This window comes from Enterobacter cloacae complex sp. SHL020, from assembly GCF_049236945.1.
Lineage (GTDB): Bacteria > Pseudomonadota > Gammaproteobacteria > Enterobacterales > Enterobacteriaceae > Enterobacter > Enterobacter dykesii.
In genome coordinates this window covers 1-57671 of the sequence record NZ_JBMKJF010000008.1, presented here as the reverse complement: position 1 = coordinate 57671, position 57671 = coordinate 1, and the positions used below count along the sequence as shown (strand labels likewise).

Annotated in this window: 47 protein-coding genes and 1 rRNA gene (1 of these 48 running past the window's edge); 19 read left to right on the top strand and 29 right to left on the bottom strand. The window is 56.5% G+C overall.

The features are described 5' to 3' along the window. From arnA to ACOTZB_RS17880, 4 genes are all read right to left on the bottom strand, one after another. Positions 1-586: the start of a bifunctional UDP-4-amino-4-deoxy-L-arabinose formyltransferase/UDP-glucuronic acid oxidase ArnA gene (gene arnA / locus ACOTZB_RS17895; RefSeq protein ID WP_421627991.1), read on the bottom strand. It extends 1397 nt beyond the left edge of the window; only the first 586 of its 1983 coding nucleotides appear in the window; its start codon is at positions 584-586; its stop codon lies beyond the left edge, outside the window. Beyond that, on the bottom strand, positions 583-1566 hold the full coding sequence (gene arnC / locus ACOTZB_RS17890; protein WP_047173971.1) for an undecaprenyl-phosphate 4-deoxy-4-formamido-L-arabinose transferase: 984 nt from the start codon (positions 1564-1566) through the stop codon (positions 583-585). The genes arnA and arnC overlap by 4 nt, the downstream gene beginning before the upstream one ends. Before the next feature lies 1 nt (position 1567). Continuing rightward, a complete protein-coding gene (gene arnB / locus ACOTZB_RS17885; protein WP_421628078.1) occupies positions 1568-2707 on the bottom strand; it encodes a UDP-4-amino-4-deoxy-L-arabinose aminotransferase in 1140 nt (379 codons plus the stop codon). Positions 2708-3031: 324 nt separating this feature from the next. After that, a complete protein-coding gene (locus tag ACOTZB_RS17880) occupies positions 3032-3538 on the bottom strand; it encodes a phenolic acid decarboxylase (RefSeq protein ID WP_421627989.1) in 507 nt (168 codons plus the stop codon). A gap of 99 nt (positions 3539-3637) precedes the next feature. On the opposite strand from ACOTZB_RS17880, the gene ACOTZB_RS17875 reads away from it, so the two are divergent. Next, complete coding sequence (locus ACOTZB_RS17875) at positions 3638-4519, top strand: LysR family transcriptional regulator (protein ID WP_421627988.1); 882 nt, start codon at positions 3638-3640, stop codon at positions 4517-4519. Between the two features lie 32 nt (positions 4520-4551). Then, entirely contained in the window at positions 4552-5346 is a 795-nt protein-coding gene (locus ACOTZB_RS17870) for an SDR family NAD(P)-dependent oxidoreductase (protein ID WP_421628076.1), read from the top strand. A 5-nt stretch (positions 5347-5351) separates the two neighbouring features. On the opposite strand, the gene ACOTZB_RS17865 is transcribed toward ACOTZB_RS17870, so the two are convergent. Beyond that, a complete protein-coding gene (locus ACOTZB_RS17865; protein ID WP_421627987.1) occupies positions 5352-5879 on the bottom strand; it encodes an NlpC/P60 family protein in 528 nt (175 codons plus the stop codon). 239 nt (positions 5880-6118) lie between these two features. On the opposite strand from ACOTZB_RS17865, the gene ACOTZB_RS17860 reads away from it, so the two are divergent. Then, positions 6119-6781: an HAD family hydrolase gene (locus ACOTZB_RS17860; protein WP_014885577.1), complete on the top strand. Its 663-nt coding sequence runs from the start codon at positions 6119-6121 to the stop codon at positions 6779-6781. Between the two features lie 59 nt (positions 6782-6840). On the opposite strand, the gene ACOTZB_RS17855 is transcribed toward ACOTZB_RS17860, so the two are convergent. Both ACOTZB_RS17855 and ACOTZB_RS17850 read right to left on the bottom strand, forming a co-directional pair. Further along, on the bottom strand, positions 6841-7866 hold the full coding sequence (locus ACOTZB_RS17855; protein WP_421627986.1) for a TerC/Alx family metal homeostasis membrane protein: 1026 nt from the start codon (positions 7864-7866) through the stop codon (positions 6841-6843). A gap of 68 nt (positions 7867-7934) precedes the next feature. Continuing rightward, entirely contained in the window at positions 7935-8333 is a 399-nt protein-coding gene (locus ACOTZB_RS17850; protein ID WP_047652928.1) for a potassium channel family protein, read from the bottom strand. A gap of 316 nt (positions 8334-8649) precedes the next feature. Between ACOTZB_RS17850 and ACOTZB_RS17845 the strand changes: the two genes are divergently transcribed. Continuing rightward, a complete protein-coding gene (locus tag ACOTZB_RS17845; RefSeq protein WP_421627984.1) occupies positions 8650-9984 on the top strand; it encodes an MFS transporter in 1335 nt (444 codons plus the stop codon). Positions 9985-10021: 37 nt separating this feature from the next. On the opposite strand, the gene ACOTZB_RS17840 is transcribed toward ACOTZB_RS17845, so the two are convergent. Next, entirely contained in the window at positions 10022-10759 is a 738-nt protein-coding gene (locus ACOTZB_RS17840) for an IclR family transcriptional regulator (RefSeq protein WP_421628074.1), read from the bottom strand. A gap of 169 nt (positions 10760-10928) precedes the next feature. Between ACOTZB_RS17840 and ACOTZB_RS17835 the strand changes: the two genes are divergently transcribed. Both ACOTZB_RS17835 and ACOTZB_RS17830 read left to right on the top strand, forming a co-directional pair. Further along, entirely contained in the window at positions 10929-11621 is a 693-nt protein-coding gene (locus ACOTZB_RS17835) for an RraA family protein (protein WP_126330588.1), read from the top strand. After that, positions 11621-12559: an NAD(P)-dependent oxidoreductase gene (locus ACOTZB_RS17830; RefSeq protein ID WP_193805264.1), complete on the top strand. Its 939-nt coding sequence runs from the start codon at positions 11621-11623 to the stop codon at positions 12557-12559. The genes ACOTZB_RS17835 and ACOTZB_RS17830 overlap by 1 nt, the downstream gene beginning before the upstream one ends. A gap of 32 nt (positions 12560-12591) precedes the next feature. Here the strand turns inward: ACOTZB_RS17830 and ACOTZB_RS17825 are convergent, their stop codons facing one another. Continuing rightward, the gene (locus ACOTZB_RS17825) at positions 12592-13788 is read right to left on the bottom strand and encodes an NAD(P)/FAD-dependent oxidoreductase (RefSeq protein ID WP_033147086.1); all 1197 of its coding nucleotides are present in this window, start codon (positions 13786-13788) and stop codon (positions 12592-12594) included. 228 nt (positions 13789-14016) lie between these two features. Between ACOTZB_RS17825 and pitA the strand changes: the two genes are divergently transcribed. Beyond that, positions 14017-15516, top strand: coding sequence for an inorganic phosphate transporter PitA (gene pitA, locus ACOTZB_RS17820; RefSeq protein WP_023309552.1), 1500 nt, complete (start codon positions 14017-14019; stop codon positions 15514-15516). 54 nt (positions 15517-15570) lie between these two features. Here pitA and uspB read toward each other — a convergent pair whose 3' ends face one another. Next, positions 15571-15906 carry a universal stress protein UspB gene (uspB, locus tag ACOTZB_RS17815; protein WP_003861224.1) on the bottom strand — a complete coding sequence of 112 codons (336 nt, stop codon included), beginning with the start codon at positions 15904-15906 and terminating at the stop codon, positions 15571-15573. Between the two features lie 283 nt (positions 15907-16189). Between uspB and uspA the strand changes: the two genes are divergently transcribed. Further along, positions 16190-16627 carry a universal stress protein UspA gene (gene uspA, locus ACOTZB_RS17810; RefSeq protein WP_003861223.1) on the top strand — a complete coding sequence of 146 codons (438 nt, stop codon included), beginning with the start codon at positions 16190-16192 and terminating at the stop codon, positions 16625-16627. Positions 16628-16724: 97 nt separating this feature from the next. Here the strand turns inward: uspA and rsmJ are convergent, their stop codons facing one another. Together rsmJ and prlC are read right to left on the bottom strand one after the other, a co-directional pair. Next, positions 16725-17477 (bottom strand): 16S rRNA (guanine(1516)-N(2))-methyltransferase RsmJ, encoded by a 753-nt coding sequence (gene rsmJ, locus ACOTZB_RS17805; protein ID WP_421627982.1) that lies wholly within the window; start codon positions 17475-17477, stop codon positions 16725-16727. Positions 17478-17484: 7 nt separating this feature from the next. Then, positions 17485-19527: an oligopeptidase A gene (gene prlC, locus ACOTZB_RS17800; RefSeq protein ID WP_421627981.1), complete on the bottom strand. Its 2043-nt coding sequence runs from the start codon at positions 19525-19527 to the stop codon at positions 17485-17487. A 214-nt stretch (positions 19528-19741) separates the two neighbouring features. On the opposite strand from prlC, the gene ACOTZB_RS17795 reads away from it, so the two are divergent. The 3 genes from ACOTZB_RS17795 (at position 19742) to ACOTZB_RS17785 (ending at position 23839) form a co-directional block, all read left to right on the top strand. Next, on the top strand, positions 19742-20584 hold the full coding sequence (locus ACOTZB_RS17795; protein ID WP_032640380.1) for a 23S rRNA (adenine(2030)-N(6))-methyltransferase RlmJ: 843 nt from the start codon (positions 19742-19744) through the stop codon (positions 20582-20584). Between the two features lie 71 nt (positions 20585-20655). Continuing rightward, positions 20656-22008: a glutathione-disulfide reductase gene (gene gorA / locus ACOTZB_RS17790; RefSeq protein ID WP_033146863.1), complete on the top strand. Its 1353-nt coding sequence runs from the start codon at positions 20656-20658 to the stop codon at positions 22006-22008. A gap of 181 nt (positions 22009-22189) precedes the next feature. Further along, positions 22190-23839 (top strand): alpha,alpha-trehalase, encoded by a 1650-nt coding sequence (locus ACOTZB_RS17785; RefSeq protein WP_193805268.1) that lies wholly within the window; start codon positions 22190-22192, stop codon positions 23837-23839. A 59-nt stretch (positions 23840-23898) separates the two neighbouring features. Here the strand turns inward: ACOTZB_RS17785 and ACOTZB_RS17780 are convergent, their stop codons facing one another. Continuing rightward, a complete protein-coding gene (locus ACOTZB_RS17780; protein WP_193805269.1) occupies positions 23899-25488 on the bottom strand; it encodes an STY4199 family HEPN domain-containing protein in 1590 nt (529 codons plus the stop codon). 148 nt (positions 25489-25636) lie between these two features. Between ACOTZB_RS17780 and ACOTZB_RS17775 the strand changes: the two genes are divergently transcribed. Then, entirely contained in the window at positions 25637-26176 is a 540-nt protein-coding gene (locus ACOTZB_RS17775) for a GNAT family N-acetyltransferase (RefSeq protein ID WP_421627977.1), read from the top strand. 200 nt (positions 26177-26376) lie between these two features. Here the strand turns inward: ACOTZB_RS17775 and ACOTZB_RS17770 are convergent, their stop codons facing one another. Next, the gene (locus tag ACOTZB_RS17770) at positions 26377-27135 is read right to left on the bottom strand and encodes an SDR family NAD(P)-dependent oxidoreductase (protein ID WP_421628072.1); all 759 of its coding nucleotides are present in this window, start codon (positions 27133-27135) and stop codon (positions 26377-26379) included. Positions 27136-27254: 119 nt separating this feature from the next. On the opposite strand from ACOTZB_RS17770, the gene ACOTZB_RS17765 reads away from it, so the two are divergent. The 3 genes from ACOTZB_RS17765 (at position 27255) to ACOTZB_RS17755 (ending at position 30815) form a co-directional block, all read left to right on the top strand. Further along, positions 27255-28154, top strand: coding sequence for a LysR family transcriptional regulator (locus ACOTZB_RS17765; protein ID WP_421627976.1), 900 nt, complete (start codon positions 27255-27257; stop codon positions 28152-28154). A 52-nt stretch (positions 28155-28206) separates the two neighbouring features. Further along, a complete protein-coding gene (gene yhjD, locus ACOTZB_RS17760) occupies positions 28207-29232 on the top strand; it encodes an inner membrane protein YhjD (protein ID WP_111963706.1) in 1026 nt (341 codons plus the stop codon). Positions 29233-29492: 260 nt separating this feature from the next. After that, positions 29493-30815: an MFS transporter gene (locus ACOTZB_RS17755; protein ID WP_023309582.1), complete on the top strand. Its 1323-nt coding sequence runs from the start codon at positions 29493-29495 to the stop codon at positions 30813-30815. Positions 30816-30856: 41 nt separating this feature from the next. On the opposite strand, the gene ACOTZB_RS17750 is transcribed toward ACOTZB_RS17755, so the two are convergent. Both ACOTZB_RS17750 and pdeH read right to left on the bottom strand, forming a co-directional pair. Next, positions 30857-32899, bottom strand: coding sequence for an AsmA family protein (locus ACOTZB_RS17750; protein ID WP_421627974.1), 2043 nt, complete (start codon positions 32897-32899; stop codon positions 30857-30859). Between the two features lie 65 nt (positions 32900-32964). Next, a complete protein-coding gene (gene pdeH / locus ACOTZB_RS17745) occupies positions 32965-33738 on the bottom strand; it encodes a cyclic-guanylate-specific phosphodiesterase (protein ID WP_047652948.1) in 774 nt (257 codons plus the stop codon). Between the two features lie 229 nt (positions 33739-33967). Between pdeH and ACOTZB_RS17740 the strand changes: the two genes are divergently transcribed. Next, on the top strand, positions 33968-34897 hold the full coding sequence (locus ACOTZB_RS17740) for a sugar kinase (protein WP_421627972.1): 930 nt from the start codon (positions 33968-33970) through the stop codon (positions 34895-34897). A 63-nt stretch (positions 34898-34960) separates the two neighbouring features. Here ACOTZB_RS17740 and ACOTZB_RS17735 read toward each other — a convergent pair whose 3' ends face one another. The 9 genes from ACOTZB_RS17735 to bcsR form a co-directional block, all read right to left on the bottom strand. Continuing rightward, a complete protein-coding gene (locus tag ACOTZB_RS17735; RefSeq protein WP_421627971.1) occupies positions 34961-36454 on the bottom strand; it encodes a M16 family metallopeptidase in 1494 nt (497 codons plus the stop codon). A gap of 226 nt (positions 36455-36680) precedes the next feature. Next, positions 36681-37967 (bottom strand): dicarboxylate/amino acid:cation symporter, encoded by a 1287-nt coding sequence (locus ACOTZB_RS17730; protein ID WP_047652950.1) that lies wholly within the window; start codon positions 37965-37967, stop codon positions 36681-36683. 159 nt (positions 37968-38126) lie between these two features. Beyond that, complete coding sequence (hmsP, locus tag ACOTZB_RS17725; RefSeq protein ID WP_421627970.1) at positions 38127-40133, bottom strand: biofilm formation regulator HmsP; 2007 nt, start codon at positions 40131-40133, stop codon at positions 38127-38129. A 119-nt stretch (positions 40134-40252) separates the two neighbouring features. Beyond that, positions 40253-43735, bottom strand: a complete 3483-nt coding sequence (gene bcsC, locus ACOTZB_RS17720) for a cellulose synthase complex outer membrane protein BcsC (RefSeq protein WP_421627969.1) — start codon at positions 43733-43735, stop codon at positions 40253-40255. Beyond that, on the bottom strand, positions 43717-44823 hold the full coding sequence (gene bcsZ / locus ACOTZB_RS17715) for a cellulose synthase complex periplasmic endoglucanase BcsZ (protein WP_421628070.1): 1107 nt from the start codon (positions 44821-44823) through the stop codon (positions 43717-43719). The genes bcsC and bcsZ overlap by 19 nt, the downstream gene beginning before the upstream one ends. 6 nt (positions 44824-44829) lie before the next feature. Further along, positions 44830-47250 (bottom strand): cellulose biosynthesis cyclic di-GMP-binding regulatory protein BcsB, encoded by a 2421-nt coding sequence (bcsB, locus tag ACOTZB_RS17710; RefSeq protein WP_048703662.1) that lies wholly within the window; start codon positions 47248-47250, stop codon positions 44830-44832. 10 nt (positions 47251-47260) lie between these two features. Next, positions 47261-49876, bottom strand: coding sequence for a UDP-forming cellulose synthase catalytic subunit (gene bcsA / locus ACOTZB_RS17705; RefSeq protein WP_421627967.1), 2616 nt, complete (start codon positions 49874-49876; stop codon positions 47261-47263). Continuing rightward, positions 49873-50625, bottom strand: a complete 753-nt coding sequence (gene bcsQ, locus ACOTZB_RS17700; RefSeq protein WP_047652955.1) for a cellulose biosynthesis protein BcsQ — start codon at positions 50623-50625, stop codon at positions 49873-49875. The genes bcsA and bcsQ overlap by 4 nt, the downstream gene beginning before the upstream one ends. Before the next feature lie 11 nt (positions 50626-50636). Then, positions 50637-50825 carry a cellulose biosynthesis protein BcsR gene (gene bcsR / locus ACOTZB_RS17695; RefSeq protein WP_008503237.1) on the bottom strand — a complete coding sequence of 63 codons (189 nt, stop codon included), beginning with the start codon at positions 50823-50825 and terminating at the stop codon, positions 50637-50639. A 176-nt stretch (positions 50826-51001) separates the two neighbouring features. Between bcsR and bcsE the strand changes: the two genes are divergently transcribed. From bcsE to bcsG, 3 genes are read left to right on the top strand one after another with little or no spacing between them, the layout of a single operon-like run. Then, positions 51002-52564 carry a cellulose biosynthesis c-di-GMP-binding protein BcsE gene (gene bcsE, locus ACOTZB_RS17690; RefSeq protein WP_421627964.1) on the top strand — a complete coding sequence of 521 codons (1563 nt, stop codon included), beginning with the start codon at positions 51002-51004 and terminating at the stop codon, positions 52562-52564. Continuing rightward, positions 52558-52755, top strand: a complete 198-nt coding sequence (gene bcsF / locus ACOTZB_RS17685; RefSeq protein WP_024908822.1) for a cellulose biosynthesis protein BcsF — start codon at positions 52558-52560, stop codon at positions 52753-52755. The genes bcsE and bcsF overlap by 7 nt, the downstream gene beginning before the upstream one ends. Next, the gene (gene bcsG / locus ACOTZB_RS17680) at positions 52748-54427 is read left to right on the top strand and encodes a cellulose biosynthesis protein BcsG (RefSeq protein WP_421627963.1); all 1680 of its coding nucleotides are present in this window, start codon (positions 52748-52750) and stop codon (positions 54425-54427) included. The genes bcsF and bcsG overlap by 8 nt, the downstream gene beginning before the upstream one ends. Before the next feature lie 48 nt (positions 54428-54475). Here the strand turns inward: bcsG and ACOTZB_RS17675 are convergent, their stop codons facing one another. From ACOTZB_RS17675 to rrf, 4 genes are all read right to left on the bottom strand, one after another. Beyond that, positions 54476-55468 (bottom strand): glycosyl hydrolase family 8, encoded by a 993-nt coding sequence (locus ACOTZB_RS17675; RefSeq protein WP_421627961.1) that lies wholly within the window; start codon positions 55466-55468, stop codon positions 54476-54478. Positions 55469-55484: 16 nt separating this feature from the next. Beyond that, positions 55485-56447: a bifunctional biotin--[acetyl-CoA-carboxylase] ligase/biotin operon repressor BirA gene (birA, locus tag ACOTZB_RS17670; RefSeq protein WP_126330554.1), complete on the bottom strand. Its 963-nt coding sequence runs from the start codon at positions 56445-56447 to the stop codon at positions 55485-55487. Continuing rightward, positions 56444-57472 (bottom strand): UDP-N-acetylmuramate dehydrogenase, encoded by a 1029-nt coding sequence (murB, locus tag ACOTZB_RS17665; protein ID WP_421627960.1) that lies wholly within the window; start codon positions 57470-57472, stop codon positions 56444-56446. The genes birA and murB overlap by 4 nt, the downstream gene beginning before the upstream one ends. A 124-nt stretch (positions 57473-57596) precedes the next feature. After that, positions 57597-57671 (bottom strand): 5S ribosomal RNA (rrf, locus tag ACOTZB_RS17660); the annotation flags it as partial.

Sequence of the window (57671 nt, the reverse complement as noted above, 5' to 3'; positions counted from 1 at the left end):
TTGCCTTACTTTCGTCCTGCGCGGTCTCGCTGAAGGTGCCGTTGAGGATGCCTGGAAGCGCATCACGCAGCAGCGTCTGTGCCGACGCATTCAGCTTTTGATGCAGCTGCAGCGCCGTTTCGTCCGCATCAATAGCGACCTTCTGCTGTGCCACGATAGCGCCCGCGTCCGCACGGCGCACCATGCGGTGCAGCGTCACGCCCGTTTCCGTTTCACCGTTCACCAGCACCCAGTTCAGCGGAGCGCGGCCGCGGTAGGCGGGTAGCAGAGAGCCGTGAAGGTTAAAGGCACCTTTTGCGGCCAGACCTAAGATCTCGTCGGAAAGCAGGTTGCGATAGTAGAACGAGAAGATGACATCAGGCGCCAGCGCGCGGATGCGTTCCACCCACAGCGGGTGGTTGACGTCGTCCGGTGCATAAACCGGGATCCCGCGCTCGGCGGCGATACGCGCCACGGAGCCAAAAAAGTTATTCTCTCCGGCCGTGTCCGGATGGGTAAAGATTGCCGCAATGTCATAGCCCGCTTCCAGCAGGGCCAGCGTGCCCGTGCACCCCATATCGTGATAGGCAAATACAACAGCTTTCATGGGTGAATTTCCTCTTGAGATGCTTTGTGTTCCTGACGGACAACACGTTGAATAAAGTAGCGCGGACGCGCGCGAACATCGTTGTAGATACGGCCAATGTATTCACCGAGAAGGCCCATCCCGACAAACTGGGCGCCGATGAACATAAACAGCACGGCAAAGAGCATGAAGACCCCTTCCGCTGCCCACTGCGGACCAAAGACCAGTCGCAGCACCACCAGCAGAACGGACAGCGCAAAACCGGCCACGGCGATGATGCTGCCGAAAACGCTCAGCAGACGCAGCGGCGTGGTGGTCAGGCAGGTGATGAGGTCATACATCAGGTTGATGAGACGCATAAAGCTGTACTTCGACTCCCCGTGCTCGCGCTCGGCGTGCAGAACCGGAATTTCCGTTGCCTTGCGGGCAAAGGTGTTGGCGAGGATCGGTATAAAGGTGCTGCGCTCATGGCAGTGCAGCATGGCGTCGACAATATGGCGGCGGTAGGCGCGCAGCATGCAGCCGTAATCGCCCATCGCTTTACCGGTCGTGCGCTGAATAAGACGGTTGATGGTGCGAGAGGCCAGCTTGCGGAACAGGCTGTCCTGACGGTTCTGACGTACCGTGCCGACCACGTCATAGCCTTCATCGGCTTTGGCGACCAGACGCGGGATCTCTTCCGGCGGGTTTTGCAGGTCAGCGTCGAGGGTGATGACCAGATCGCCCGTGACGTGGCTAAACCCCGCCATAATCGCCGAGTGCTGGCCGTAGTTGCGGTTGAGCAGCACGGCCACAATGTGGCTGCCTTCGGCCTGTGCGGCCTGGGTCAGCATCAGCGCGGAATTATCGCTACTGCCATCATCCACCAGCAGAATTTCATAAGCCTTGCCCATCGTGTCGCAGGCGGCGGTTGTGCGGCGGATCAGTTCGGGCAGGCTCTCCTGCTCGTTATAAACCGGGATTACCACGGAAACTTTTTGTACAGGCGGTGCACTGAACATATCAATGTCCTGCAAGCTGATGGAGTGCGGTAATGACGCGGGTCGTGTCGTCATGAGTCATGTCCGGGAAAAGAGGGAGAGAACAAATACGCGCGCTATTCCATTCAGAATTCGGAAGCGATACATCAGGAAAACGCTCGCGGTAGTATTTTTGGGTGTGCGCCGCGCGAAAGTGGAGGCCGGTACCGATGCCTTTCTCTTTTAGCGCCGCCATCAGGCTGTCGCGTGAGATCCCGCAGCGCGCTTCGTCAACGCGAATAATAAACAGGTGCCAGGCGTGCACGTGCGGCCATGACGGAACGGTGAGCGGCTGGAACGGCGTATCGGCAAGCTCCCGCAGGTAGCGTTCGGCGATCTCCTGGCGGCGCCTGTTGGCCTCTTCCAGCTTGCCCAACTGCACCAGCGCCAGCGCGGCGTTGATGTCCGCCAGGTTGTATTTATAGCCCGGCGCGATCACTTCCGCCTGCGGCGCGCGGCCGTGCGTCTGGCGGTCATAGGCATCTACGCCGAGGCCATGGAATTTCAGGCTGCGGATCCGCTGCGCCAGCCGGGCATTATCCGTGACGACTAAGCCGCCTTCCGCGCAGGTCATATTTTTAATGGCGTGAAAGGAAAAAATCGCCGTTCCTTTCCAGCCCACATGACGGTTCTGGTAGTACGTTCCGGCGGCATGGGCCGCATCTTCAATAACCGGAATACCGTGACGTTCACCGATGGCATGGATAGCGTCGATTTCACACGGCGCGCCGGCATAGTGAACGGGAATAATGGCTTTGGTACGCGGGGTAATGGCGGCCTCAACGGCTTCAGGCGTCACCATTAATGTATCTTTATCTACATCAATCATGACCGGCGTGGCGCCCAGCAACACGATCATATTCAGCGTGGAGACCCAGGTCTGGGAAGGGGTAATAACTTCATCGCCTGGGCCAATCTCCAGCGCCATCAGCGTGACGTGCATGCCCGCGGTAGCTGAACAGACGGCAATCGCATGCTGATTCCCGGTAAGTTGACAGAATGCCTCTTCCAGTTCCTGATTCTTAGGACCCGTGGTGATCCAGCCAGAGGTTAAAACCTCCTGCAACGCCGCTAATTCCTCATGACCCATCGACGGGCGGGAAAAAGGCAAAAAATCACTCATCATTAATTTCCTTGCAATAAGAATGGCACGCGCTTGATATTAACCAATTACTTTTTCGTTTATTTCAACGAACCATAAACTCATATCAAGGTATCGTTCATTTCTTAGGGAAAAATTAAGATGTGTATTGCAGATGTAACAAAACCAATTACATATTTTTTATAAACAATGAGTTAGATAATTATGAATTATTTATTTCGTGATCCAACTAAATTTTTACAAGATGTAATTTTTAAACCAAGCATAAACAAACAAAAAAAATCCCGGCTATTTCTGTAAAAGAAGAAATAACCGGGAACTTTTCTTTTTAGTTAATTGTCGCGCTTATTTTAAGTTATCTGGAAAGTCTTCCGGTAACTCGCTGGCCGCGCAGGCAATCACGCTTTCATCATTGGCACCGCAGTCGCGCACAAAGGTGATCGTAGCAAATTCATCAATCACTTCCGTTGGATACGCCGGACCCGCATCGCGATAGCTGTTCATCAGCGGAATGTGATTGTTCTGGAAGCAGACGGTTTTTTCCGGGTTATTCATAACCCAGCGCGGGAAGAAGATGGTGCCATGGAACAGTTTGTCGCCCAGGTTGACGATCAGGCTAACGTCGGTACCGGTTGGCTCGGTCCAGGAAATTTTGTAGATGCTCTCCCCTACCCGCACGATATAAGCCTGCTGATCTTTCACCCAACGGTTGGCTACAAGACCGCTGTGAATACGGTAATCCAGGGTAGTCTCATTTTTGACGTAAATCTCGTAGTTCCAGCCGTTATCGTAGGTATATACAAGATGTTTACCAACAAAGCCGCTTAAGTCGTGTTTGTCGAAGGTGTTCATAAGATGTCTCCTTTGTTTTGATGAGAAGATCGTACCCCTTCAAAAAATGAATGAATAACGCTATGTTTTAATCAAATTCATCCAAATTTTAGATAAATCATGCATAAGACGACGCTTGAACAATGGTCTTTACTGGAAAAGGTAGTTGAGGCGGGCAGCTTTGCCAGAGCGGCGGAAGAAACGCACCGCAGCCAGTCCTCGGTGAGCTATAACCTGTCGCTGCTGCAGGAGCGGCTCGGCGTGGCGCTTCTGGTGCCGGAGGGACGACGGGCGGTGTTAACGCCGGCAGGAGAGCTTCTTCTCAATCAGGTTAAACCGCTGCTGAAAGCCTTTTCGTATGTTGAGACGCGGGCAGCGACCCTTCGCAACGGAATGCGCACGCGGCTGGATCTGGTGGTGGACTCCATTTTCCCGCGCCGCCGCCTGTTCGCCATCCTGCGTCAGTTCCAGCAGCAGTATCCGCAGACCCGGGTCCGTCTGACCGAGGTGCTGGAAAATACCCGCGCCGATGCCATTAACGATGAAGCCGATGTGATGGTCTTAACCCGCCGCCAGGACATTACCGGGCTCGGCGAATGGCTGATGAATATCGACTTTGTTGCCGTGGCCCATCATCAGCATCCCCTGTTTCACCTCGACGCGCCGCTCAATGATGAGATGCTGCGCCCGTGGCCGCTCATCCAGATTGCGGACAGCCAGCCCGCCGCGCGCGCGGCCGGCGAGTCGTGGACCTTCTCCACCATCGATGCCGCCATAGAGGCCGTCGTCTCTCAGGTCGGCTACGGCTGGCTGCCAGAGGAACGCATCCAGACCCAGTTGGATCAGGGCCTACTGAAACGCCTGCCGCTGAGCCATGGCGCGCGCAGGGCAACGCCGCTACACCTGATAGTTAAGCGCTCCCTCGCCCCGCTTGATGAACAGGTTGAGACGCTATTGCGCCTTTTTAGCCAGGAGCCGTCATCCTCACCTGCTACGCTTTAAGGTCCGAACGTTAAAACGAGAAGGAGCAGATGATGAAAATCGACTTTGCGGGGAAAGTGGCGCTGGTGACCGCCTCAACCAGCGGGATCGGGTTCGCCATTGCCAGAGGTCTGGCAGAAAGCGGTGCGGAAGTGATCGTCAATGGCCGGAGCACGGAATCGGTGAATAAAGGCATTCAGCAGCTCCAGCAGGTAGTGCCGGGCGTACAGGTGCGCGCCGCGATTGCCGATCTCAGCACGGCGGAAGGGGTCGAGTCGATTTTGAAGGTTGCGAATAACGTCGATATTCTGGTCAATAACGCCGGGATTTATGGTCCGCAGGATTTCTATGCCACCGACGATGAGACCTGGGAGCGTTACTGGCAGACCAACGTGATGTCCGGCGTGCGTCTGTCCCGCGCCCTGCTGCCGGGCATGGTGCAGAAAGGCTGGGGACGCGTGGTGTTTATCTCCTCCGAGTCGGCCTGCAATATTCCGGCGGATATGATCCACTACGGCGTGACCAAAACGGCCCAGCTCTCACTGGCGCGCGGGTTGGCGAAGTTCGTGGCGGGGAGCGGCGTGACGGTTAACAGCGTCCTGCCAGGCCCGACGATGTCTGACGGTTTCGCAGAGATGATGAAAGATGAAATCGAAAAAACCGGCAAATCGCTGGAACAGCTGGCGAAAGAGTTTGTGATGGCCAACCGCCCCAGCTCGGTTATCCAGCGCGCGGCCACGGTTGAAGAGGTGGCCAACATGGTGATTTATGTCTGTTCGCCCCAGGCCTCCGCCACATCGGGCGCGGCGCTGCGCGTCGACGGTGGCGTCGTGGATGACATCATCTGATGCTGTCAGGCCGCGCTGCCTGCGACCCGACGGGCGGTAATGTAGTGTGCCTGCCAGTAATCATCCGTCAGGGTTGAAACCGTTACGCCCTGACTGGTTGAGGCATGAATAAACTGGTTTTCGCCAATATAAACGCCGACGTGCTTGCGGTTCGGACCCGTCTGGAAGAAGACCAGATCGCCGGCTCTCAGGCGGTATTGCGCCACCTGCACGCCGCGATGGATCTGTTCACTCGTCGTGCGCGGCAAATTAAGATGCGCCGCATCGGTGAACAAGTGCTGCATCAGCGCGGAGCAATCCACCCCGCGATGCGTGGTTCCGCCCCACTGGTAGTGGGTACCTTTCCACTTCTGGTATTGATCGAGAATACGCGAGCGCAGCGGGCCCGTTTCCTGATGCACCAGCGCAGATTTCGCCGGTGATGCTGCCAGTTCGCTGTTCATCGATAACATCGACGCTGGCAGTTGAAAGCTGAACGCAGAAAACGAAGCAAAACTTAACGTGAGGATTGAAATAAGCGATCTAAGTGTCATATCAAGAAAGAAGTAGTGAGTGAGTTTTTCCTTACCTGTGGGGGCCAATGGTTCCCCTAAATATCTTGCGATGTGGCGATAATATAGACAGCTCGTTTTTTCACCAATTGTTATCGAGGCCAAAAATGGACTCACCTTGAGATCGCAAGATCGAGAAAAAAAGAGTGGTGGTATAAGGACTGTCCAGCTAAAGCAGGTAAACTGATCCGCAGAATGTGTATTTCAGCTAAGACGTATTTATGACCAATATGATTGCCGATGAGACGGTGGCTAAATCCAGCGTGCTCTCTGTCTTTGACTTTGACGGGACATTAACGCACCACGATAGCTTTATTCCTTTCCTGCGTTTTGCCTTCGGTAAACGCTACTTCGCGGGCCGTCTGGTGCGCATGGCGCTGCCCACGCTCCACTGCGTGCGTCGCAAGCTGACGCGCGATGAGCTTAAGGAAGTGCTGATTAAAACCTTCCTGACGGGCGTGGATGAACACTGGCTGCGTCAGCAGGCGGAAGCCTTTTGCGAAAAATACTGGAACAAGCTGATGCGCCCTGAAGGGGTTCTGGCGGTGGCGGCTGAGGTAAATTCCGGTGCGGAGGTGACCATCTGTTCCGCGTCCCCGGCGCTGGTGCTCCAGCCATGGGCTGATAAGCTCGGCATTAAGCTGATTGGCACGCAGCTGGAAGTGAAAGACGGCAAGCTGACGGGGCGCATCACGGGCAATAACTGCCGCTGCGCCCAGAAGGTGGCAAGGCTGGAAAAAGTGTATGGCGATCTGAACGCCTATCACCTGCGCGCCTGGGGAGACACCCGCGGCGACCACGAGCTGCTGGCGGCGGCGCAGGATCCACACTGGCGGCACTTCCACCACCCGCGCAAGCGTCGGAATTCACCGATTAAGGGTTAGGTGCGGTCCGGTGCCCTCACCCCGCCCCTCTCCCACAGGGAGAGGGAGAAAACGATGCATCAGGCCTCACGTTTTCCCGGGAACATCACGCTCGCAATAATCCCCAGTGCCAGCACGCCTAGTACCACAAACAGACTGGCCGTGGCGCCAATGCTGTAACCGTGATGCCAGAAGTGATCGGTGGCATTTAAACCGAGCTTGAACGCCACGAAGAACAGCAGCAGAACCACGGCTTTCTCGAGGTGCACCAGATACTGCTTCAGCGCTTCCAGCACGAAGTAAAGCGTACGCAGGCCGAGAATGGCGAACATCATGGCGCTGTAGATAATCAGCGGCTCGCGGCTCACGGCAATAATGGCCGGCACGGAGTCAAACGCGAACATGACGTCAGAAAGCTCGACGACGGCTACGCAAAGCAGCAGCGGCGTCGCATAGCGCTTCGCCTTCTTCACGCGGCCAACCATCACCTCCTGGTTTTCCGGTTTCTCCAGCTCCGCATCCACCTCTTTCTGGGTCAGAATAAAGGCGTTGCTGCTGATTTTCGGCCAGACCGGGTAGAAGCGCTTCACCATGCGATAGGCGAGATGGCCCGAGTAATCCTCCACTTCGTCGCTCTCTTCATTGCGCCTGAGCATCATCACCGCCGTCCAGCCGACGACCAGCGCGAAGATCACCTCAACGTACGGCCCCAGACTCAGCAGGCTGGTGCCAATAGCCACAAAGATGCCGCGGAAGACAATCGCCCCCAGCACGCCCCAGTAGAGCACGCGGTGACGGTACTTATCCGGCACGCCGAACCAGGCGAAGATCGCCATCATCACGAACAGGTTATCGACGGAGAGCACCTCTTCCAGCGCATAGCCGGTAAGGAACAGGCTCGCCATCTCGGCGCCGTGGTGAACGTACAGAAATCCGGCGAAGGCCATCGCCATCATGACCCAGAAAACGGACCACATCGCCGCGCTTTTCAGCGAGATCGGTTTATCGTGACGGTGCATAAAGAGGTCGATAAACATCGCCCCAACGGCCATCACCACGAAGACAACAACGGTTTCCGTCGGGAAACCGAGATGAGCAGCAGACATACACAACACCATACAAACTGACAAAAGCCAGTAACAGAAAAAGATCGTTACTTTAGCACACCCGTCGTCTAGCCGCTCATACCGCGCAAACGCTGCAGCACCGCCACCAGAACCGCCACAGACCAGCCTACCATCAACGCGCCCACCAGCCCTTCCACTCCGCCGATGAGCCGCCAGTGCTGGGGTAACGTGACGTCGCCGTATCCCACGGTGGCGTAGCTGACCAGTGAAAAATAGAAGCTGGTGTTCCAGTCATTAAACGCGTCGATGACAAAATAAAACCCAGCAAACAGCCCGGCCTCAAGGAGATGGGCGAAGATCATGGAGATCACGATACCGACATTGCGTAAAACAATGCGTACCGCAGAATCGACTTCTAATTTGATGAATTTTAAAACGCCAAACATCCACAGCGAATGGATCACCACGGTTAGGGTAAGCAAAATAATAATACTGAGTAGCTGCATGATGCGTGCTCGACCAAAAGGAGTATGGCCCCGCTAACGCGGCGGGGCACCTGGTCGAAGCTTAGTTGAATGGAAAGCAAAAGTTGGTGCAATAATTGCGCTGCGTGACTATTTCTCTGCCAGCGCGTCCTGCTTGCGGCTGGTTAGCAGCTAAAAGCGATGTATCCGCAGCGCGCTATCTGTGAGTCACCTCTTATTTACATCATTTAAACCTTCCATTAACTGGATAAAAATAACGCACCGTCGCTATAGTGGTTTTGTTTAATAAAACTGAGTTGTACCTAATAAAACAAAGAACAAACCCTGCGAGGACACAATGACAGAACATTTACGTAACGGCGCTACCGCCACCGAGGACATAGAAAGAGAGACGATGCGGAAGGTGATCTGGCGTATTCTCCCGTTTCTGATTGTCAGTTACCTGGTCTCCATTATCGATCGCGGGAATATCGGCATGGCTTCGCTGCAGATGAATGAGGACCTTGGCCTCAGCAAAGCCGCGTTTGGCTTCGCCAGCAGCCTTTACTTCGTGGCCTATTTTTTGTTTGAGGTACCCAGCAACCTGGCCATGCAGAAAGTCGGTGCCCGGCTGTGGATCCCGCGCATTATGATCAGCTGGGGCATCGTCTCCATGTGTATGTCCCTGGTGCAGAACACCACATCGCTCTATATCGTCCGTTTTCTTCTCGGTGCTGCAGAGGCGGGCTTCTTCCCGGGCGTCGTGCTGTATCTGACCTGGTGGATCCCGTCCCGCTACCGCGCACGCATTATTGCGTCCTTTATGGTCGCCATCCCGCTCGCTAACTTCATCGGTTCCCCGCTTTCCGGATTGATACTGTCACTGGATGGCTGGCTGGGTCTTCGCGGCTGGCACCTGCTGTTCATTATTGAAGGCTTGCCGGCGGTGCTGCTGGGTATTGCGGCCTGGTTTATTCTCCGGGATCGTCCTCACCAGGCGAGCTGGCTTAGCAGCGAACAGAAACAATGGCTGGAAACCACGCTGGAAACCGAGCGCAATCAGCAAAAGAATATCGGACATCAGACCACGTGGCAGTTGCTGAAGCATCGCCAAATCTGGCTGATGGCGCTGATTTACGCCGGAGCATCGTCCGCGGGCACCACCATCAGCGTCTGGTCTCCTCAACTGCTGAAATCCTTCCATCTCGATAATCTTGAGACAGGTCTGCTTAACGCTATTCCTTACGGTCTGGCATCGGTTCTCATGATTGTATGGGGACGGAACTCCGATCGTACCAACGAACGCCGCTGGCATACCGCGCTGACGCTGTTCATGATTGCCGCCGGCGTGTTTGCCGCCTTTGCGAGCGTCTCGCTGTCTGCCACGATCGTCATCCTCAGCATTATGCTGATAGGCGCTTATTCAATGAAAGGGCCTTTCTGGGCGCTGGCGTCCGGTTGGATGAGCAGTACCTCAGCGGCGGCAGGACTGGCCGCGATTGGTGCCATCGCAAACCTGATAGGCGGGGCAGTGATGGTAAACGCGTACGGCATTATCAATGAGCGGACGGGTAGCTACACGCTGGCTATGCTTCCGCTGGCCGTGCTGTGCGTGGCCGGGGGTATCGCGGTACTCATCATAGGACGGCAGGCTCGCAACGCTCAGCTACACGAAAAACAGGTCACGCATTAGTGATGACAGGAGCGGGACAAATGTCCCGCTTCTGCGTTTAAAGATTTTCTTCCGTCGCGTCGCTCGTTTCACCAAAGAACTGCTGACAGAAGGGCTTACTGGCACCCATTTTCTGCGAAAGACGGCTTGCAGCCGCCTTCATCAACTGCCCTATTTCCTTCTCACGACGATCTTCCGTCAACCGCGAGATGGGACCGGTCAGGGCTAACGCCGCAACCAGCTTGTCGTGAACGCCGAAGACAGGCATCGCAAACGCAGCGGTATGGGGATCGCGTGCGCCTGACGTGTAGAAAGGGAGTTCAGCGTCTTCCTCCGGCAGGCTTTCATTGAGCCCCCAATGACGCAATACCTTACTGATGGCCGAATTATCGAGCGGGAACTGGCTGCCGGGAAGATTGCTGTGTCGCAGGCCATGCGACGCTTCAGCGCGAAACAGGCAAAGGCGTTGCCCTCCCTCCAGCACATACCAGCTGGCACTCTCCTGAGACGCCAGAGATAAGGCCTGAAGCTCTGGCTGAACCACCCGGGAAAGATGGAAAGATTGTTCATACAGCTTGCCGAGGTAAAGCAGACGTGGGCCAAGCGCATAATTGCCGTCTTCATGCCTGACGACGTAATTCATCCGTTCAAGAGAATTCATCAAGCGGTAAACCGTGGTTTTGTGATAACCCGACAGCTGTGCCAGCGCGGTCAGCGTCAGGCTCTCATCCCCAGGACGGAAGCAATCCAGTAAAGCCAGCGCTTTTTCAACCGCTACAACGCCTTCATTCCCCATCATTATCTCCTTGTTAGCCCGGCAGTGAGTGTACCTCAAATTTTGTGAGTCACTTCGTGTTTACATCACAAACGCCACCTCGGGTCTGGCTAAAAGGAAAGCAACACCGCTATAGTTGTTTTGTTCTGTACACCTGCATTGTACTCAGTAAAACAATATGGAGGCATTTATGTCCGTTACTGAAAAAAAACCGATTAATCGCCAGTTCGAGCGCGTTTCTGCTGAGGACGTTCGTCGGGCTGCCGAGTATCAAGCAGCTATTCTGGCCGACGTGGCCGGTCGCCGCGGTACGCTTCATGGCCGCATCAAACCACTGGCCCCACATATGTCCGTTGCGGGTCCGGCCGTCACCGTGGAAGTCCGTCCGGGTGATAATCTGGCGATTCATGCCGCGATGGCGGTGGCGCAGCCCGGCGATGTCCTGGTCGTCGATGGCAAAGGCGACCTGAGCTGCGCGCTGCTTGGCGAAATCATGGCCACTCAGGCTCAGGCGAGCGGTATTGCGGGCATCATTATTGACGGCGCTGTACGTGACGCCGACACCCTGAGCAAAGGTCACTACCCTGTCTTTTCTGCCGGTCTGAACCCCTGCGGCCCGACAAAGTTAATTTCTGGCCGGGTTAATCATCCCATTTCAGTCGCCGGGGCGACGGTTCAGGCCGGGGATCTGGTTGTCGCGGATATCGACGGCGTGGTCGTGATCCCGCGCGATGAGGTTCAGGAGGTTATCGCGCTGGCAAAAGGAAAGCTGGAGATGGAGACCCGGCGTCTTGCCGCCATTCGTGAAGGCGATTTACGTCCACACTGGCTTGATGACGCGCTTCGTAAGGCAGGTATGTTAGCTGACGGGGAGACGCTGTGATGGGGGGCAAAGACGTAGTTCTGGTTACCGGAAGCGACCTGGCGGAGCAGGCCATGGTGATGTTGCAGGGCTTTGAGGTAGTGTTTGCGGGCCGCCAGCCCACAGAAGATGACCTGATCGCGCTGTGTGAACGACACAATCCTGTGGCGATTCTGGTACGTTACGGCCGGATCACCGCGAAGGTCATGGATGCCGCCCCGGCACTGCAGGTTATTTCCAAGCACGGAAGCGGGATCGATGTGATAGACCAGACGGCAGCGGCCGAGCGCAACATCGCCGTCCGCGCTGCGCCAGGCGCAAACGCGGCCGCAGTGGCTGAACATACCTGGGCGCTGATCCTCGCCTGCGCAAAGTCAGTGGTGCCTCTGGACAAGCGGCTGCGGGACGGGCACTGGGATAAGGCGATGCATAAATCCATTGAACTCGAGGGCTTAACGCTGGGGTTAATTGGGTTGGGTGCTATCGGCTCGCGCGTGGCGACTATTGGTCACGCTTTCGGCATGAAGGTGCTGGCTTACGATCCCTATGCTAAGACTATGCCTGCTCTGTGCGAACGCGCAGAAACGCTGAACGGACTTCTTTCCCGTTCCGATGTCATCTCTTTGCACTGTCCGCTGACCGATGAGAATCGGGGGATGATCAATAGCGAAACGCTCGCACACTGCAAGCGGAACGCCATTCTGGTCAATACGGCACGCGGTGGACTGATCCACGATGAGTCGTTACTGGCGGCGCTCACGGATGGCACGCTGCACAGCGCCGCGCTGGACAGCTTTCCCCACGAGCCGCTGACCGCGCCGCACCTCTGGCAGTCCGTAGAAAACGTGGTCATTTCACCGCATATTGGCGGCGTTACCGCAGCGTCATATATCAGGATGGGGACCGTGGCCGCGAGCAATATTCTGGCCGTGACGGACGCAACCACCGTCAGCTCGTAAAGCCAACCGCGACGAGTGGCAGCGCGCTTATGTCACTTGTCTTCTGCCAGCGCCTGAGCACATGCCCAGGCACTTGCCCATGCCCACTGGAAGTTGTAGCCGCCGAGCCAGCCGGTCACATCCATCACTTCGCCAATAAAGTAGAGCCCCGGCACGTTACGCGCTTCCATGGTGCGGGACGAGAGCTCATTCGTGTCGACCCCGCCCAGCGTGACTTCCGCGGTTCGGTAGCCTTCCGTGCCGTTTGGCTGCACGCGCCAGTTTGTCAGCGTCTCTACCAGCGTCTCCTGCTCGCGGCTGTTCAGCTGCTTGAGAGACACATCCGGAATCTGCCCCAGCGCCTGCAAACATTCCACCAGACGTTTTGGCAGCTGCATTGCCAGGGTGTTTTTCAGGCTTTGATTCGGGTGCGCGGTACGCTGCTCGTTAAGGAACGCGTCGAGATCGCAATCGGGGAGCAGATTCACCGTGACAAACTCCCCCGGCTGCCAGTAGCTGGAGATTTGCAGTACCGCCGGGCCGGAGAGGCCGCGATGGGTAAAGAGCAGATTTTCGCGGAACACCGTCCCGTCTTCGGCGGTAATGACGGAGGGAACAGACACGCCGGACAGCGTCTGCAGCTGTTCCAGAAGCGGTTTATGCAGCGTAAACGGCACCAGCCCGGCACGCGTGGGCAAGACTTTCAGGCCAAACTGTTCGGCAATCTTATAGCCGAACGGGGAGGCGCCCAGCCCCGGCATAGACAGGCCGCCGCTGGCGATCACCAGGCTGTCTGCGCTGACGGTTTCACCGTTCAGCTGCAGCGTGTAGCCCTGGTCGTCGCGGGCGACCTCCAGCACTTCCGTGCGCAGACGCATCACCACACCGCCCTTCTCGCACTCGGCCACCAGCATATCGACAATCTGCTGTGCGGAGTCGTCGCAGAACAGCTGTCCCAGCGTCTTTTCATGCCACGCGATACCGTGCTTACCGACCAGGTCGATAAAATCCCATTGGGTGTAGCGCGCCAGCGCAGATTTACAAAAATGACGGTTTTGGCTCAAATAGGCCGCGGGCTCAACATACAGATTAGTAAAGTTGCAGCGCCCGCCGCCGGACATCAGGATCTTACGGCCGGGCTTTTTACCGTTATCCAGCAGCAGCACGCGACGACCCGCCTGTCCGGCCATTGCCGCACAAAACATACCCGCCGCACCGGCGCCAATTACCACGGCATCAAACCTTTCCACGTCAAAACCCTCTTTGTTAACTGCCGCGGATTGTAAAGTTTCCTCTGTGGTCACACCAGCGTAAAAAGATATTACAAAGGCATTCCATTGAAATTTAAAGAATATCCTTTATGAGGCATTTCTCAAATCAGGTGGTATGTCAAAAAAAGTCTATATTTCACTTTGCCCGCCGCGCATTTGTCCTGGATAATGCGCCGCGTTCATGTCCTCAAAATGGCGTAACGTCCTATGCTACATTTGTTTGCCGGCCTGGATTTACATACCGGGCTTTTATTATTGCTTGCTCTGGTTTTTGTACTGTTTTACGAAGCGATCAACGGCTTCCACGACACTGCAAACGCAGTAGCGACGGTTATCTACACTCGCGCAATGCGATCGCAGCTTGCGGTTGTTATGGCGGCGGTATTTAACTTTTTTGGTGTCCTCCTGGGCGGGCTGAGCGTTGCGTATGCCATCGTGCATATGCTGCCAACGGATCTGCTGCTTAACGTTAGTTCTGGCCATGGCCTCGCTATGGTGTTCTCAATGCTGCTTGCTGCAATTATCTGGAACCTCGGTACCTGGTATTTTGGCCTGCCTGCATCCAGTTCTCACACCCTCATCGGCGCGATTATCGGTATCGGGTTAACCAATGCCCTGATGACCGGAACCTCCGTCGTTGATGCGCTGAACCTGCCTAAAGTATTGGGCATTTTCGGCTCCCTGATCATCTCCCCTATCGTGGGCCTGGTAGTCGCGGGTGGATTGATTTTTATCCTGCGTCGCTACTGGAGCAACACGAAAAAACGTGCGCGTATCCACCTGACGCCAGCAGAGCGTGAGAAGAAAGACGGCAAGAAAAAGCCGCCGTTCTGGACGCGTATCGCCCTGATCATTTCCGCTATCGGCGTGGCCTTCTCTCACGGCGCGAACGACGGGCAGAAAGGCATTGGTCTGGTGATGCTGGTTCTGATCGGCGTCGCACCGGCAGGCTTCGTGGTAAACATGAACGCCTCGGGTTACGAAATCACCCGTACCCGCGATGCGGTCAACAACGTTGAAACCTATTTCCAGCAGCATCCTGACCTGCTGAAAAAAGCGACCGGCGTTGATCAGTTGATCCCTTCTCCAGAAGCCGGTGCAACCACCGCGCCTGGCGAGTTCCACTGCCATCCGGCAAACGCGATTAACGCGCTGGAACGTGCGAAAGGCATGCTGGGCGATATCGAAAGCTACGACAAACTGGCTGTAGAACAGCGTGGTCAGCTGCGTCGTATCATGCTCTGTATCTCTGATGTGACCGATAAAGTCGCGAAGCTGCCAGAGGTGAATGGTGACGACAAACGTCTGCTGAAGAAACTGAAAAGCGATATGCTCAACACCATTGAGTACGCGCCAATCTGGATCATCATGGCCGTCGCGCTGGCACTCGGTATCGGTACGATGATTGGCTGGCGTCGTGTGGCGACCACCATCGGCGAGAAGATCGGTAAGAAAGGCATGACCTATGCGCAGGGTATGTCCGCGCAGATGACGGCGGCAGTGTCTATCGGTCTGGCGAGCTACACCGGTATGCCGGTATCGACCACCCACGTACTCTCTTCGTCCGTGGCAGGTACCATGATTGTTGACGGCGGCGGTCTGCAGCGCAAAACCGTGACCAACATTCTGATGGCCTGGGTGTTCACCCTTCCGGCCTCAATCCTGCTGTCTGGCGGTTTGTACTGGATTTCGCTGAAGCTGATTTAATCGGTTGAAGGCGACAAAAAAGCGGGTCAGGAAACTGGCCCGCTTTTTTTATGCTCAGTGCCAAATCATCAATGCAATCATACTGACCACGACCAGCCCGCACAGGGCGCTGGTCAAAATGAACTGACGACGCAGGCGCTCGCAGCGACGAATAAACTCTTCATCGTGATGATCGCGGTAGCGCTGGTAGTAGATGTATCCCACCAGACGCATCTGCTTGCTGGGCTGTCCATGCGAGGTGAAGAACCCTCCACCGTCCACATACTGATAAAGCAACGGATCGCAACCACGAAGTACCACTAACAGCGCACGTAACGATGAGAAGTAGCGCGCCATATTCACTATGCAAACCACGCATAACGCCCAAAACAATGCGACGGTGCTAATCATACATCCTCCCCGGCGTCCGCCCACGAAGCAAGGCTCCTGAGCTACCGCACCCCAATGCCCTGACAGACAGTTCAGTGAAAGAATGACCAGAAGTCGATCCGGTTCGCGTTTTAATATCCGAACGGCTCATTTAATAGTGTAGGAGATCCGTTAATTTTTTTGCCACAAGGTTAATCGTTATCAACACCAAAGCTTGAAAAATATGTTTAACTGGGCCGTAATGAAAGTATCAGACGACGGCATTCTCACTTAGTCATCGATAACTTAAGGAAGGAGTAACACTATGGCTTACAAACACATTCTCATCGCGGTTGACCTCTCTCCGGAGAGCAAAGTGCTGGTTGATAAAGCGGTATCCATGGCACGTCCCTACAACGCGAAAGTTTCGCTGATTCACGTTGATGTGAATTACTCCGACCTCTACACCGGTCTGATCGACGTGAATCTTGGCGATATGCAGAAACGCATTTCCGAAGAGACTCACCATGCCCTGAGCGAACTCTCCACCAACGCGGGCTATCCGATTACCGAAACCCTGAGCGGCAGCGGCGACCTGGGCCAGGTGCTGGTTGATGCGATTAAGAAATACGATATGGACCTGGTGGTTTGCGGTCACCATCAGGACTTCTGGAGCAAGCTGATGTCATCAGCGCGCCAGCTGATTAACACCGTTCACGTGGATATGCTGATTGTTCCACTGCGTGACGAAGAAGACGAGTAAGTGCGTTAAATTCCCCTCACCCTAACCCTCTTCCACAGGGAGAGGGGATAGATCGAGGACACAGGCCGGGTAAGGCGAAGCCGCCACCCGGCTTTTTTTATTCCGGCGTACCCGGATAAATATCAAACCGGTGCCCTTTGGTGACCACTGCGTTAGCGGTCGCAACGTCCGCCAGCGGCGGCGCATAGTCCGGGCGCTTTACCACCACCCGCTTCGTGGCAAGCTGACGAGCCGGCTCCAGCAGGCCATCGGCATCCAAATCCGGCCCCACCAACGACTGAAACACCCGCATCTCTTTCTTCACCAGCGCGCTTTTCTGCTTATGCGGGAACATCGGGTCGAGATAGACCACCTGCGGGCGCGGGGTGATATCCGTCAATGCCGTCAGGCTGGAGGCGTGGATCAGCTGCAATCTTTCCTGTAACCACGGGCCGATTTCCGGGTCCGCATAGCCTCGCGCCAGCCCGTCGTCGAGCAGCGCAGCGACCACAGGATTACGCTCCAGCATCCGCACGCGACAGCCGACTGACGCCAGCACAAACGCATCGCGCCCCAGCCCCGCCGTGGCATCGACCACGTCCGGGAGGTAGCTCCCTTTGATGCCGACCGCCTTGGCCACCGCTTCGCCGCGACCGCCGCCGAACTTGCGCCGGTGCGCCATCGCGCCGCCGACAAAGTCGACGAAAATCCCGCCGAGCTTCGGTTCGTCGCGCTTACGCAACTCCAGATGTTCCGGCGTCATCACCAGCGCCATCAGGTTTTCTTCATCGTGCTCCAGCCCCCAGCGGGCCGCCAGAACAGATAAGGCGCCGTCTCCGGCGCCTGTTTCATCTACTAAGCAGATCTTCACGTAACAATCAGCCTTTGATCCCGTAATGCTCAAGCATCGCATCCAGCTGCGGCTCGCGGCCGCGGAAGCGTTTGAACAGCACCATTGGCTCTTCAGACCCGCCGCGGGTCAGGATGTTATCGAGGAACGACTGGCCGGTTTCGCGGTTGAAGATCCCCTCTTCTTCGAAGCGAGAGAAGGCATCCGCCGCCAGCACGTCGGCCCACAGGTAGCTGTAGTAGCCGGCAGCGTAGCCGCCTGCGAAGATGTGGCTGAAGGCATGCGGGAAGCGTCCCCAGGTCGGCCCTGGAATAACGGCAACCTGCTTTTTAATCTCGGCCAGGGTCTCAAGGATTTTCGCGCCCTGCTCCGGGCTAAACTCGGCGTGCAGGCGGAAATCGAACAGGCCGAACTCCAGCTGGCGCAGGATAAACATCGCCGCTTGGTAGTTTTTCGCCGCCAGCATTTTATCCAGCAGCGCTTTCGGCAGCGGCTCGCCGGTCTCGTAGTGACCGGAGATAAACGCCAGCGCGTCCGGCTCCCAGCACCAGTTTTCCATAAACTGGCTTGGCAGCTCGACGGCATCCCACGGCACGCCGCTGATACCGGCCACGCCTGCGGTTTCGATGCGGGTCAGCATATGGTGCAGACCATGACCAAACTCGTGGAACAGGGTAATCACTTCGTCGTGGGTGAACAGCGCCGGTTTGCCGTTTACCGGACGGTTGAAGTTACAGGTCAGGTAGGCGACCGGCTTCTGCAGAGAACCGTCGGCTTTACGCATCTGGCCCACGCAGTCATCCATCCACGCCCCGCCGCGCTTGTTCTCACGCGCGTAGAGATCGAGGTAGAAGCTGCCGCGCAGCTCATTTTTCTCGTCATACAGCTCGAAGAAACGCACGTCCGGGTGCCAGACGTCGATATCGGTACGCTCTTTGGCGGTGATGCCGTAGATGCGTTTTACCACTTCGAACAGGCCGTTAACGGCTTTGTTTTCCGGGAAGTACGGGCGCAGCTGCTCGTCGCTGATGCTGTAGAGGTGCTGCTTCTGTTTTTCGCTGTAGTACGCGATATCCCACGGCTGCAGCTCGTCCACGCCGAACTCGGCTTTCGCGAAGGCGCGCAGCTGGGCCAGCTCTTTCTCACCCTGCGGACGGGCGCGTTTCGCGAGATCCGTCAGGAAGTCGAGCACCTGCTGCGGGTTCTCCGCCATTTTGGTGGCGAGGGATTTATCGGCGTAGTTTTCGAAGCCCAGCAGCTGCGCCAGCTCGTGACGCAGGGCGAGGATTTCCGCCATTACCGGGCTGTTGTCCCACTTACCGGCATTCGGCCCCTGATCGGAGGCGCGGGTGCTGTACGCACGGTACATCTCTTCGCGCAGGGCCTGGTTGTCGCAGTAGGTCATCACCGGCAGATAGCTCGGGATATCCAGCGTCAACAGGAAGCCTTCCTGCTCTTTCGCTTCAGCCTGGGCTTTTGCCGCCGCCAGCGCGCTTTCCGGCATACCGGAAAGCATAGCTTCGTCGGTAATCAGCTTCGTCCAGCCCATGGTGGCGTCGAGCACGTTGTTGCTGTACTGGTTACCCAGCTCGGACAGGCGCGCGGCGATTTCGCCGTAGCGGGTCTGCTTCTCTTTTGGCAGGCCAATCCCGGACAGCTCAAAATCACGCAGGGCGTTATCGACCGATTTTTTCTGCGCCGTGCTCAGTTCGGCATAGTGGTCGCCGTCGCGCAGGTCGCGGTAGGCTTTGTACAGCCCTTCGTGCTGGCCGACCCAGGTGCTGTACTCAGAGAGCAGCGGCAGGGTCTGTTCGTAGGCTTCGCGCAGTTCCGGGCTGTTTTTTACCGAGTTCAGGTGGCTCACCGGGGAGAAGATACGCCCCAACACGTCGTCCACTTCGGCCAGCGGCTGACACAGATTTTCCCAGGTGTACGGCGCGCCCTGCGCTACCACGCTTTCTACCGCCGCGCGGCAGTTGTCCAGCGATTGCGTAACGGCTGGAACCACGTGCTCAGGGAGGATTTTAGAAAACGGCGGCAACGAAAAAGGCGTCAGTAATGGATTGGTCATAAACGCTGTCCTGTTGAAATAGGTGAATGAAGCGCGCATCCGGCGCTGTGCATATGGGATCTAGAATGGGGTTAAGTGTAGAGGATTTCAATGCCGGACGTTGCGCTTTCGCGGCAGTGGAAACTTTTCTGTATACTGTGGCGATACGCTCTATTTTTGCCCGATGGCGCTACGCTTATCGGGCCTACGTTTACTACCTGGAACACATTCATCCATGCTCAGTTATCGCCACAGCTTCCACGCAGGCAACCACGCCGACGTCCTTAAACACACCGTTCAGAGCCTGATCATCGAATCGCTCAAAGAGAAAGAGAAGCCGTTTCTCTATCTGGACACGCACGCGGGCGCGGGCCGTTATCAGCTGAGCGGCGAGCATGCCGAGCGTACCGGTGAATATCTGGAAGGGATTGCCCGCATCTGGCAGCAGGACGACCTGCCTGCCGAGCTGGAGCCTTACATCGGCGTGGTGAATCACTTCAACCGCAACGGCCAGCTGCGCTACTACCCTGGCTCACCGCTGATTGCACGCCAGCTGCTGCGCGAGCAGGACAGCCTCCAGCTGACCGAGCTGCACCCGAGCGATTTCCCGCTGCTGCGTTCTGAATTCCAGAAAGACAGCCGCGCCCGCGTGGAAAAAGCCGACGGTTACCAGCAGCTGAAGGCCAAACTGCCGCCGGTTTCACGTCGCGGCCTGGTGCTGATCGACCCGCCGTACGAAATCAAAACCGACTATCAGGCGGTGGTAACCGGCATCCACGAAGGCTACAAACGCTTCGCCACCGGGACATACGCCCTGTGGTATCCGGTGGTGCTGCGCGCGCAGATCAAACGCATGATCAAAGACCTGGAAGCGACCGGCATCCGCAAAATCCTGCAGATCGAGCTGGCGGTACGTCCGGACAGCGATCAGCGCGGCATGACCGCCTCCGGCATGATTGTGATCAACCCGCCGTGGAAGCTGGAAGCGCAGATGAACAACGTGCTGCCATGGCTGCATAAAACGCTGGTGCCCGCGGGGACAGGCCACGCCACCGTCAGTTGGATCGTGCCGGAGTAATCGCAGTCATCGGTGGAAACTATTGATTTCAGGTATACAATCGCGGCAATTCACGATTAAGGACAAAAGCAATGACTAAGCATTATGACTACATCGCAATCGGCGGCGGCAGCGGCGGCATCGCCTCCATCAACCGTGCGGCCATGTACGGCCAGAAGTGCGCGCTGATTGAAGCCAAAGCGCTGGGCGGCACCTGCGTGAACGTAGGTTGTGTACCGAAGAAAGTGATGTGGCATGCGGCGCAAATCCGTGAAGCTATCCATATGTATGGCCCGGACTACGGCTTTGACACCACCATCAACCGCTTCGACTGGGACAAACTGATCGCCAGCCGTACCGCCTACATCGATCGTATTCACACCTCGTACGACAACGTGCTGGGTAAAAATAACGTCGATGTCATCCACGGTTTCGCCCGCTTTGTGGACGCGAAAACGATCGAAGTGAACGGCGAGACGATCACCGCCGATCACATCCTGATCGCCACCGGCGGTCGTCCGAGCCACCCGAACATCCCGGGCGTGGAATACGGCATTGATTCCGACGGTTTCTTCGAGCTGCCTGCCCTGCCAAAACGCGTTGCCGTTGTTGGCGCAGGCTATATCGCGGTGGAACTGGCTGGCGTGATTAACGGCCTGGGCGCGGAAGCGCACCTGTTCGTACGTAAACACGCGCCGCTGCGCAGCTTTGACCCGCTAATTGTCGATACGCTGGTTGAAGTGATGAACACCGAAGGCCCGACCCTGCACACCAACGCCGTGCCAAAAGCGGTGGTGAAAAACGCGGACGGTAGCCTGACGCTTGAGCTGGAAGATGGCCGCAGCCAGACCGTCGATTGCCTGATCTGGGCGATTGGCCGTGAGCCTGCGAACGATAACTTCAACCTGGGCGTGACTGGCGTGAAAACCGACGAAAAAGGGTATATCGTCGTCGATAAATTCCAGAACACCAGCGTTCCGGGCATTTATGCGGTTGGCGACAACACCGGCGCGGTTGAGCTGACGCCGGTCGCCGTTGCGGCGGGCCGTCGTCTCTCCGAGCGCCTGTTCAACAACAAGCCGGACGAGCATCTGGACTACAGCAACATTCCGACCGTGGTCTTCAGCCACCCGCCAATCGGCACCGTCGGCTTAACCGAGCCGCAGGCGCGCGAGCAGTATGGCGACGACCAGGTGAAAGTGTATAAATCGGCGTTTACCGCGATGTACACCGCCGTCACCTCGCACCGTCAGCCGTGCCGCATGAAGCTGGTCTGCGTGGGCCCGGAAGAGAAGATTGTCGGCATCCACGGCATCGGCTTCGGCATGGACGAGATCCTGCAGGGCTTCGCCGTGGCGCTGAAGATGGGCGCAACCAAGAAAGACTTCGATAACACGGTGGCCATCCACCCGACGGCCGCGGAAGAGTTTGTGACCATGCGTTAATCCTGATGCCCCTCCCCGGAGGGGCATTTTTTTAACATTCATAAATCGTTGCAAAACGAATGCTCCGAAAATAGTGATCTACCGCACATTTCCCTCCCCATCTACCGAAGCGAATGTCTACGCTTATAAGACGCCCGGATAAACCTGTCTTTTGAACACACAACCGGAGGTCCCTATCACCATGTTCAACCAGAAACTACAGGCTACCGAGAACATCGAGTTCGAGATTGCAGAAGAGCTGCGCTACGAGACCGATCCCTGCGAGTTGAAACTGGATGAAATGATTGAGGCGGAGCCGGAACCCGAAATGATCGAGGGGCTACCCGCCTCCGATGCGTTGACGCCCGCAGACCGCTATCTTGAACTGTTCGAGCATGTGCAGTCGACGCGGCTGTTTGCGGACAGTAAAACCTTCCCAGACTGCGCGCCAAAGATGGATCCGCTGGATATCCTGATCCGCTACCGCAAGGTCAGACGCCACCGGGATTTCGACCTGCGCCAGTTTGTGGAGAACCACTTCTGGATGCCGGAAACGTACGGCACAGAATATGTCTCCGACCCGGGACTCTCCCTGAAAGAACACATTGATAACCTGTGGCCGGTGCTGACGCGCGAGCCGCAGGATCATATTCCCTGGTCTTCCCTGCTGGCCCTGCCGCAGGCCTATATCGTCCCCGGCGGGCGATTCAGCGAGACCTACTACTGGGATTCCTATTTCTCCATGCTGGGGCTGGCAGAGAGTGGCCGTAACGATCTGCTCAAGTGTATGGCGGACAACTTCGCCTGGCTGATTGAACGCTACGGGCATATCCCCAACGGCAACCGCACCTATTATCTCAGCCGCTCGCAGCCGCCGGTCTTTGCCCTGATGGTGGAGCTGTTCGAGGAGGACGGCGTGCGCGGTGCGAAACGCTATCTGGATCACCTCAAAATGGAGTACGCCTTCTGGATGGACGGCGCGGAGTCGCTGCTGCTTAACCAGGCTTACCGCAGCGCCGTGCGCATGCCGGACGGTTCACTGCTCAACCGCTACTGGGACGACCGTGATACCCCGCGCGACGAATCGTGGATTGAGGACGTGGAAACGGCCCGCCACTCGGGTCGTCCGCCCAATGAGGTGTACCGCGACCTGCGCGCGGGTGCGGCGTCCGGCTGGGATTACTCGTCCCGCTGGCTGCGCGATCCGTCGCGGCTCGCCAGCATCCGCACGACGCAGTTTATTCCCATCGATCTGAACGCCTTCCTGTTCAAGCTGGAAAGCGCTATCGCCAACATCTCGGCGTCGAAAGGGGATAAAGAGACGGCAGAGACGTTCCGCCAGAAAGCCAACGATCGCCGCGCGGCGGTGAACCGCTATCTGTGGGATGAGGAGAGCGGCTGTTACCGCGATTACGACTGGCGACGCGAAGAGCTGGCGCTGTTTTCTGCCGCCAGCATTGTGCCGCTGTATGTTGGAATGGCGACGCACGAGCAGGCAGAACGTTTGTCTGATGCGGTCAAATCGCGTCTGCTGACGCCGGGCGGAATTCTGGCGACCGAGTACGAAACCAGCGAGCAGTGGGATAAACCCAACGGCTGGGCACCGCTGCAGTGGATGGCGATTCAGGGGTTCAAGCAGTACGGCAACGACTCGCTGGGCGATGAGATCGCCTGGAGCTGGCTGCATACGGTGAACCATTTTTATAAGACGCATCATAAGCTGATTGAGAAGTACCACATCGCCAGCAGTACGCCGCGCGAAGGTGGCGGGGGTGAGTATCCGCTGCAGGACGGTTTCGGCTGGACGAACGGCGTGGTGCGGCGGCTGATTGGGTTGTATGGGGAGCCTTAAGCGGGGTGCGGTCTGGTGCCCTCACCCCGATCCTCTCCCACAGGGAGAGGGAAAAGAGATCAGCGAATCACCTCATAAATGGCAGTCTGAATGGACTGCCATTTTTTCGTGGTGGCATCCGGCTGCGACTGCGCGCGGCGTGTGGCCATGTCGAGATCGTGCTGCTGGCGTTTCACCACGGCAGGCACGGTGCAGAAAGCTTTGAGATACTCTTTACGAACCGAGGTCAGAGACTCACCGTTCGACATGGCGTGGCTGAGCGTGTTGATGAAGCGACGACACGGCTTCTCTTCCACCATGTTCTGCCGGTAGCGTAACATCAGCTCCAGCACATCGTCATAGCCTGCCGACATCGCCTCTTCGGTCCAGGACAGCTTCCAGTCCATACCGCCCTGCAAAAAAAGCTGGGTCACGCGGGTATCGTTGCGGTTAATGGCCGAGCGGAAATTATTCTCGTCCCAGGTGACCCCCATGCGCGTGAGCGTTTCGCGCGAAGAAGGTGTCTCGCGCATTTCCTGCGGAGGAGCCGCTTCAGCCGCGCTGACGGTCGCTGGCTGCGGCTTGCTGCTGGTTACCAGCCAGAAGCCCCCCGCCACGATGGCAATCACCATGACGCCAACCGCCCCCCATAGCGCACCGGAAATGAGCTGCTCGCGTTGTTCGGGCGTACGCGGCGCGCGCTGGGTCGGCTTTTCAATGGTGTCCCGGACTTCAAACAGATCCCCACCGGTAACCCGATCCATTTTCTGCGCCTTTTCCCAGAAGGTATGCAATTCGCTGGCATCTACCGCCATGAATCCGGCCGGATTGACGCGCGTTCTCCCCTCTTCAAACGCGCGTTGCACGGGCCGCGCGATCTGCGTGTAGTAGTTATCCAGCAGCTGGATTTGCGCCGAGCTTAACGTTTTCTGAACGGTGATGCTGTTGCGGATTTGCCGAATGTCATCGAGGAAGGTTTGCAGCGTTTTGCGCGGCTCAACCAGCAGCGTCAGCATCGACGGGTCGCTGAACAGCGAAGCGTAATACCGGCTGAACTCTTTTTTATCCACCAGCATCTGCGCCAGTTCACTGAACATCATGCCGCTGAGGACATCATTGATCTCGCCAAGCTTCAGCCAGCGCCGCACGCGGTCAGCGTTAAACAGGGTCTTAAGATGGTTGTTCAGCCGCACCTGATCGGGCCAGGCCTGCTGGATGAGCCCTTTAATCATCAGCTCAATCGCGCGTACCTGCTTGTGTGCCTGCTGCTGCTGGAGTTCGCTTCCCGGTGCCAGGTCAGTGCTGTAGGTCAACAGCGGCTGCTGCAGGCGAAGGTGTTCCAGCGCGGTCACAAACCGCATCGCCGCAATAAGCTGGTTTTCACTCACATCCTGTCCGCTTTCATACTGCGGAACGCGCTGCTGCAGCAGGCGTAGCTGGAGCGTAAATTCCGACATCTCGGCATCATTGAGGTTGAGTTTTTTCGCAACGGCTCCCCAGCCGCCCAGAGCTAATCGCGCGCTGTCGAGTTGTTCCAGGAACCAGCGTGGATCTTTGCCCTCAGAAGCATGTACATTCAGAAGGAGTAAAATTTCCACCGACGCAAGGCGAATGACCGCCAGACAGTGTTCAAACTGTTCGCGAATATGATGTGATGTGCTGAGAGTCATTGTTTTCCTTAAGCGACAACGAAGACATCCGGAATGGGCACGAAACGCCCTTTATTCTTTTTATTTATACGCGGTTAACCATACCTGACTTTCTGTTGAAATAAAGTGACAACCCTAAAATGATTTAAAATGTTTCAGGAGAAACTGAATGCCGGTTTTAATTACCTCTCGCCTTACCTGTTCGCCCCTGCAGGAACAAGACTGGCCCTTTTTTCTGGCGCTACAGCAGCACCCGGACGTGATGCGCTTTGTGGCGGAAGACCGCCCCGTCGCGGCGATCCGCGAGGCGTTTGATTCGCGCCTGACCCCATGGGCACCGGGCAGCGCGCACTGGCTTTGTCTCGTCGTACGTGACCCCGCCTCACAGGCCCCGCTGGGCGTTACCGGCTATATTCATCGGGAGGAGAACTGCGCCGAAGTGGGCTTCCTTTTCGCACCCGAGGCGCAGGGGAAAGGTTACGGCTTTGAATCCCTGAAAGCGCTTTGCGATTACGCTTTTCATCAGGGCGGTATACGGCGACTCACCGCCACCGTCACCGCGGGAAATGTCGCTTCAAGACGCCTGCTGGAAAAAGCCCGCTTTCGCCTGGAAGGCGAATTACGCGAGAGCTATTACCTTGCTGGGCACTGGCAAAATGACTGGCTATTTGGTTTATTACAGCAGGAATACCTGAATAATAATTCCTGACCAACCGCTTTTTAGCAGATATTCCCCGGACATCGTTTCCTCTTTAGTGTCGCTATTAAGAGGAAACGAATATCAAACGTCATTTGCTGGAAATATTTTCTGCGGCCATTGCGTTAATAAAAAAACATCAGGGTCTTTCTCTGGCGAAATATTGTGATTAAGGGTCTCCTTAAGAGGATCCTTCCCCTTAAGCTCGTGCATCACAGGAACATACCGCCAGAGACTTCAATACGTTGCGCATTCATCCAGCCCAGCTTATCGCTGAGCAGTGCCGCAATGGCATCGCCGATATCGTCCGGCAAACCCACCCGTCCCAGCGCCGTCTGCGAAGCCAGCATCTGATTTAGCTCCGCGTTGTCGCGCACGCGTCCGCCGCCAAAGTCTGTTTCTATCGCGCCAGGCGCAATGATATTGACGGAAATGCCGCGCGCGCCCAGCTCTTTCGCCTGATAACGCGTCAGCACTTCCATCGCCCCCTTCATCGCCGCGTAGGTCCCTGAGCCCGGCTGGGTAAAACGGGCCAGCCCGCTGGAGACGTTGAGGATCCGTCCCCCGTCGTTAAGCAGCGGCAGCAGGCGCTGGGTCAGAAAGAAAGGCCCTTTGAAATGAATGTTCAGCGCTTCATCAAACTGAGCCTCCGTCGTGTCGGCATAGGGCGCGTATAAACCCGTTCCGGCATTGTTCAATAAATAGTCAAAGGTATCGCGCTGCCAGACGGTCCTAAGGGTTTCCTGAAGCTGTCGGGCAAAATGTTCAAAACTCGTGATATCCCCGACGTTGAGCTGTAATGCCGCTGCTTTGACGCCTTTTTCCTGAATTTCACGCACAACATCCAGCGCTTCATGCTGGCTACGGTTGTATGTCAGGACAATTCCCGTGCCGTCTGCCGCCAGCTTTAACGCAGCGTTTTTACCCAGACCACGGCTACCACCCGTCAATAATGCGATACGTTCACTCATCATAAACCTCGTTTTGGCTGTTAAGGAGATTGAGAAAGAGCTTATTAGGTGATAGAAAATCAATAAAGATGGGTTAAAACGCTTCACTGTTTCAGCAGAAACAACAATGAGCTTCGTCTATGGATAAAATTCACGCAATGCAGTTGTTCGTCCGCGTCGCGGAACTGGAGAGTTTTTCCCGCGCGGCCGAAACGTTAACCCTGCCGAAAGGCAGCGTCTCGCGGCAAATTCAGGCCCTGGAAAACCGGCTTGGCACCCAGCTATTGCACCGCACCACGCGACGCGTCAGCCTGACGCAGGACGGCATGGTCTATTACGAGCGGGCCAAAGATCTGCTGGCAAACCTTGATGAACTCGACGGTATGTTTCTGCACGATCCCTCCAGCATCAGCGGTCGGCTCCGCGTGGATATGCCCGTCGGCGTTGCTCGAAATTTAGTCATCCCCAAACTGCCTGCTTTTCTGCAGCACTATCCGGGCATTGAACTCGAGCTCAGCAGCAGCGATCGTCTGGTGGATGTGATCCGCGAAGGGTTTGATTGCGTGGTGCGCGTCGGCACGCTGAAGGATTCAGGGCTGATTGCCCGTCCGCTGGGCAAGCTATCGGTGATTAACTGCGCCAGCCCGGATTATCTGGCGCGTTTTGGCTATCCGGAAACCCTGGACGATTTAGGCTCGCACGCCGTCATTCATTACACCGCTACGCTGGGAACACGCCCGCAGGGTTTTGAGTTTTATAACGGCAGTGCAACGCAGTGGATAAAAACGGGCGGGGTCTTAACCGTCAACAGCACGGAAACTTACCAGGCTGCCTGTCTCGCCGGGCTGGGCATTATTCAGGTGCCGCGGGTTGGTGTGCGCGATTTACTGCGCGCGAAGAAGCTGATTGAGATCCTCCCGCAATACCGGGCCGAAGCGATGCCCGTCTCCCTGATTTACCCTCACCGCCGCAACCTCTCCCGCCGGGTCCATCTGTTCATGGAGTGGCTTACCGAACTCACAAAAGCTTACGTGGACTAGCCGCAAGCTATAATTCAAAAACACATCCAGCTCAACGAAAAGGAAAATGCGCGTGACGCCGGAAAACAACCCGCAACGACCCACCCAACATTTAGAGTATGAGCCCGTCAAAAAGATGGAAACCGGGCCCGAAGAGGCCAAAACGCCAGGCACCGCCAGCAAAGCGCTGGGGACCGTCACCGGCATCGCCGCGAGAATTCAGCAGTTTCCCATGGTTGCGCACCTGATACGCGCGACCGAGCGCTTTAATGACCGCATGGGGAACCAGTTTGGTGCCGCCATCACCTATTTTTCCTTCCTGTCGATGATCCCAATCCTGATGGTGTCGTTTGCGGCAGCCGGTTTTGTGCTCGCGTCGCACCCGACGCTACTGCAGGATATCTTCAATAAAATCCTGAATAACGTCAGTGACCCGACCCTTGCCAGCACCCTCAAGAGCACCATCAATACCGCCGTTCAGCAGCGTACCACCGTGGGTATCGTCGGTTTGCTGATTGCGCTTTACTCCGGCGTTAACTGGATGGGCAACCTGCGCGAGGCCATTCGCGCCCAGTCGCGCGACGTCTGGGAGCGTAAGCCGCAGGACCAGGAGAAAATATGGGTTAAGTATCTCCGCGATTTTGTTTCGCTGATTGGCCTGCTCGTCGCGCTGATCGTGACGCTTTCCATTACCTCCGTGGCGGGCTCGGCGCAGCAGATGATCATTTCCGCACTTTACCTTGATTACATCGAATGGCTGAAGCCCGCCTGGCGCGGCATTGGGCTGGCCATTTCCATCTTCGCCAACTACCTGCTGTTCTTCTGGATCTTCTGGCGCTTGCCGCGCCATCGTCCGCGCAAGAAGGCACTGCTCCGCGGCACGTTGATTGCGGCGATCGGCTTTGAGGTGATCAAAATCGTGATGACCTACACGCTACCTTCGCTGGTGAAATCCCCTTCCGGCGCGGCGTTTGGCTCGGTGCTGGGGCTGATGGCCTTCTTCTACTTCTTCGCCCGCCTGACCTTGTTCTGCGCGGCATGGATTGCCACCGCCGAGTACAAAGGCGACACGCGAATGCCGGGCAAAACGCACCGCTAGCCCCGCTCTCGGGCTGAAATTTCAGCCCGATTCTTCATTTCAGCATATAAATCCAGCCCGTAACTTTTATTTAACCGAAAACCAGTTTAATTAACCAATATTTAAAATCTGTGAAGCATTTCATAGACGTGTTTTCGCTGGTCTGAAAATTATCCGCTTTTTGTTGTTTTTATCACCAGCCCGCGACTTTGTTACAGATTGAAATGTCGCTTTTGCTGTGCGTAATATGGCCTTTCGTTCGACAAAAATAAGAAAATATTATGCAAGCAACCGCCACCACACTCGACTCAGGAACGGAAAACGTTCCGGTAAACTCGCGCAATAAAGTCGTCGTCGCATCGCTGATTGGCACCGCCATTGAGTTCTTCGACTTTTATATTTATGCCACCGCCGCGGTCATCGTCTTCCCGCATATTTTCTTCCCGCAGGGTGACCCAACGGCGGCCACGCTGCAGTCTCTGGCGACCTTTGCCATCGCGTTTGTTGCGCGTCCGATTGGCTCTGCGCTGTTTGGACACTTTGGCGATCGCATTGGCCGAAAAGTCACCCTGGTGGCCTCGCTGCTGACGATGGGCATCTCCACCGTGGCGATCGGTCTGCTGCCGACCTATGAAACCATCGGCATTCTGGCGCCGGTCCTGCTGGCGCTGGCGCGTTTTGGTCAGGGTCTGGGGCTGGGCGGTGAATGGGGCGGCGCGGCGCTGCTGGCCACCGAGAACGCCCCGGCGCGCAAGCGCGCGCTGTACGGTTCATTCCCGCAGCTGGGCGCACCGATTGGCTTCTTCTTTGCCAACGGGACGTTCCTGCTGCTCTCCTGGCTGCTGACGGATGAACAGTTCATGAGCTGGGGCTGGCGTCTCCCGTTTATCTTCTCAGCCGTGCTGGTGCTGATTGGCCTGTATGTGCGCGTTTCGCTGCATGAGACGCCTGTTTTCGCGAAAGTGGCCGCGGCGAACAAGCAGGTGAAAGTGCCGCTGGGTACGCTGCTGACCAAACACGTCCGCGTGACCGTACTGGGCACGTTCATCATGCTGGCTACCTATACGCTTTTCTACATTATGACCGTCTACTCCATGACGTTCAGTACCGCCGCCGCGCCGGTTGGCCTGGGCCTGCCGCGTAACGAAGTGCTGTGGATGCTGATGATGGCGGTGATCGGGTTTGGTGTGATGGTACCGATTGCTGGCCTGCTGGCGGATAAATTCGGTCGTCGTGCGAGCATGATTACGATCACCACGCTCATCATTCTGTTTGCTCTGTTCGTCTTCCCGCCGCTGCTGGGTTCAGGTAGCCCGGCGCTGGTGATGGCCTATCTGCTGATTGGCCTGAGCCTGATGGGGCTGACCTTCGGCCCAATGGGCGCGCTGCTGCCCGAGCTGTTCCCGACGGAAGTACGTTATACCGGTGCGTCATTCTCCTACAACGTTGCCTCTATTCTGGGCGCGTCCGTTGCGCCGTATATCGCCACCTGGCTGCAGGCGAACTATGGTCTGTTCTATGTGGGGGTCTATCTGGCGGCAATGGCGGCGCTGACGCTGATTGCGCTGCTGCTGACGCACGAAACTAAGCACCAGGCTCTGTAATTCACTGCGGCCTGACGCCCCTCTCCCACAGGGAGAGGGAGCTACTTCTTCATCTGCGACAAAATAGTCCGGCACTGATTGGCCTCGCCTTCTGACGGTGAAATCAACGCCAGTAGGGCTGCGGCTGGGGTAACCAGCGTCGCCAGGGCTGCAGCCACCGCACCGCGCGCAATCAGCGGTCCGGGCTTCACGCCCGCCTGCGGGTTTTTGAAGGTTCCGCGCACGTAAAGCGGCGAGCGTAGGGTGATGATGCGGATCCCCTTACTTTCCGGGTCAATCGTCAAATTAAGCTGCTCCGAGGCCATGCTGGCGGTACCGGTTACGTTAATCACCGCGTTTTCCGTGTCGAAGGCAAATATCTGCGGACGCGCCACGCCGTTAACCAGATCCAGATTGGCCGCCGCGCAGTTCACCCGCACCTCGTCATCACCAAAAATTTGCCCGATGACGTAGTTACCGACGTTCAGCCCCAGGATCTCCATCAGGTTTCGGCTCACCAGCCCGTCGTTCATCAGCAGCTTCAGGTTACCATTGCCGCTGCCCAGCAGCGCCGCCACCGAGTTCCCCACGCCGCGAATGTCGGCATCACCGTTCATTTCACCGAGGGTTTTCTGCATCAGCTCAACGTTCGGCATCAGCTCTTTCAGCTTCAATCGACGCGCCTGGATCTCCGCCCGTCCCTGCATCGGCTTCTTATCGCCTTCCAGATGAATGTTCGAAGAAATCGTCCCGCCCGCCATGCCGAACTTCAGCGGCTGCAGGCGCAGGTCGGCGTTTTTGAGGAGGATATGGGTCGAAAGATTGCTGATCGGCAGCGTACTGCCATGTTCAATTTTTCCGCCTTTGAAGCGCACATCCGCATCCATCACGTTCCATTTGTCGGTTTCGAAGCGATCGTATGGCAGCACTTTGCCGGCAGGCTGAACGTCCTTTTTGACCTCTCTCGACTTGGTGCCTTTACCTGAGTCCACGCCAATCAGCGGGCCCAGATCGGCCAGGCGCAGCTGACGGGACTCAACATCCCCTTCCAGTTTCGGGCGCGGTTTTCCGGTGGTGTAGGTCAGGGTGCCGTGGATATCGCTATCGCCGATCCGGCCGTTGAAATCCCGGTAGTCAAAAACGGACGCTTTTTCAGTATCGATTTTGGCGACCAGATGCCCGTCCGTTTCGAACGGCGGGGTATCCGGCAGCAGCACGCCGGTGAGTTCATACAGCTCTCCCAGCGAATCGCCGGCAAATTTAAGCTGAAGGTCGACGCCGCCCATATTCATCGGATCGTTGACCGTTCCCACGAACGCCACGCGGGTATTCCCGGAACGGAAGTCCGCCTGTACCGGGAACGGCGTGCCTTCGCTCCGAAGCGCCAGCATCCCGCCGATTTTCCCTTTACCGCTGAGAGGCTGATCGTTATATCGTCCTTTTGCCGTCAGGCCGAAGACATAGTCACCCACGCTTGCCGCGTCACCTTTCGCTTTCGTGCCCGTGACCTCGCTAAACGGCAGCGGTTTGCCCAGCGGATCGACCAGGATCTCCACGTCCGCCTTGCTGACCTTATCGTCGATGGCGATCCGTCCGCGATCGAAAAGAATATTGTCGAGACGGAATGACCAGGAGGAAGGCTGGGCATTCGGATCTTTTTCGCTGTCGCTGGCAAGGTTAAACGTCCAGTTGTTGTTTTTTTCTGAAAGTCGGATCAGACGCGCATCGGGCTGCTGAAGTTTGATCCACGGCAGATAAACTGTTTTGGTCAGAAGCGCTAACGGAGCCAGCGTGGCTTCAACCCGCGGCAGGTGGATCATGGTGACGTCCGGGATATCCGGCGGGTTGCCGAGAATGATGTCGTCGGCATGGACGTGTGGCCAGGGGATCCAGCTTCGCCAGCCTGGCTCCTCTTTCTGACGCTCCCACACCACCCCTAAATCACCGCGTATGGCGAAGGGGCGGTTCAGTTCGGTTGAGACTTTCTGGTTGATGGTCGGCTTGAGACGGTTCCAGTCAAACGTCGCAATAATGATGGCGACGACCACGATCAACAACAAGAAAATCCCTGCTGTCCAGGAGATTACCCTGGTTGTTCTCGTCATTTTTATCCCCTTTCCTGATGACCTGTCCTGTAAAACTATAGTCCAGACAAAGGGAAGCGGGCTTATCAGAGGGTCATTATCACGCTATCGAGGCGATCCATGGGTACCGGGCGGGAGAGATAATAGCCTTGCGCCGCCGCTGCGGGAGAGTTTTGCACATCACGCCACTCTTCCAGTGTTTCCACACCTTCAACAATCACGCCCTGGCAATAGCGGTTCATCAGCTGTAATAACAGCGTAAACAGATTCCGCCCTTCCGGGGTTTGACGCAGCATAATGAACAGGTCGCGGGCCACTTTAATGTAGTCGTAGCGCACTTCACTCAGGGCGGAGAAGTTCGCCATGCCGGTGCCAAAGTCATCCAGCCACAGCGGGCCGTATTCGCATATCGACGCAAACGAGGAATCCTGCGGCAGGCGGACATGCTCCACCAGCTCAAAGCGCATCCACGGAAGAGTGGCGATCAGCTCCTGCAATTTTGCGTTCTGACGCAGCGCCAGCAGGGTTGGACCATCGACGTTCACCGAGGCGAGGATATCGTGCTGTTCGAAAAAGGGCTGCTTCGTCGCCAGCATACGAAGCTGCTCTTCCAGCACGTCCAGACGCTGGCGAACGGCAACTTCGGCAAAATAGCGATCCGGCGGGATGCGCTGAGTAGGGTTTGTGGGGTGCGTAACGACGGTTAATATTTCAATTGCCATCAGTCGACCATCTGTTCGGTAAATCGGCTGATAGGTGTACGCACGCTCACATTGCAGCCAGTAGCGATGCTCCTGCAAGTTCTCAATACTTGCCTCAGGCGTAGTGCTCAGCCGCTGGATAACCTGCTCTGACTTCATTTCAGATGTCCTGTTGTTGGGATAGCCTTTCTGGACTCGTCACAGGATTATCGGCGCGAAAATTGAGAACTTTATGTTCAATTCACCGGGAAAATGAAATTAAGATGACAGAAATGCGCGGTAACACGCGCTGGCTCAAATAAAATAATGGAACGTTGTTTTAATATAGTTGACCGGTTAATTCAGTCAGCGCACACTGCTGATAATTCTTCTGTTCAGGTTAACGATTATGTCCAAAAAAATTGCCGTGATTGGCGAATGCATGATTGAGCTGTCGCAAAAAGGCGCGGAAGTCAGCCGCGGATTTGGTGGCGATACGTTAAACACCTCGGTTTACATTGCCCGTCAGGTCGCGCCTGAGGCGCTCACCGTGAACTACGTGACCGCCCTGGGCACGGACAGCTTCAGCCAGCAAATGCTGGAGGCCTGGCAGAGTGAACATGTTGAAACGTCGCTGATTCAGCGTATGGAGAACCGCCTCCCGGGGCTTTATTACATCGAAACCGACAGCACCGGCGAACGCACGTTTTATTACTGGCGCAACGAGGCAGCGGCCAAATTCTGGCTGGAGAGCGACGCGGCCGCGGCCATCTGCGAAGAGCTGGCGACCTTTGACTACCTCTATCTGAGCGGGATTAGCCTGGCGATTTTAAGCCCCACCAGCCGTGAAAAGCTGCTCTCGCTTCTGCGCGAATGCCGGGCAAACGGCGGCAAGGTTATTTTCGATAACAACTACCGCCCGCGCCTGTGGGCCAGCCGCGAAGAGGCGCAGCAGGTCTACCAACAGATGCTGCAGTGCACCGATATCGCCTTCCTGACGCTCGACGATGAAGATGCCCTGTGGGGTGAGAAACCGGTAGAGGACGTGATTGCACGCACGCAGGCGGCAGGCGTGAGCGAAGTGGTGATTAAGCGCGGTGCAGATTCGTGCCTGGTCGCGGTGGCGGGCGAAGCGCTGGTTGACGTTCCGGCAGTGAAGCTTGCCAAAGAGAAAGTGATTGATACCACGGCGGCCGGTGATTCATTCAGCGCGGGTTATCTGGCGGTACGTCTGACGGGTGGAACGCCGGAAGCGGCGGCACAGCGTGGGCACCTGACGGCCAGCACGGTGATTCAGTATCGCGGAGCGATTATTCCGCGCGAGGCGATGCCTGTTTAAGGAGGGTGCGGGCTGATGCCCTCACCTTAACCCTCTCCCACAGGGAGAGGGAACGTTTAAGCATTACTGCCCCTGCGGAATATCCGTCGCGTCCGGATGTAAATCATCAGCCGTGGCGGCCTGCGCGGGCTGCGGCGCGGTAGCCATAATGGAATCCCAGGTCTTCTGAAGTTCCTTCATGTCATATTCCGGCTCACCCTTCGGCTGCAGGAGGATCAACGCCATCTCCTGCGACAGCTGCTGACGGAGGTCCTGATTGAGCATCTCGACGGTCAGACCGTTCAGGAAATCCTGACGAAGCTTCTGGTACTGTTCCGGCGCAATGTCCACCACCTGGTTCTGCAGGGAACGAATACGCTGGCTGATCAGAATGTCGGTATCGGCGCGAGCGTAGGTCGCAAACAGCTTCTGCAGCTCGAGTTTTTTCTGCGCCACGAGAGCGTTGAATTCCTCTTCGGAAAGCCCTTCTTTACGCACTTTTGCCAGCTCTTTCGCAACCACGCCCAGATTGGCATTCAGCTTATCGCCCGGCGATTCAACGTTGATGGCACACTGCGCACGCTGGAACAGCACGCGGCAGTCAAAGCCAAGACCGATATTCTTCACGTTGTTCTTGCTCAGCGTCTGCTGAACGTGCCAGAACAGCGCTTCACGCGCCAGATCGGCACGCCAGTAGCGCAGCATCGCCGCGGACTCGCGGATGGGCTGCCAGGCGTTATCCCACATGACGGAGAGGCGATCCTGACGCACGGCGTCCGTCATAATGCTGACAGGCTCTGCGCGCAGCGGAGAGAGCGTCGGGACAGGGGCTGGCGTTTCACGCTTGCCTTTTAAATCACCAAACGCTTTGTTGATCTGCTCCACCACCGCGCGGCTGTCCACGTTACCTACCACGATCAGCGTCATGGCGTCCGGGGTGTACCACTTCTGATAGAACGATTTTACCTGTTCGGCATCCACCGGCTGTTTCAGCGGTTCGGCCGGGTCATGCCCCAGCAGCGTCGAGCCCTTCAGGCGATAACGCCACCAGCCCTCTTTGGTATCCCCGGGCCAGGTCGCAACCATGTCACTGTTGCTCAACGCATAGTTGACGGTGTCCGGCGTAATCGCCAGATTGCCAGAGGCATCGGAGAGATACGTAAGCGCTTCTTTAAGCAGGTCGTTACGGTTATTTGGCAGGCTCAGGTTAAACATGGTGTAGTCATACGAGACCACCGCCGGAGGGAGTGGTCGTTTCGGATCGATGGCCTGCTGCCAAAGCGAACGCACCTGAACCGCTTGCAGGCTGCCGCTCTGCGTGAGCGCCAGCCGGGGAATAAAATGGCTAAAACCGGTTTGCTGGGTGCTTTCCGTGAGGGAACCGGTATTAATGGACAGACGGATTTCTACACGGTCACTGGGACGTTGCGGCGTGGCTAAAACCTGCCACTGAAAACCGTTCGCTAAGGTCCCTTGTTGCCAGGCCGGGTCTGGCTGGAGCGCATCTGCCTGCACATAACTGGCTGCTGCCATCATCAGCAAACCGCCGGTTAAGAGTCGAATTTTTGTGCCCTGCATGTGAACCCCTGATCAACATTCCTGGTTAAAAAGAGTGTTTCGCGACGCGCTTCACTCTTAAAGATGACGATGAAAACACGTCGATTAGACCGCGCGTTCGGCAAAACGTCACGGTCAGAAGTGAAATATACCCAAAAAAAATCTTGTCGAATTATGACAGGTACGAACAGTTATTATGCGCAGGAGCCCGCATCCCGACAAGGGAATACGGGCATTTGTGACAAGATTAGGAGGATAAGCCAGGATTTTTGCTGTCAGATGAACGATTATTCAGAGTATCGTCGAGCTTTTTGTGATCCAGCTCTTTCACCCATTTCGCCACCACCACCGTTGCCACGCCGTTACCCACCAGATTGGTTAACGCACGCGCCTCTGACATGAAGCGGTCGATACCGAGAATCAACGCCAGACCCGCCACCGGCAGGTGACCCACAGCGGAAATGGTAGCAGCCAGCACGATAAAGCCACTGCCCGTCACGCCTGCCGCGCCTTTAGAGGAGAGTAGGAGCACCACCAGCAGCGTAATCTGGTGGAAAATATCCATATGGCTGTTAGTCGCCTGAGCGATAAACACGGCCGCCATCGTCAGGTATATCGAGGTGCCGTCCAGGTTGAAGGAGTAGCCGGTCGGGATCACCAGCCCGACCACCGACTTACGGCACCCCAGCTTTTCCATCTTGTCGAGCATACGCGGCAGCGCCGATTCTGAAGAGGATGTCCCCAGAACGATCAGCAGCTCTTCGCGGATGTAACGGATAAATTTGAAGATGTTGAAACCCGTCGCGCGGGCGATGGAGCCCAGCACCACCACCACGAAAAGGATACAGGTGATATAGAAGCAAATAATCAGCTGACCCAGCTGCACCAGCGTACCGACGCCATACTTACCGATGGTGAAAGCCATCGCACCGAAAGCACCTATCGGCGCCAGGCGCATGATCATATTGATGATACCGAAAATCACCTGCGAGAAGCTTTCGATCACATTAAAGATAAGCTGGCCTTTGCTGCCCAGACGGTGCAGAGCAAAGCCAAACATCACGGCGAACAGCAGCACCTGGAGGATGTTACCGCTGGCGAAGGCGCCAATCACGCTGCCCGGTATCACGTCCAGCAGGAAGGCCACCACGCCCTGATCCTTCGCCTGCTCGGCATACACCGCGACCGCTTTGGCATCCAGCGTTGACGGGTCTACGTTCATCCCCGCGCCCGGCTGCACCACGTTGACGATGATCAGACCGATAATCAGCGCAAGGGTACTGACCACTTCAAAATAGAGAAGCGCCACTGCACCGGTACGGCCGACCGCCTTCATGCTTTCCATGCCAGCGATGCCCGTCACGACGGTACAGAAGATCACCGGCGCGATGACCATTTTGATGAGCTTAACGAACGCGTCGCCAAGCGGTTTCATTTGCGCGCCCAGCTCAGGGTAATAGTGACCCAGCAGAATACCGATGGCGATGGCTGTCAGGACCTGGAAATAAAGACTTTTGAAGAGTGAGGTTTTCATAAGGTGTCCTTGGGAAGAAAAACCACAGGCTTTGTAAGGTTATGGTTAACCTGCGGCTTTAAAATAACACCCACATAACAGGACAGAAATAAACTCAGTTCAAATTTGAAACACAAATGTTAAGAACTTTGAGCTGGCTCGCACAAGCCAGCAACAAAATTACACTTTTGCGTTATTGTCAGCACCAGAAAGGTATCGTTCTTCAAAGACATCCGACGGAACGGCAGGGGCAAAAAGGAAGCCTTGTCCGCTCTCCACGCCCGCCTCTGCCAGCCAGGCGCATTGCGCTTCGGTTTCAATCCCCTCGGCAATAAGATGCAGGTTGAGGCTGCGCGCCATCTGGATAATCGCCTGCACCATGCTGCTGTCGCCCGGCAGACCGTCGACAAACGCTTTGTCAATTTTGAGCACATCCACCGGAAGGGTTTTCATGTGCTGAAGCTGACGCAGCCCGGCGTATCCCATGCCGAAATCGTCCAGAGCAATGCGGATGCCGGCATTACGCAGCGGTTTCAGGATCGCGACCGCCTGATTGGGGTCGTCGATGCGTCGGCTCTCCGTCACTTCGAGAGTTAACGTATCAGGCTTGATTCGGTAACGATGGATCAGCTCCAGCATCTCTGAAACCATGGTTGGGTGCATCAGCTGCAGGGCAGACAAATTGACTGACAGCGGCAGCGTCACGCCGCGCTCCTGCCAGGCGGCAAGCTGACGGCAGGACTCCTCCAGAACCCAGTAGCCGACGGTAACCATCAGCCCGCAGGACTCAATGCGCTCAATCAGCCCCTCCGGCAGCTCCCATGAACCATCCGGCTGCTGCACGCGCAGCAGTGCCTCGGCGCTTTTCACTTCTCCCGTCAGCAAATTCACCTGCGGCTGTAGCCAGAGGGCAAACTGGCGGTTATCCAGCGCGGTCAGGATGTCGCTCTCTTCCGTCAGGCGCTGCTGCGCCTTTTCCATCTCTTCCGGCGCGAAGAACTGGATCTGATTTTTGCCTTTGCGCCGGGCGGTGAACGCCGCCGAGAACGCGCGATGATAAAGCTGCTCTGCCGTTAAATCGCCATAGTACATCGCAATACCGATACTGGCGCTTGGACGAAGCTGGATACCCTGAATGGGCAACCGCTCATTAATGACAGTGAGTACTTGCTGACCTAACGTGATCGCATGCCAGGGTTCTTTTACGCCGTTGGCAATTACCACCAGGTCGTAACCGCTGACCTGAGTCAGCACCATGCGCGGGGCAAGGACAGATTTGATCTTTTCCACCAGGGTGAGCAGCAGCATTTCGCGCTGGCTCTCCTTGAGCACGCCAGCCGTGTCCTGCAGGGTTTCGCAGGCGATAACCATCAGCGCCGTGGTTTGCTGGCGCTCAACGGTTTGCTCCAGCATCGCCATCAGGAAGGCTTTATTGGGAAGCTCCGATACCGGGAAGCGCGTGGCGCTGTTGTTTAACTCATCCTGCTGGCGCTGGATGCGCTGCTGGTTGAGGTTGTAGCTGCGCACCAGCATGCCTATCTCATCGTCATGATGCAGACGCGGGAGCTCAAGCTGATGCCCCATCTGATCCTGCGGCGCAAGCGCATTCAGCTCGCGGGCGATACGGCGCAGCGGATGAACAATCAGCCGGTTAATGCACCAGGTGAGCGCCACGCTGAGAATAAGCGTCATAAGTAAGCAAGTGGTCACTAACGTAACCACCCAACTCATGACGAATTTATACATGCGGTAGGAGTCCGCCTGTAATACCAGATAGGCCAGCGGCTGCGGATTGGCAGGGCGTTCAAGCGAATAAACGGGCAGCGAAATCTGCACCGGCAGTTCAAACAGGCGCATCACCATCATCGGGACGGGACGCTCCGGGATAAAGCTCATCCGCAGCGCCTGAAACTGGTTGGGCAAGACGACGTCGGCGCGGCTAACGACGCCGGCAGGCTGAATGCGTTTTAAAATGGTTTCCGCTTCGGGAATATCCCCTTTCAGGATAGAGGCAGAGAGCGGGCCGCGCACCGAGCGCGCGATACTTTCTAACTGCGAAGCCGTGTTATAGCGATTCTGCTGTACGGAATGAAACAGCAAAATTACGCAGAAGAGCAGTACAAACAGCATGGTGACGGCAGAAACCATCGCCATCTGTTTGATTGTTAAGGAACGGCTGACACGCAAAATGACTCTCCACAAAACTCGAAGCGCAGGGCGCGCCAGGGTGTAAACCTGGCGCGCCTGAGTATACCCGATTGCCGCGCTATTAAGAGAGACTTACAAATGGATTAAGGAAAATCCGATTACCAGTCCGCGTAAGGGATGAGCGGCTGCGGCGGTAAGTCCATATCGCCCTGCCAGCCTGCAGCAGAGTAACGCACATAGATCAGCGCATGGCTTGGGGTATAGTCTTTCGCTTCCTGAATATCCACGCCCATGCCTACAAACCAGTTGGACGTGACGCGGCGTTCGATAATGGCTCGCGCGGTATAACCCGTGCCTGAGGAACTGCTGCCGGTTTCCATCGCGCCCCGGTCGGTATAGCGGTCTGGCTCATCGGTCGGGATCAGATTCTGAATCGGGTAGCGCAGCTCGTCTTTGGTTTTGGAATGAGACCAGGAGACCGAGCCACCCAGCTCCCAGGACCAGTTCTCCGTGCGTTTACGCCAGGTTACCGGCAGTGCGAAGGAGACATACTCCTGCGGGCTGTAGTAGCCGCCCTGACCCAGGGTATAACCGCTCAGGTCTTTGTCGTAGTGCCAGAGCATATTGGAAACGCCGACCGTCAGGCGCTCATTGTTTTTATTAATGAGCTTGTAGTAGTAACCCGTCATCCAGCGGACGCGCCAGTTATCTTCCACATTTTTACCCGTCAGCGTTTCCGCGTTCAGGCTTGACCAGACGCCGTTCGCTTCCCCTTTGTCATAGCTCATGCTTACGCCGCCACCGGTGGCACGTACGCCGCCCCAGGTGGTGCCGGTGTTAGTATCTTTTTGCCCGGCGAACGCCAGCAGGGAGCTGGAGATTGGGCGGCGATGGGCGTTAACGGTATAGCCGATGGGGCCCAGATCGCTGCTGTAGCTGATACCGCCCACCACGTCGACGACGTCAAAGCCCATCGGCGTAGTGCCAATATCCATCGCCCAGGTTTTATTCTGCCAGCCGACGGCGACGCTTGCGCCATTGCCGGACTGATGGGTGTTGCCGCTACACGGCGTTTCGTAGCAGGTCCCCCATTTTGGATCGTAAGTCCCGTTATTGTTATCAAATGAACCGGCGTCCATGTTGACCAGATCGCTTCTGAAGAACATGCGCCCGTCAGAGAGCGGGGCATCCACCTGCAGCATAGTGGTATGCGCTTTCAGGTCAGAATAGCCGCCCGTGCCGCTGGAGCCCCAGTAGTCGTGCTGCAGCGTGACATTAACATCCTGCTGACGGTACAAGTCACCGGCATCACTGCGCACGCCGCGCTTCAGCCAGTCGTCCTTTTCATCGTTACGCGTCAGGCGGGTGAAACTGTCGTTGTCGGCCGGACGCGTCGTGGTGATGCCCGTCGACACCATCGCGTCTTTATAGGTTTCCAGGGCCTGCTGAGGCTGACCGTTTTGCGCCTGGAAACGCGCGGCATCACGTAACACCAGCGCGTTTTCCATGGAGCCGGGCTGCGATTTAGCCTGCGGAATGATGTTGTTGAAGGTCTGTTCTGCGGCAGCGGAATCGCCCAGACCTGCCTGCGCCATCGCGATCCGGCGCTGCATGTTGAGCGACAGCGGCTGGCCGTTTTGCGCGGCGGGCAATTTCGCCAGCTCTGCGCGCGCAGCGTCTTTGTCGCCTTGTGCACTGTAGATTTCGGTCAGGCCGAGGATCGCGTCTTCGTTCTGCGGCTCACGCTGCAGGACAGCGCTGTACGTCGTTTTCGCCGACGCCAGATCGCCACGCTGCTGCGCCCAGTCCGCCAGCGTGAGGTCAATACGGGTGGAGGTCGGCTGCTGACGCAGAAGGTTTTCCGCCTCCTGCTCTTTGCCGCTGTCGCGCAGACGGTTGGCGGTTTCCAGCACCTGGTTGCTTTGCAGGCGGTCGGCAAGCTCCTGAATATTGCCGTTCCACTGGCTGCGCGGCAGCGTGTCCAGATGCGCCAGCGCGGCGCGGTCCTGATCGTTGCCGGAAAGATAGAGCCCGTTGGCGTACACCTGATCCGGGTCGGACGGTTTCTGGCTGGCAAGCTGACGCATCAGGGTATCCGCCTGGCTGCGCTGACCCGCGCTGTAGAGATCGCGCGAGAGACGATAGGTTATCCACACGTCGCCGGGAGAGAGCGCCAGACGACGCCGCTGGATCTCTGCCGCCTGGGCGTATTTCCCCTCATTCTCCAGCTGTTCGGCCTGAGCGGAGAGCTGCTCGTTGGTCAGGCTGCGTTCAATATCATCAATGCTCCGGCGCTGGCTGGCGGAGAGAGACTGGATAAACTGCGAGGCCTTCTCCGGGGACTGCGCGCGATAAATATTGGCCAGGCCGCGGACCGCATTGCTGTTGCCGCTGTCCATACGCAGCGCCTGGCGATAGTAACGTTCCGCCGCGTCGTTATCTTTACGCGCCGCGGCGGCATCGCCCAGCCCCAGCACGGCATAACTGTCGGTATTGTCGATACTGCGCGCCTGCTGATAGTAACGCTCCGCCTGCGCAGGGTTATTCGCCTTCAGGGCCGCATCGCCCTGCTGGATCAGCAGCCAGTAGCGGTTAACCTTGAGCAAACTGTCCCATTTACCCCGGTTATCGCTCTGGGGATCGAGGGCAATCGCCTTTTCAAACTGCGCCACCGCGCGGGCGCGGTCGCCTTTCTGGGAATAAGCCTGGCCGAGGGCACCCACCGCTTCACTGTCGGCATGGTTGGCGCTGACGGCTTTTTGCAGCTCCGCCACCGCCTTACTCCCCTGCCCGGCATCCACCGCCGCCAGCCCTTCCGCTTTCGCGCGGAACGCCGGGTCAGCGAGCTGTTTTTGCTGTTCTTCGAGCTGGGCACGCGCCGCCGCGACGCTATCCCCGTCACTGAATACGCTCAGGTATTTTTGCAGCGCGCTAACGCTGGCGCTGCTGGCAGGCTGGCCTTTGATTTGGTCATACCACATATCAGACGCCTGGCTGCGCCCGTTGGTCGATTTAGCCATCTCCTGCAATACCGCAAAGCCTTCATCACGGCGTCCGCTCTGGAACAAAAGCTGGGACAGCGTTGCCTGCAGCTGCGTATTTCCGGGGCTGCTGGTATTTATTTTCTTGAGCTGGCTAATGGCTGCATTCCGGCGAGCGGGGTCTTTCGCTACGACGTTCCAGTATTCCGTCGCCACGTCGCCGCCCGGCGGGTTGCCGTCAAACAGCTTGTCATAGGCTGCAATCGCCTCCTGCGTGTGTCCCGTGGTGGCGAGCAATCGCGCCTGCTGGAGCTGCTGGCGGCCATCCGGAGTAGAAAGCAGCATCGTGTTGCGTGATGACTGGTACGCACTTGAGCCCGGCGCGATCCCTTTCAGACGATCCAGCTCTTTTTGCGCACCGGCGTTATCGCCCTGGCGCAGCAGATAGCGAAAGCGTGCGGCAATGACGTCAGGGTTGTTCGGGTCAATCAGCTCCAGACGATAAAGCGACTGACGAACCAAATCCTCACGCTGTGTCGATTCGCCCAGCCGAACCTGTTCCAGCAGCTGTTTCTGCTGCGGAGAGTTGGCGGCCTGGGCCCACGGCATAAGCGCCAGGCCAAGCGATAAAGTGAGTAGATTTATTGTGAACTTGCGCATTCCTGGCCCCAATCCGGTATTAATTCACCTTTTGCGGTGAAGCGAAAACGATGCTGATCCCATCCTTGCCCAAAGAGAGTCAGCACGTAGCTGTAATAGGCATTGTTATCGGGAAAATGGTCCGCAACGCGCTGGCGCTGAACCGCCTGGGCATCACGTTGTTGTAAAAACGGCAGCATGGCGGCAGAGAACCCGACCGGGCCATTCCCGGTGCGTTTACCCGTCGCCACATCCACTTTCTCCGGCGGCACACCCCGTTTCATTGTCTTTGCCGCCATCGGCTGGAAGCGCGTCAGCAGCCGGGCTTTCTGAGGATCTTTATCACTCATCATTCCCACCCAGAGATAAACGCGGATGGCGTCGTAGCCGCCCACCAGCGATTTATCCTGCTGTAACCGCCAGCCTTTGTTTTTCTGATACTGCACCCAGTCCGGCGAAAACCCTTTCGGCGCGCTCTCCAGCAGCAGACGCTGATTGGTTTCATGAAGCTGGGTCCACGGGGGACCAAAGCGCGTGAAATAACTCGCTAGCTGCGGAGGAAGATAGCTGGGGTTAAAACGCCAGACGTTTTCATCGGCAAAGCCGACTTTACCGGGGAGCAGCATTGCGCCGAGCCCCGGCACCTTCACCACTTCCTCACTGACAATGCGTTTCAGCAGTGCCTTACCCGTGCGGGTATAGTCCGGATGTTTCCACAACCGGCCCGCTTCGAGCAGAGACCAGGCGATCCAGACATCGGCGTCAGAGGCGGAGTTGGTATCAATCACCGCCCACGTCTCTTTATCTTTCTGGCCCCATAGCCAGGCGGGCAGATGGTCGTTGAGATTGCCGCTGGCAAGATTATCGCGCGTCCAGGTCAGCAGCTGGTCAAACGCGCTGCGATCGTTCGCCGCAAGGGCAAAGAACAGGGCGTAGCTTTGCCCCTCCGAGGTCGTAATTTTGCGCGTGTCGCTGGGATCAACGACACGCCCGCCCTCGCTGATGTAATCCTTTTTAAACTGCTCCCAGGCAGGCCAGGTACAGGCGGCGCGAAGAGGAAGCGCCGCCAGCATCACTGCTGCTAATACACACCAGCGAAAGGCTTTCATCACATCTTACTCATCCGGGTTCAGACGACGACGGCTGATGATTCGCAGCAGACGCCACAGCACCCATGCCAGCAAGACCACGCTGACCGCCGCCAGGATGGCGAGCAGAACCGGATGGTTAGCCAGCGCATACCACAGGCGTTCGAACCACGGCAGATGGCCCACGTAGTACACGTCGCCCACGCGCAGGCTATTGACGCCGGACTCACGGATCACCGACACGGAGCCAAACATCGCGGCACGTTTACCGCTGTCGTTCATGGCCGTATTGAGCAGTTCATACCCGCGCGGGCTGTCCGCCAGGAGCGCCACCACGCTACGCTGTTCGTTGTAAGGCGACTGGAAGCCCACCACCGCGGCCATTGCCCCCTGAGACGTTACCGTCGTCTGCGCGCTGGCCTGACGGTCATTCACATCCGGCATAATGCTCGGGAACTCGGTCTGGCGCAGCGGCGTGTTAACCCAGGACTGGGCCGCTTTCACCAGCAGATCGATGCGTTTGTCATCCTTCAGCTTATCCGGAATGGTACCGATCACCATGATGTCCGCGTCTTTGTTCTGAATCTGGCTGCCATCGTCCGTCAACGTGACGTTAATCGCCGGTAATCCCGTCTGTCCTCCAACGGTCGCCATGGTATCCAGCAGGGTCGTTACCTGCCCTTCAGTTGGCGCTTTTGGCATTACTACGATGGACTCAGAAAGATCGGCCATGCGGCTGAACGGGAAGCCCGCGTTAGCAAAAGCGCGCAGATCCGGCATCGCCAGGAAGTGATAGTACTTCGAGAAGTCGATGGTCGACTCATCGCCAATCACAACGTGGTTCTGTACGGGCTGGAAGGTGATGCAGTTTTCCGCAGAACCGCCAGGCATCGGGTTCATGTACTGGAAGTCAAAGCGCAGCTGGTTTATCGCGCCGAGCTTCAGTGCCGGGATGGAGACATCCGTTTTACCGTCCAGCAGCCCCTGCAACACCGGCAGGCGAAGCATCAGGCGGTTAGTATCCTGCGTGCTTTGCAGGCTGAACGATTGCAGGAACTGGTTGTTCAGGCTGATATCCATGCGCGAGCTGTCTTTGGTCGCTGGCGCGGTATAGCGGTAGTTCAGATTGATATCAATGCCGTTGGTGCGCAGCAGATACAGATCCGGCGGCAGATTCAGTGACAGGCTAATCGGCGCTGGCTCAAGCCCCGTCGCCTGCAGCTGTTCTTCATAGGTTTTCAGCTCGCCAAAGGTTACCGCACGGTCGGTACGCACCCAGTTTGGCGCATCATAAGGTTTACGCGCCAGCAGCGGTTTCACCTCATCCACCACCACGCTGTTGCCGCGGAACAGGACGTTGCCCTGGGCAATGGCTTTTGCGGCCTGCACCAGATCTTTATCGTCGCGGCCAAAGACCACCAGCAGCTTCACGTACGGGTTTTCCGGGTGGCTTATCATCTCAACGGTTGGCGCTTTGACGTCCGGATGATCGCGCAGGAAGGCCGGGCGTTTCGCGTTGGTCGCAAACACAATGGCATTTCTGTCCGGCAGTTTGTCATACATCGCCGGGAAGCTCTGTCCACGCCAGCCAGCACGTGAACCAAACCAGGACGCCACAATGGTGGCCGCCAGCTGCTCGGTCACGTCCGGGGATGATGCAAACACCATCGGCAGCGTGAGCGGACGGTTATCACGCGGATCGAAGAACGGAACCGGGAATGCCGAGAGATCGTTTTTCAGCGCCAGCGACTGGTAGGTCATCTGCAGCGAGGAGTTACGCCCGACGTCCATCCACAGCGTGTTGCTGGCCGGGTTTTCGCAGACATCGCGGTAGTGACCGACAAATTCCAGACGGATACGGTTAAAGTCGGTGATGAACAGCGGGTTAATCGGCACCTGCGCCTGGGTTTTCTTGCCCAGCTGCTCTTTGGTGACTGGCAGTACGTCCATCAGCTCGTCATTCAGGTAAACCTTCAGCTGAGACTGTGTCGGCAGCAGGGACGGCGACGGCGTGTATTCAAGGTTCAGCACCGCATTAGAGACGACCTCATCGCTGCGCATGCCAAACTCAATGCCGCCGTTAGGGTTGATGCCGCGCAGCACCATACTGCCCGGAGGCGGTGCAATTTGCGCGAAGGTCAGCTTCACGTCCCGCGACGGCGCATTGTCCGCAACGACGGGCGCATTCGCCCCCCGGACGCCCGGCATCACCTGCCCGATGACCTGGCCGTCTGCCGGCAGGGTGTTCCCCTCCGTTGGCTGGTTCGGCACGATATTTTCTGTTTGACCAGGTGCCGCGGTGACAACCGGATCGGTTGCCTGCGCGACGACAGGTACCGTTGGCGCAGGCGTTGCCGCTGCGTTACCAGGAGCTGCGTTAGCCATTGTTGCGGGGAGGACATTCATCCCCATTGCCACTGCACATAACCAGGAAAGTTTTGTTTTCATCGCGTTATCATCATTGTTGAGCCATAACCGGGTCCGCCTGCTTCGCCTCATCCCGCTCAGGACGACGAGGAATGAACGACACGACCCAGGAAACCAGCGAAGTAAGTGACCGGAAAATTAATTTCACCGACGACGGGGCGAATTCTGCAAGGTGACGATAGCCACGGAACCCCAGCTTCAGAATATCCAGCAAGCTTTCCAGAGGTTTATCTTCCGGGAAGCTGTCCTGCCAGAGAGCCCACGTATCCGCGCGGGCAAACGTACACTGCACAAAATCGATATGTTGCTTTTTGGTCAACGGCATCAGCTGCAGGCCGACTTCATTGCCCGCCACGCGCACAACCTGCGTCGGGAAGACATACTCCTGCTGGCCGCGCTTAAGCAGCAGGTTAACTTTCTGGCCTTCCAGCACCTTCGCCTGGCCGTTGATTTTGATCCCCAGACCACCGTCAGAGAAGTCGTGCACGGTACAGGAGAAGAGATGGCCATCTTCACGGGCGATCGCCGCAGGCATGCAGATTTCAACGCGATGCGCACGACGGACCTGTTTACTCTCCACCGACACCGCTACCGCGCCGCCGAGGATAATCAGGTTGTAGAAGACCCAGGCCATACTCACAAAGACGGTCAGGATTTCGTTTTCCGGGCCGTAGAAGTAACGCCAGATACCGGCGATGACGCCAACGATATTCAGCAATACCAGGAAGATATACGGACGGGATATCACCCAGTCGACGTACTCCTCTTCCACCAGGCCGCCCTTCGCGGTGACGTTGAATTTCCCTTTGTGCGGGTTAATCAGCGCCACCATCGTCGGCGGCGCGATGTACCAGGCCAGCACCGTTTCGTAGATTTCACTCCAGAAGGAATGGCGATATTTACCCTGTATCTTCGAGTTCGTCAGGCTCGCGTGGATCATGTGCGGCAGAACAAACAGCGCAATCATCAGCGCCGGGGCGTAAATGATATAAGCGTGAAGGAGCAGGAACGCCAGCGGCGCGGTCAGGAAGATCAGCCGCGGGATACCGGATAAGAAGTGGAACATGGCGTTGACGTAGCAGAGACGTTGCGCCAGCTTGAGCCCTTTCCCAATCAGTGGGTTATCGAGACGGAAAATCTGCACCATGCCGCGCGCCCAGCGAATACGCTGACCAATGTGCGCCGACAGAGACTCCGTTGCCAGACCGGCAGCCTGCGGAATACGCATATACGCCGAGGTATAGCCACGACGGTGCAGGCGCAGAGAGGTGTGCGCATCTTCAGTGACCGTTTCGACGGCGATACCGCCAATTTCATCCAGCGGCTTACGGCGGATAACCGCACACGAGCCGCAGAAGAAGGTGGCGTCCCACATGTCGTTTCCGTCCTGCACCAGTCCATAGAACAGGGTGCCTTCGTTCGGGGTCTTACGGAAACGGCCAAGGTTACGTTCAAACGGGTCCGGGGAGAAGAAGTGGTGCGGCGTCTGCATCATCGCCAGCTCTTTCTCCTTCAGGAACCAGCCCATGGTCATCTGCAGGAACGAGCGCGTCGGCACGTGGTCGCAGTCAAAGATCGAGACAAACTCCCCGGTAGCATACTTCAACGCGTTGTTGATGTTCCCGGCCTTAGCGTGTTCATGCGTCGGACGGGCGATGTATTCGACGCCGACCTCCTCCGCGAACTGGCGGAACGCAGGACGGTTGCCGTCATCCAGGATCCAGACCTTGAGCTTGTCTTTCGGCCAGTCGATGCCCAGCGCGGCATAAATGGTGTTTTTCACCACGCTCAGGTCTTCGTTGTAGGTCGGCACGAAGAGATCGACGGTTGGCCACTGGGTCGTGTCCTTTGGCAGCGGAACGGGCTGGCGGTTGAGCGGCCAAATGACCTGGAAATAGCCCAGCACCAGCACGATCCAGGCGTAGGTTTCGGCAAACAGTAGCACCAGACCGCATACCAGGCTGACCGGGTCGTCCCAGTTCAGGGTTGAGGTATAGCGCCACCAGATGTAGCGACAGGAGACGGTCAGCGACAACACGATCAGCATCAGCGCCGAGAAGCGGCCCGGAATACGGCGGACCAACAGCGCCACGCCCCACAGCAGGATCAGGAAGGTGAACTGCGCCAGAGGGTTGAAAGGTTGCGTAATACAGACCAGCGCCAGAATGAGCGAGAACACGACGATCACGCCGAGGATAAAACGCCGCAGGCCCGGATGGAGATGTCCGAGCTCTTTATGGTTATCCAGATGGCTGGTCTTATCGCTGACGCTGTTGGGCAGTCTGTCCAGCCACTGGTGGTAGCGCTCACGTAACTGCTGAACGCGAGAGAAGCTGCGCCAGTGCGGCGTTATTTTATCTGAGCGGGATGACGTGACCACCAGCCAGATAGCCTGAATGAGATAACGTGCTGGATCTAAAGGACGCGGCCGGTTGGGATTAATGTGCGGATATAGCTCACTGTGCCGGGCACGTATGCGCTGCCAGCGCGGGTGTTCGAGTGGAATAAACATCCAGGCCAGAATCATCCAGAAACAGCCTAGCGCGGCGCTAAATGCCGAAGCACCGTGCCGGCGGAAATGCCGGTAGTGTTCGCTCAAACGCGAACTGACCGGCGGGATGAGTAACCAGCTGGCGAGACGACTCATACATCACTCCCTGCATGCTCCGCCCGGTTGGCGAAGTTCAGCAGACACCAGTTAGCCAGCGTCAGAATCTCTTCTGCCGCCAGTGAATCGCTGCGGTATTCGCCGAGCGGTTGCTTAGACGCAAGGCATTCCGCCATTCCCTCATCACGATGAATGACAATAGGAAGCAGACGACGCTGGCTTTGCAGCCACACCTGATAGAGATCGTCCTGGATCTGGCTGCCAATGCGCAAATCGTTTATCAGAAGGTGAGCGTTCTGAGGCAGCCCCTGCTGATGCAGGCGGATATGGCAGTTCGCATCGACGTTTACGATGGAAAGTATATGATCGCACTGGGCGATAAGTTGTCGAGTCAGCGTGCCGGCGCCGTGCGGCAGATCCAGCAGGATCCATTTGTAATGCCCCTTTTCTTTCAGGGTTTGCAGCGCAAGCGTGAACTGCGAAAACAGGCGCTGATACGCGGCTTCATTCTCGCGTTCCGTGGTGGTCAGTTGACCAAACGGCAGCAGATCGAGCTGGGAGGTATAGCGCATCCCTGCATCCTGCCAGTTTTTATCATCAAGCAGCGCGCGGGCCCAGCCCTCTTCGCGAGAAAAGTCGACGTTAAACGACATACGCAACAAATTATCGGCGCAGGCGTCAATAACCAGCACCGATTCACCTAAAAGCTGTAATGACCACGCCAGCGCCGCGGTAACTGATGTGGTACCCACACCGCCACGGACACCCTGTAATCCGAGTATGGCCATCAATGGCTCCCTTATTGTTGATGGGCGAATTCAGCTAATAACGGCCAGCGTTTAATAGCCGCGGCCAACTGTTCCCGCTGGGAAATATCGGTGTAATCTATTTCAGGTAAAGAAAAGGCCTGCGTCAGCGCCAGAAAATCGTTTTGGAATGTGTAACCCAGAGTCGAGTCGACTGGGGTTCCAGGTTCGTTATTATCCATTCTTTTTCCATCCCTTTTAAGGAAAATCGCACGCTAAAGAAGTTGCGGGGCTTCCTGCCCTGACAAATTTCATTTACATGCTAAATCTGATGTTCTTTAATTTCAATGTTAGGTTTATTTCTACGCTTTCGCTAGTAAACTGAGATACAGATAAATTAGACGAAAAGAGGGACACCGTGGACTCCATATTTTCTATTGGCATCCAGTCATTATGGGACGAATTGAGCCACATGCCAGTCGGAGGAGTCTGGTGGATTAATACGGACCGTAATGAAGATGCTATCAGTCTTGTAAACCAGACAATTGCTGCTCAGGATAAGGATTCCCGCGTGGCCGTCATTAGCATGGGCGAAGAGCCGAAGAACATTATCACGCTTGAAAGTGACCGCGGCCCCCAGACGGTGCGATTATTTTCCATGACATCGGAAGCCGATAGTCTATACTTTTTGACCCGCGACGTTCAGTGCTCTATTGACCCGGATCACTATTTAGTGATCCTTAAATGTGCAAATAACGTTCTGCAAAATATACCTGCGGAAAAACTGCTGTCGTGGCTGGAAAAAATCAATAAATGGGCAAAATTTCAAAATTGCACGCTTCTGGTCGTCAATCCCGGCAGTAATAATGACAAGCTGTTCTCACTTTTAATGGCCGAATATCGCTCCCTGTTCGGTTTGGCAAGCGTGCGCGACCAGGTGGGCAGCTATCTCTACGATATTGCATTCTGGTGTAATGAAAAAGGCGTGAGCGCCAGGCAACAGCTTACGCTGAAACATATCGAGGGCGAGTGGCACCTGGCGCAGCAGGAAGAAACCGTGGTGCAGCCGCGCAGTGACGAAAAACGCATTCTTAGCCATATCGCGGTTTTAGAGGGGGCGCCCGCCCTGTCGGAAAACTGGACGTTGTTTGATTCTAACGAAGCCCTTTTCCATGAAGCCCGCACAACCCAGGCGGCAACCCTTATTTTCTCGCTGATGCAGAATAACCAGATTGAGACGCTGGCACGACAAATCCACACCTTACGCCGCCAGCGCGGAAGTGCGTTGAAAATCATCGTGCGCGAAAATAATACCAGCCTGCGCGCCACCGATGAGCGCCTGCTTCTGGGCTGCGGCGCCAATATGGTTATTCCCTGGAATGCGCCGTTGTCACGCTGCCTGACGCTTATCGAAAGCGTTCAGGGCCAGCAGTTTAGCCGCCACGTACCGGAAGATATTTCCACGCTGCTCTCCATGACGCAGCCGATGAAGCTGCGCGGGTACCAAAAATGGGATACCTTCTGCGACGCCGTGGGCAACATGATGAACAACACGCTTCTTCCTGCAGACGGAAAAGGGGTCATGGTTGCCCTGCGTCCTGTACCGGGTATTCGCGTTGAACAGGCTCTCACCTTATGTCGCCCGAACCGTACAGGGGACATCATGACCATTGGCGACAATCGCCTGGTGCTGTTTTTGTCCTTCTGCCGGGTAAACGATCTCGATACGGCACTTAACCACATCTTTCCCCTGCCTACCGGGGATATTTTCTCGAACCGTATGATTTGGTTCGAAGATAATACGATTAGCGCGGAGCTGGTGCAGATGCGTGCGCTCCAGCCTGAACAATGGGCCAAACCGCTCACTATCAAGAGCGATGCCAAACCGATCCTCAATGCCAGACATGATGGGCACGTCTGGCGTCGAATTCCGGAACCCCTTCGCTTATTAACAGACAACGCGGAGAACGCATCATCATGAATATCAGCGATATCATTCAACTGGTTATATTCTGTGCGCTGATCTTTTTCCCGCTTGGCTACTATGCGCGCCATTCCATACGCCGTATCCGTGATACGGCCAGAGTGCTGTTTATTAAACCTCGCTATGTAAAACCAGCCGGAACACTGACACGGGCATCACACGTCAAGGCAGACCGAAAACATGACTAATTCTACCTATACCGCTTCGTCACCCTCGCCGCTCTGGCAATACTGGCGCGGCCTTTCCGGCTGGAACTTCTACTTTCTGGTGAAGTTTGGCCTGCTGTGGGCAGGCTATCTGAATTTCCATCCCCTTCTCAACCTCGTGTTTATGGCCTTCCTGCTGATGCCGCTGCCGAATATCAGGCTGCATCGCTTACGCCACTGGGTCGCTGTACCTGTCGGTTTTGCGCTGTTCTGGCATGATACCTGGCTACCGGGGCCAGACAGCATTATGAGCCAGGGGTCGCAGGTGGCGGGCTTCAGTGCAGACTATATGCTTGACCTGACCGAGCGCTTTATTAACTGGCAAATGATTGGCGCGGTATTTGTGCTGCTGGTTGCCTGGCTGTTCCTGTCACAGTGGATCCGCGTTACGGTGTTTGTCGTCGCGATAATGATCTGGCTTAACGTGCTGACGCTGGCTGGGCCAAGCTTTTCGCTGTGGCCTGCCGGTCAACCAACCGCAACGGTGACCACCACCGGGGGTAGCGCGGCGGCAACCGTCACAACGGCAGGCGATACGCCTGTGGTGGGTGATATCCCAACCCAGACCGCACCGCCGACCTCTACCAACCTGAACGCATGGCTCTCCAGTTTCTATACCGCGGAAGACAAGCGACAGACTAAATTCCCGGACGCGCTGCCGGCGGATGCTCAGCCGTTTGAACTGCTGGTGATCAACATCTGCTCTCTCTCCTGGGCCGACGTGGACGCCGCCGGTTTGATGTCTCATCCGCTGTGGTCACACTTCGACATTCAGTTTAAAGATTTCAACTCTGCCACCTCGTACAGCGGCCCGGCGGCGATCCGCCTGCTGCGTGCAAGCTGCGGCCAGACATCGCATAAAAACCTGTATCAACCCGCCGGCAACCAGTGTTATCTGTTCGATAACCTCGCAAAACTGGGCTTTACGCAGCACCTGATGCTGGGGCATAACGGCCAGTTCGGTAACTTCCTGAAAGAGGTGCGCGAACAGGGCGGCATGCAGGCGCCGCTGATGGATCAAACCGGTCTTCCTGTCTCTCTGCTGGGCTTCGACGGTTCGCCCGTTTATGACGATACCGCCGTTCTGCAACGCTGGCTGCAGACCATCGAAAAAGACAGTAATCCGCGCAGCGCGACGTTCTTTAACACCCTGCCGCTCCACGACGGTAACCATTTCCCGGGCGTGAGCAAAACGGCTGATTATAAAGTGCGTGCGCAGAAGTTCTTCGACGAGCTGGACGCGTTCTTCACGGAGCTGGAAAAATCAGGCCGTAAAGTGATGGTGGTTGTGGTACCTGAGCACGGCGGCGCGCTGAAAGGTGACAGAATGCAGGTGTCGGGTCTGCGTGATATCCCAAGCCCGTCCATCACCAACGTGCCTGCAGGCATCAAATTCTTTGGGATGAAGGCACCGCATCAGGGCGCACCGATTGAGATTACGCAGCCAACCAGCTATCTGGCGATCTCGGAGCTGGTTGCCCGCGCCGTTGACGGGAAGCTGTTTGTAGAAGATAGCGTGAACTGGGATCAGCTCACCAGCAACCTGCCGCAAACGGCAGAAGTCTCAGAGAACGCTAACGCGGTCGTCATTCAGTATCAAAACAAACCTTACGTTCGCCTGAACGGCGGGGATTGGGTGCCGTATCCGCAGTAACACGGTATGACGTCCCTCTCCCCATCGGGGAGAGGGACAATCTCGACATTATTGCTGGGCGATCCACACCAGCATTTTCAGACTTGCCGAATAGTAGTCGTCTTGAGAGGTGATTTCGGGTTCACCGGAAGACTGCCCCATCGTAAAATCGCGTACAGCCAGCAGGCCGCCTTCCATCATGTAGGGCGCATATTCGTTGGTCGTGACGTTAACCCAGGCGGGAGTTTGTTCCCGGGAGAACTGTCCGAACCAGGCCTTCCACGGCGTCAGAAGCGGGCTTTGCTTATCAGACCAGGCGACGTACAGCGGAACACGAATCGCGTCATAGCTCATTCGCGGCGGCCAGCCTTTAGCAGGAGCCAGCTTGCCACCTGATGCCAGTGAAACCCAGTCAGTGGGCAGATTCGCTTTACCCGAGCCCATTTTCCCCAGCAGGCGTTTCCCGTCCTTAATCAAATCGCGCCAGACCGGCAAATGACTGCGTCTGGAGAAGGCCTGCCAGGCCGGAAACACGAAATAGGAAGGATTGAGGACCACGTCACCCTCAAGCTTAAACCCCTGGACGCCGGGCAGCATCACGCGGTAACCGGCATAGCGGATCACGCTGTGGTCAATCAGTGCTTTTGTAATTGCATCCGATGCGGCGCCGTAGCGCTTGTCATGCCAGCGGGCGTCGGCTTTCAGCAACGCCCAGGCAATCAGCATATCGCCATCTGCTGCGTTGTTTTTGTCGGCGACAGGGTTAGACTCTGCGGGATTATAGCGCCAGTAAAACAGACCATTTTCTTTGTTCTTCAGCTGACTTTCTGTCCATTGCCAGAGCTTATCGAACGTGGCTTTATCGTCGTTGGCCACCGCCATCAGCATGGCAAAACCCTGACCTTCCGTATGCGACACGCCGCCATTGCCGGTATCAACAATACGGCCTTCCGGTTTGAAAAAGCGGGCCTTGTAACTCTCCCAGGCCCGATCCGCATGAGAGAGAGGCGAGAACAGCAGACTCATCATGACGGCCAGCGTCGCGCACACGGGTTTTCGCATAATTAACTCGATCCGGTTATTCGGCACTTCTCAGTGAAATCTCACCGCCCATCCAGGGTTTGATCACGCCATCCTGCTCCAGGAGCAGCGCGCCCTGTGCGTCAATACCGCGGGAAATTCCGTAGATCTCTTTATCACCAATCAGCAGTTTCACCGGGCGGTTGATAAAGTTATCCAGCTTTTCCCAACGAGACAGGAACGATGCCAGTCCTTCCTGCTCAAAAAGCGTGAGTGAACTGCGCAACTCTTTAATCATACGCACGGCAAGGGTGTTACGATCGATGACGATCCCCGCCTCCTGGAGGTTAGTCCAGGCCTGATTCACCACATCATTTTGTACATTGCGCATCACCATGTTGAGGCCTGCGCCAATGACGATTTGCGCCGCATCGCCCGTTTTTCCCGTCAGTTCGACCAGAATGCCGGCAAGTTTACGATCGTTGAGGTAAAGGTCATTAGGCCACTTAACACGTACTTTATCCGCCCCCAGATCGTGCAGCACTTCCGCCATGACGATGCCGATGACCAGACTCAGGCCAATAGCAGCGGCCGGGCCCTGATCGAGTCGCCAGTACATGGACAAATAGAGGTTAGCGCCAAATGGCGAAAACCATTTGCGACCGCGACGGCCGCGACCGGCCTGTTGATATTCAGCAACGCAGGCATCGCCGGATGTCAGCTCAGGCAGACGATCCAGAAGATACTGGTTCGTCGAATCAATCACCGGCAGCACCGCAACATTGCCGTGTCCGATCTGGCTGCGGATCGCTTCTTCATTCAGCAATTGAATCGGCTCCGGCAGGCTGTAGCCTTTTCCGGGAACCGTGAACACATCAACACCCCAGTCGCGAAGCGTCTGGATATGTTTATTGATAGCAGCACGGCTCATGCCAAGCTGCTCACCCAGCTGCTCGCCAGAATGAAACTCACCGTCAGCAAGGATGCTAATCAGGGTTAAGGGAATGGTATTGTCCTTCACGCGATGGCCTCCACGGCATTAACTTCACCTGTACAGCCAATGAAGCGAACTTCTGGCTCCAGCCAGACGTTAAATTTTTCGCCCACAAGCTGACGAACGTAATGAGCCAGCTGTACAACATCATCGCTGGTCGCATCGCGCTGATTAATCAGCACCAGAGCCTGCTGCTGGTGAACGGCAGCACCGCCTACTGAAGTGCCTTTTAGCTGGCATTGATCGATAAGCCATCCCGCGGCAAGCTTCACGCTGCCATCCGCCTGAGGGTAATGTGGCGCGGCTGGCCATCCTTCAAGAAAGACTTTTGCATTTTCGCTGCTGATAACCGGGTTTTTGAAGAAACTGCCAGCGTTTCCGTTTACTTTTGGATCGGGAAGTTTGGTCATTCGCATATGGCAAACGGAATCAAAAACGTCACGGGCGGTTACGGTAGCCGGATCGAGACGCGTTAAATCCCCGTAGGTCAACACGGGCTGCCAGTTCTTCAACAGGCGCAGACCCACGGCGACAATCACGTAGCGATCCTGATATTCATGTTTGAAGATACTGTCACGATAGCCAAACCGGCACTGTTCCGCCGTTAAACGCTTTGCCGTTCCGGTCGCCAGTTCGATACAGTCGACATATTCGCAGACATGTTTCAGTTCGAGGCCGTAGGCACCGATGTTTTGAATAGGTGACGATCCGGCGCAGCCTGGAATAAGCGCAAGGTTTTCCAGGCCCGGCATCCCTTTTTCGAGGGTGAATTGCACCAGATGATGCCAGTTTTCACCGGCCCCCACGTGCAGGTGCCAGCTATCGGCACGCTCTTCCACATCAATTCCCATGATGCGGTTAACGATCACCGTTCCCGCAAAATCATCGAGAAACAGGACATTACTTCCTTCGCCCAGAATCAGTACGGGTTCGTTTTTTTCTGTTGCGCTTTGCCATGCATCCAGCAGTTGCTGTGCAGTATCGGCACGTACAATTTGTTTAGCATTGCGTTGAATGCCAAAGGTATTCCAGGGCTTAAGGGAGTGGTTCATAGACGCTATCCTGATGCAAAAACGCAGGTAGTTTACCGTATAAGCAGGGCGTTGGGGGATTAGTTTGTGCAGCGTATAAACGCAAAAAGGCCATCCTTTCGGATGGCCTCTTCACTTATTTGATGCCTGGCAGTTCCCTACTCTCACATGGGGAGACCCCACACTACCATCGGCGCTACGGCGTTTCACTTCTGAGTTC

Bases quoted from the DNA above. Each gene is read 5' to 3' on its own strand.
- ACOTZB_RS17860 (WP_014885577.1), top strand. From the start codon at position 6,119: ATGACCAATATGATTGCCGATGAGACGGTGGCTAAATCCAGCGTGCTC.
- ACOTZB_RS17845 (WP_421627984.1), top strand. From the start codon at position 8,650: ATGACAGAACATTTACGTAACGGCGCTACCGCCACCGAGGACATAGAA.
- pdeH (WP_047652948.1), bottom strand. From the start codon at position 33,738: ATGAAGTCAGAGCAGGTTATCCAGCGGCTGAGCACTACGCCTGAGGCA.
- ACOTZB_RS17755 (WP_023309582.1), top strand. From the start codon at position 29,493: ATGCAAGCAACCGCCACCACACTCGACTCAGGAACGGAAAACGTTCCG.
- ACOTZB_RS17780 (WP_193805269.1), bottom strand. From the start codon at position 25,488: ATGACTCTCAGCACATCACATCATATTCGCGAACAGTTTGAACACTGT.
- ACOTZB_RS17750 (WP_421627974.1), bottom strand. From the start codon at position 32,899: ATGACGAGAACAACCAGGGTAATCTCCTGGACAGCAGGGATTTTCTTG.
- pitA (WP_023309552.1), top strand. From the start codon at position 14,017: ATGCTACATTTGTTTGCCGGCCTGGATTTACATACCGGGCTTTTATTA.
- arnB (WP_421628078.1), bottom strand. From the start codon at position 2,707: ATGAGTGATTTTTTGCCTTTTTCCCGCCCGTCGATGGGTCATGAGGAA.
- bcsC (WP_421627969.1), bottom strand. From the start codon at position 43,735: ATGCGCAAGTTCACAATAAATCTACTCACTTTATCGCTTGGCCTGGCG.
- ACOTZB_RS17785 (WP_193805268.1), top strand. From the start codon at position 22,190: ATGTTCAACCAGAAACTACAGGCTACCGAGAACATCGAGTTCGAGATT.
- bcsB (WP_048703662.1), bottom strand. From the start codon at position 47,250: ATGAAAACAAAACTTTCCTGGTTATGTGCAGTGGCAATGGGGATGAAT.
- uspA (WP_003861223.1), top strand. From the start codon at position 16,190: ATGGCTTACAAACACATTCTCATCGCGGTTGACCTCTCTCCGGAGAGC.
- ACOTZB_RS17875 (WP_421627988.1), top strand. From the start codon at position 3,638: ATGCATAAGACGACGCTTGAACAATGGTCTTTACTGGAAAAGGTAGTT.
- bcsZ (WP_421628070.1), bottom strand. From the start codon at position 44,823: ATGAAAGCCTTTCGCTGGTGTGTATTAGCAGCAGTGATGCTGGCGGCG.
- ACOTZB_RS17865 (WP_421627987.1), bottom strand. From the start codon at position 5,879: ATGACACTTAGATCGCTTATTTCAATCCTCACGTTAAGTTTTGCTTCG.
- ACOTZB_RS17770 (WP_421628072.1), bottom strand. From the start codon at position 27,135: ATGAGTGAACGTATCGCATTATTGACGGGTGGTAGCCGTGGTCTGGGT.
- bcsA (WP_421627967.1), bottom strand. From the start codon at position 49,876: ATGAGTCGTCTCGCCAGCTGGTTACTCATCCCGCCGGTCAGTTCGCGT.
- ACOTZB_RS17880 (WP_421627989.1), bottom strand. From the start codon at position 3,538: ATGAACACCTTCGACAAACACGACTTAAGCGGCTTTGTTGGTAAACAT.
- ACOTZB_RS17775 (WP_421627977.1), top strand. From the start codon at position 25,637: ATGCCGGTTTTAATTACCTCTCGCCTTACCTGTTCGCCCCTGCAGGAA.
- bcsG (WP_421627963.1), top strand. From the start codon at position 52,748: ATGACTAATTCTACCTATACCGCTTCGTCACCCTCGCCGCTCTGGCAA.
- ACOTZB_RS17765 (WP_421627976.1), top strand. From the start codon at position 27,255: ATGGATAAAATTCACGCAATGCAGTTGTTCGTCCGCGTCGCGGAACTG.
- prlC (WP_421627981.1), bottom strand. From the start codon at position 19,527: ATGACCAATCCATTACTGACGCCTTTTTCGTTGCCGCCGTTTTCTAAA.
- ACOTZB_RS17850 (WP_047652928.1), bottom strand. From the start codon at position 8,333: ATGCAGCTACTCAGTATTATTATTTTGCTTACCCTAACCGTGGTGATC.
- ACOTZB_RS17675 (WP_421627961.1), bottom strand. From the start codon at position 55,468: ATGCGAAAACCCGTGTGCGCGACGCTGGCCGTCATGATGAGTCTGCTG.
- ACOTZB_RS17835 (WP_126330588.1), top strand. From the start codon at position 10,929: ATGTCCGTTACTGAAAAAAAACCGATTAATCGCCAGTTCGAGCGCGTT.
- ACOTZB_RS17730 (WP_047652950.1), bottom strand. From the start codon at position 37,967: ATGAAAACCTCACTCTTCAAAAGTCTTTATTTCCAGGTCCTGACAGCC.
- ACOTZB_RS17830 (WP_193805264.1), top strand. From the start codon at position 11,621: ATGGGGGGCAAAGACGTAGTTCTGGTTACCGGAAGCGACCTGGCGGAG.
- ACOTZB_RS17855 (WP_421627986.1), bottom strand. From the start codon at position 7,866: ATGTCTGCTGCTCATCTCGGTTTCCCGACGGAAACCGTTGTTGTCTTC.
- ACOTZB_RS17870 (WP_421628076.1), top strand. From the start codon at position 4,552: ATGAAAATCGACTTTGCGGGGAAAGTGGCGCTGGTGACCGCCTCAACC.
- uspB (WP_003861224.1), bottom strand. From the start codon at position 15,906: ATGATTAGCACCGTCGCATTGTTTTGGGCGTTATGCGTGGTTTGCATA.
- ACOTZB_RS17840 (WP_421628074.1), bottom strand. From the start codon at position 10,759: ATGGGGAATGAAGGCGTTGTAGCGGTTGAAAAAGCGCTGGCTTTACTG.
- bcsQ (WP_047652955.1), bottom strand. From the start codon at position 50,625: ATGGCCATACTCGGATTACAGGGTGTCCGTGGCGGTGTGGGTACCACA.
- gorA (WP_033146863.1), top strand. From the start codon at position 20,656: ATGACTAAGCATTATGACTACATCGCAATCGGCGGCGGCAGCGGCGGC.
- murB (WP_421627960.1), bottom strand. From the start codon at position 57,472: ATGAACCACTCCCTTAAGCCCTGGAATACCTTTGGCATTCAACGCAAT.
- ACOTZB_RS17795 (WP_032640380.1), top strand. From the start codon at position 19,742: ATGCTCAGTTATCGCCACAGCTTCCACGCAGGCAACCACGCCGACGTC.
- ACOTZB_RS17740 (WP_421627972.1), top strand. From the start codon at position 33,968: ATGTCCAAAAAAATTGCCGTGATTGGCGAATGCATGATTGAGCTGTCG.
- arnC (WP_047173971.1), bottom strand. From the start codon at position 1,566: ATGTTCAGTGCACCGCCTGTACAAAAAGTTTCCGTGGTAATCCCGGTT.
- bcsR (WP_008503237.1), bottom strand. From the start codon at position 50,825: ATGGATAATAACGAACCTGGAACCCCAGTCGACTCGACTCTGGGTTAC.
- ACOTZB_RS17735 (WP_421627971.1), bottom strand. From the start codon at position 36,454: ATGCAGGGCACAAAAATTCGACTCTTAACCGGCGGTTTGCTGATGATG.